This is a genomic window from Bacteroides sp. AM16-13, assembly GCF_003602705.1.
In the GTDB taxonomy this organism is placed as follows: Bacteria; Bacteroidota; Bacteroidia; order Bacteroidales; family Bacteroidaceae; genus Bacteroides; species Bacteroides xylanisolvens.
In genome coordinates this window covers 1,440-59,110 of the sequence record NZ_QTLK01000015.1, presented here as the reverse complement: position 1 = coordinate 59,110, position 57,671 = coordinate 1,440, and the positions used below count along the sequence as shown (strand labels likewise).

The following is a 57,671-nucleotide window of genomic DNA, read 5'->3' as shown; positions in this document are numbered from 1 at the left end:
GGAATATTCAAAACAGGCAAACATCTGTGCAGCAAAGAAAGCGATAACGAAATACACTCCAAGAAGTTTCATTGGCTGCGTAAGTCCTTCAATCACATCATTGTCAGTGCGATACCGTCCGGAACTGAATCCATAAGCCATCCCCGTAATACCTGCTCCCAAAGAAAGCAGAAATAAAATACCGGCAATAAAAGGCGAATGCATCAAACCTCCGTTCACCCCTCGCAAAATTCCATAAGAAGAAAAAGTAAGCCACAAGATAAGAGCGACATAAACAGCTGCTACAACAATGGAAATCATAATAGCACGCCGCTCTTTGCGAGAGAGAGGATGATAAGCCACCACTTTCACACTGCCTTCATACTTTCCTAATGTGGGAAGAAGCCATTTTTGAGTAATCCAATACACAATAGCCGTAATGACTACCGTTGAAGCACTCATAAAGAAGTAGTTACAAAGAGGTTCCGTGTTCCCCTGATAACCCGTTTGCGCCAGTGCCGCCTCTTGGGTGGTATGCGCCAATAACGGATCCATCGTACTCAATACAATATTGGCACTATACCCGCACGCAACAGAGACATAAGCTGTAACAATCCCTGCAATCGGGTGAAGTCCCACCCACTGGAACAGCATAGCGGCAATAGGCAATAAAATAATATATCCACCATCCCCAATGGCATTCGACAACAAACCGAGCACAATCACCCACAAGATGATTTTCCTCTTTTCCTGCCGGTTCCCTACTCCCATGCGGATGCACGCATCAATAAAACCGGAATGTTGTGCTACTCCCAGTCCGAACATAGCGATAATCACCATGCCCAAAGGAGCAAAGCCCGTGAAATTCTTAATAGCGTTCCGCAACCACCAACGGATCCCTTCCGGGCTCAACAGGCTTTGTACACGGATGTCCTCACCTGTCTGAGGCAATGTCACTTTCAACCCATAGATATCACATATCCATGAAAGAAAGACCACTGCCATAGTCAGCAGAAGGAACATCGTAGCGGGATGGGGCATACGCCATTTATTCTTCATTACTTTCCAGAGGTATTACTTGCCATTACTTATTCTTCGTCAGGCTCCAGATTATCCAAATCGATAATACGCAATTCCAGTGCACGTACTGCCAATCGGGTAGCATTCACTCCCACCCGTTCTCCATTCGGGAAAAGGCGTCCGATAAGATCATTCTGTCGTTTCTCCAATGATTTTACGCCGAAAGGCATCCCTTTCAAATTGGCAATCATCTCCTTCGTATATCCTAAGGCCAAATGGCGGAGAAAACGTTCATCGTATTCATCAATATCATAACTGATGACTGCTTCCTGACGCTTGGCATCGTTGGCTACCGATTTCTTGAAACGATCTACAATCTTTTCCAAAATCGGATAGTTGAATACCAGCTTCTTTCCGTCCATCACAGCCTGTACATCTGTTTTCGTCAGTAATTCTCCTGTTTTGAGGATAATTCCGTCGGCACCGGCATTCAATACATCCACCCACAACTTTTCATTCAGAATCTCACCTGTGAAGATCAGTACCCGGACTCCTTTGTAGCGTTTGAATATATTCCGGCAAATGTCAACACCAATGGTCGTAGAACCTCCCAGTCCTAAGTCCAACAATACCAAATCGGGGAGTTGCGCCTCCATCAACGGCCAGAACTCACTTTCCGTCATTGCCGTACCGATCACTTCCGCATTCGGTATTTCATGACGGAATATTTCTTCTGTCCCTTTCAACTCCAGTTTTACATCCTCTACGATAATAACTTTAAACTTCTGTTCTTCCATGTTTCTTATCTAATAACTTTTATGTGTTCTCCTTTTATCGGCGCGGAATGGTGAAATAAACCGTAAATCCTCCGCCTTCAGCCGGCTCAGCATTGATACGACATCCTCTGCGTCCCGCAAATTCGTCATGGTCGCGGATAATCTGCTTGCATACCAGATATTCCGTTCCTCTCAACTCCCCTTTCTCACCGGAAGTCATACGTGCCAGATTCGGATAAAATAATTGGTTCAATTCTTCCACACTCTTTTCACGTCTCGTATCCGTAAAGAGAAAACGAATATATTCATTATCCTGACGTGCTTGCAGACGTATCACCCCATCTTCACGCACAGTCAATGCTTCATCAATCAAATTTTCCAATAGAAAACGCAACTGGTTCACGTCTCCTATCACTTTCGCTTCCATTGGTTCTATCTCCAGTTCTATCCTCTCCGAACGGTTCTTCATTGATTTCTTGAAGTATTTTCCGGCAGCGTCCAAAAGTTCCTGCACCGGAATTACAGTACGCCGGAAAGTGACTTCCTCCAATTGACGGGAAGCGCACGAGCTCAAAACCGTAAAGATTCCCTTATAATATTCAATCAATTCCGTCATAGTCTCCACCGCTTCACGCTCCTCCGTTTCCGAAAGCTTCTGCGTATTCAGCCGTCCTACAATCTGTTTGATTTTATTCGGATAATAGATCGTCTCATGTTTAATCGTCGACAAGCAGTTGTCAAGTACCATATTCTGTACATGCAACATACTGTCTTCCCAGGAAGCTCTGCGTGTTTCTTCATGCGCCGATTCAATATCCCGGTATTTAGTAGCCAGTTTCACCACTGCATTAAATACGACAATAGCCACATAGCGTGCTACCAGTTCAAAAAGCAGCCGGTCCGTTTCCTGTTCTGTTCCTTCTCTGCGTTCCAGATAAAGCACACCGACACATTGATGTTCACCTCCTGCTTCCACCATCAGCGGAATTGCCTGAAGATGCTGTTCAGAAAGATATTCTCCGGAACTAAAACACTGTTCTACCATCACCGGCATTTCCTGCCTGGGACGAGAAGCGTATTCCAGCCGATGTGTCGTTTCGTTATAAACGGCAATTCCCATCCGGTCAATTGTCAGTAGTTCATTCACCGAACCGAATGCTTCATCCACAATACGTTGCGGGATTTCTTTAAGCGTACTTTCCTCCCGTTGGAGTGCCTCAGCATTTTCTTGTTCCTGCGGTCTGACCAGAGATGCCGCAAATACCTTTTGATTAATCTCAAGTACCTGTTCGAGATTCAAACGATTCTGCAAACGTTTTCTCATATACAGGAAATAGTATCCGACCAAAGAAACAATCAGTAGAACAAAACATAAAATAATTCCTACTGTCTTATTCGTATTCGACCGTTCCAACTGTCGGCAATATGCTTCAAGAGTCTGATCTTCTCCCTGCAACTTATACAAATCCGTAAATGCCGAATTATTGTAACTGTATGCATCCAACTGTTTCAAAGCCAAAAAAGCAACTGCCGCCTCATTCCTGATATCCAGAATCACATGATAATCCGAATCAAACAATTCGTTCCACCAACTGATTTCGGCAGGCGTTCCTTCCCCCACCAGCTTCATATACCGATGCGGACGATCCGGACGCGCATATTTCTCATAATGCTCGTTCAACAAGAGTATAGCAGAATCTATATATTGCAAAGCAAATTCATAATTTTCATCCACATTAGCAAAATAGGCGGCATTCGCATAATCCGACGCTGCATCCAGCAAATCCTCATAGGCAGAATCCGTAACCACCACTATCGAATCGCCCTCCTGCAACATGGGAGGAATCGGATCATGCAGACAAGAACTCACCCCAAACGGAAGCAACAGGCAAAGCAACAAGACTCCCATCGTTTTGCGCACTCCCGAAGGCAAACGGAAATAGAAACGACTCCCTTTCCCCAATTCACTCTCTACATCAAAGACACATCCCCGGAACAATTCATTCGTTTTCTTATATTTCTCAATGATTCCCTTACAATTCATCAGTCCGAAACCACTGCCCTTATTTTCTTTCAGAACTTCCGGGTCGGCTGCATTCTTCATTCCGATGACACGGGAATCATATACTTTCTCACCGATAATACGAGCCATATCTTCTTCGGAAATCCCCCTTCCGTTGTCTTCTACGGAAATCTCGACATACGCATCCGTAGTACGGGCATACACTTTGATTGTTCCTCCTTCCGGGGTATATTTTCGGGCGTTTTCCGCCAGCGTGTTAATCATAAACAAAGTCAATGCCCGGTCAGCTTTCACCATAACCGTGGTCGGTTCTATTTCCAACTTCTGATTTTTCATTTCAAAAGCACGTCTCCCTTTGCCTAACAGTTCAAAGAGTTCATTGAGATCGAACGTTTCAATATTCAGGCTAAGCGTCCCCTGCTTCATCTTAATCCAAAGAGCCAAAATATCATTGTATTCATTAATCGTAGTTACGAGCTCGTCAATGTATTGATACTTCTCTTTCTTTATCTTCTCATGATCGATATATCCTCGTTCCGTCAACTTATGCACCTCATTCAAGATACGGTCGATATAAGGATTTATCCCATTCACAATGGCCAGACAAGCCTTCTTAATCAGATTTTGGCGTTTATTTCCCGCGATATGTTGTTCGTAAACATATCGTTGCTTTTCCAATTGCATCCGTTCGTCACTCAACGCTTCTACCATCTGCTCATTGTCCGCAGCCCAAACGATATACGGTTCGAGCACGTGCACCAACGCTTCTTCATCACGGTTCAACCGATGCAAAGGAACCAGTGCCGCTTTTCCTTCCTCCGGAATTTCCAGTTGAAGACGCCCTTTTCCGAACAGCTGGTCAATGCCTTGTTGAATTAACGGAACATTCATTGGTATAGAAGAAGTGATGTCCCGGCAAAGAGCCAGTATCCGTTGCAGACGTTCCACATCTACTTGATTCCTTATTTTAGATCGCTTATTGAAGAACCACCAAAGAATAACCACCAGTACAAGTCCGGCAATAACCAAAGAAAGTACAAGCGTCATTTGTCGTGAATCGGATTCCAACGAAAGATAACGACTCTCCAACTCTTTATCCTGACGAGTATAATTCAGAATATCCAGGTATATATTTCGGTTGTAATCAGAAGCATACTTCATTCCAAGCCCGGCATACGATACACTCAATTGTTCCCGAATCCTCGAAATCCATTCGGGTACCGTCCTTACGTCTTCCTCCATAATCCACGGTACTCCAGTATATGTCGTATCTCCTTCCGCATAAATACGCAGCTTGTCCAACGTATCCACTGCATGATGATAATAAAGCATATGGTGTTGGTTCACACAATCTAACGCTTTTGTAAGCGTATCCAATGCTTCCGAATAACGTCCGTGCTCATTCATATACTTACCGATAGACACATACGCACCGGCAATCTGATACAAATCATTATACTCCCGGAATTTTTCAAGCGCAAGCTGTGCCATTCGCAAAGGCAAAAGCGAATCTACAGGAAAACCAAACTGATCCAGCGCGTATCCCCTCCTTGTTCGAAAGAGTTCGAAGTTGTTGGAAGAAACCATCAGATTAGCCAGCCCTTGCAGACCATTTCCTTCGAAATAAGGATGATTAGTCTGAACCGCAGTTCTCCAGGTTATATATAGTTGGTCAAACTCACGCATTTTCCTATCCTCCGGCTTGGTGGCTTCCACCAATGAAGCCGATCCTTTGATATAATGATAATAAAGCAACTGATTCGTATCTGCCAATACTTCATCTTCCGGGATCTGATTGAGAGATGCGATGGCTTCCTGCCTTTGCTGAAGATAATAGTAATAAATAGAAGAAACTATGAAAAATTCGGTGAAAGCATAATCCAGTCGAAGTGCCTCGTGGCGGTCGGCAAACAAATCACTCTCTTCCCGAATACGTTTCATACGCCGAAGCGCACTATTACGATAATCATAAAATTCTTTGTTCATAGCTGTCCGCTGACAAATCTTCATCAGTCCGATATCAGCAATCAACAGTTCAAGCTCATTTTTAGTCAGTTTATATACTTCCTTATGTAACGCTTCCGCCCGGTCAAAATCCATCGCCATAAAAGCACAGAATCCGAGATTATTAGATGCCTCCGCTTTCCCCGACTTATAAAAATTTACCTGTTGATAAGCTTCATTGGCATACTTATAAGAAGAATCCAGGCTTCGATAACGATAAGTATACGCTTTCCCGTTTAAAGAATCAATCAGGCGCACCTCTTTGGTCGGCACCATATCAGTGCACGAAAAAAAAGAGGTAAACAACACTATACCTATTATATATAAAGGAAAACGTGAACTCATTTTTGACTATTAACTGTTTTCAGAAAGCAAATCTACAAATATTTCCGATAAGTTGGAGAGAAAAATATTTTTTATACAATAAGTCCTTCTAAATAATAAGAGAAATTCCTACCTTTGCAGGCAAATTAACAAATAGGTAACATCTATTACAAAATGAGCGAAAAAGCACCCTTTATGGTATTCTCGGGAACGAACTCGAGATATCTTGCAGAAAAAATCTGCGCGAGCCTGGATTGTCCTCTGGGAAATATGAACATTACCCATTTTGCCGATGGCGAATTTGCGGTTTCATACGAGGAGTCAATTCGTGGCGCACATGTATTCCTGGTTCAATCCACTTTCCCTAACTCAGACAACTTAATGGAACTTCTCCTGATGATTGATGCTGCTAAACGTGCATCAGCAAAGAGCGTTGTGGCTGTAATCCCCTATTTTGGATGGGCTCGTCAGGATAGAAAAGACAAACCTCGTGTATCTATCGGGGCTAAGTTGGTAGCTGATCTGCTGTCTGTTGCAGGTATCGACCGACTGATTACGATGGATTTGCATGCTGACCAGATCCAGGGATTCTTCAATATCCCGGTAGATCACTTATACGCATCAGCTGTATTCCTCCCTTACATCCAGTCATTGCAATTGGAAAATCTGGTTATTGCTACACCGGACGTAGGAGGTTCAAAACGTGCCAGCACTTTCTCCAAATACCTCGGCGTACCATTGGTACTCTGCAACAAATCACGTGAAAAAGCCAATGAAGTAGCATCTATGCAAATCATCGGTGACGTGGAAGGTAAAAACGTTGTCTTGATTGATGATATCGTAGACACAGCAGGAACAATCACCAAAGCAGCCAACATCATGTTGGAAGCCGGTGCCCAATCTGTACGCGCTATCGCCAGTCATTGCGTAATGTCTGATCCGGCTTCTTTCCGTGTGCAAGAGTCTGCCCTGACAGAAATGGTATTTACTGACAGCATCCCTTATGCTAAGAAATGCCCGAAAGTGAAACAGTTAAGCATTGCCGACATGTTTGCTGAAACAATCAAACGAGTAATGAATAACGAATCTATCAGTTCACAATATATCATTTAAATGAAGAATGATAAATGAAGAATGAAGAATAAGAAAGCCGGCTAATTTCAAGTTTAGCCGGCTTTCTTATTTGTCTCAACATACTAAGAATTTGAATTGGTGATAGTAAGCAACCAATTTTTCATTCATCATTCATCATTCTTCATTTTATTGGAGTCTTCCGAATTTATAGGTTCCTTTTTTAATCACTTTTCCATCTTTATCTGTTTCTACAAAAGGACCATCCTTCTTTCCTTGTTTGAAAAAGCCATCGAAGCGATTACCATCTTTGTCGATTTGTACGCCTTGACCCTCTTCCAATCCATCAACGAACCCACCTTTATATTGCATACCAGCAACAGTTTTCAGAGTGCCTTGTCCATTGGGACGGTTATCTTTCCAGTCACCGTCATAAACATCGCCATTGCTCCATTTATAAACTCCTTTACCATCACGTTTATTATTTTTCCAGCTTCCTTCATACACAGCACCATTCGCCCAGGTAAAAGTACCTTTTCCGTCTTGCATACCGTTCTTGAAATTACCTACATATTTATCACCGTTAGCATGGTAATAAACTCCTGGACCGGTTCGCTCACCTAAGAGATACGAGCCCTCATAACGGTCGCCCGTGTGAAAGTAATAAGTACCTTTTCCATGTTGAATATCATCCGCCCAGTCACCATCATATTTATCTCCATTGGTATACTCAAATACCCCTTTTCCGTGACGAACATCATCTTTCCAGTCTCCATCGTATTTACAGCCGTCATCCCAGTTCATGATACCTTTACCGTTCTTCTTATCATTTTTCCAGTGACCGGTATATTTGGCACCGTTTGCCCAAGTATATGTACCTTCGCCTTCACGCTTATCATTTACCCAATGACCTACATACAAATCACCGTTATGATAATACATAGTTCCTTCACCATGCTGATAATCCTGATACCACATACCGTCGTAACGGTTATTATTCATAAAATAATAGATACCTTTTCCGTGCTGCTGATCCTGGAACCACTGTCCTTCATATTTTTCTCCGTCGGGGAACATATAAATTCCATATCCTTCACGTTTCCCTTTCACATATTCACCTTCAAAGACATCACCGTTTTTAAAAACCGTTTTTCCTTTTCCGTTCGGTTTTCGGCCTTTCATTTCTCCCGTATAGACACTACCATCTTTAAAAGTATAGTTGCCAATCTTTATTTCAGTGGAGAATGTATCTTTAATTTTTCCGAAAAATCCGCCTTTTTTTCCTTCATTTTCTTGTGCCATTACTCCCTCTTGTGCGAGGAGAGCCAATAAAAGTGTAGTATATAGATATTTCCTCATTGGTTTTAGTCGTTACTCATTTTAGAATTACAATTTGGACAAAGATACAATTTCTATCCCAAACAGCCCACTTTCGGAAAGCAATTTATGACAACTTTTTACCTGCAATGACCTCTTTTAATGTCTCTTTGCACAAATAGCGCTGTGCCAAATCTTGTATTTCTGCAGGAGTAACCTCGTTTACAGCCAGCAGAGAACGTGAAAAGTAGTCATCATCCAGACCGGAAGTAGCAATAAAGATCCATGCATCCGAAAGTGAGAAAGGAGACTCATAACTACGGCACATTTCGCCCAACATATAGTTGCGTACGATAGTCAGTTCTTCCATCGACACAGGTTCCTGATGCAGACGGTCAATTTCATGATATACTTCCTGTATCAACGGTTCCACATATTCATTATCCGTTTCTGTCGAGATTGCCAGCAATCCGCTATCCGGATAAAACATGATTCCTGCTGAAATGCCATAAGTATACCCCTTTTCTTCACGGATATTAGACATCAGACGACTGCCGAAATAGCCTCCGAATAAAGTCATCAATACCCGGAGTTTCAGATAATCAGGATGGTTACGAGTGATGGTTGTATATCCCATCTTTACAGCACTCTGCATGGCATCCTCACGTTCTATAAAAATCCTCTTTTCGGGAACGGCAGTAAAAGGAAAACTTAATTTCGATGCCGGCTGTTGATGTTGACCAAAAGAAGTGCCGAATGTATCCGTCACCCGGCTGATAATATCCTCCGTCACCCTGCCGGATAAGAAAATAGAGCAATTACCCGAATGGTAATACCGTTCATAAAATTCACGAAGCACTTCCGGAGTGATGGCATGATAATCTTCCTCCACCACTATTTTACCACATGGATGCTGTTCGCCATAAAGCGACTTCAACAGACTGCGATGTGCCAGGAAATCAACTTTGGAAGTATTGACCAGATATTGTTGGATATTGGTATCGAGGATAGTATGCAATTCTTTCTCCGGGAAAAGCGGTTCTTTAATCATGGATTCTACCACTTCCAATGTTTTCGCCAAATACTTATTCAACGAATAAACAGTGATGTATGCATACTCCGACGAGCTGGACAGTTCGAGCCACGAACCGTAGTAATCCAGTTTCTCGGCAATGGTAGCAGCCGTATATTTTGTCGTACCTTCGCGCAACATCCGGTTTGTAAACAAGGCTTGCAGTTTCTGCGACTGCTGCCAACGGGCTCCAGCGAAAAGCACATCTATGCGTACTACTTCCTGTTCACCCGCATTAATAACAGTCAATGGAATACCATTTGGCAATGTCATTCGGACGGGAGGAAGTATACGAAAATTTTTCAGGGTTTGTATTTCAGGTTGTATTTTACGATCCATACGATTAGATTCTATTCTTCAAAAACTCTTCTGCCCGTTCCAAGTCTTGCGGGGTATCGATTCCGATGGTTTCTACTTCACTAATGCCTACCTTTATCTTATATCCGTTCTCCAGCCAACGGAGCTGCTCCAAAGATTCAGCCAGTTCCAGAGAAGACTGCGGAAGCATGGTTATCTCTTTCAGCACATCTGTACGATAGGCATACAGTCCGATATGCTTGTAGTAGGTATGTCCCTTCAGCCAGTCCTGTTTCTCAGCATTACGCTGATAAGGAATAATGGAGCGGCTAAAATAAAGCGCGTTCCAGTTCTTATTGACTACCACTTTCGGTGAATTTACGTTTTCCAGTACAGCAAACGGTTCATCTGCAGTAAAAGGTTTCACCAGCGTGGCAATCTGCGTGGTTACATCTTCGAAACAAGCCTTTACCGCATCCAATTGTGAAGGCTGAATAAAAGGTTCATCTCCTTGTATATTAACCACGACATCAAAGTCACCTCCAATCTTTGTACAAGCTTCATAACAGCGGTCCGTACCGCTTTTGTGATGAACAGAAGTCATCACAACCTTACCTCCGAACGCCTTGACAGCAGCTTCAATACGCTCATCATCCGTGGCTACATAAGCGTCATCCAAAACGCCAGCCACTTGCTCATACACACGTTGTATAACAGTTTTTCCACCCAACATAGCCAATGGTTTTGCAGGAAAACGAGTGGATGCATAGCGGGCAGGTATAATTCCAAGAAATTTCATCTACTTAATAAATAATGAAGAATGGAAGGCAGATAATGACTGTTGTATATATCCCCTTTGCCAATCTTCCGGTTTTACTATTTTGTTATCATATAAAAGCATGTCAATGTCCAGACAAACTTTCTCCTCTTTTTTATCTTCCGGACGACGTCCGGATCTTTGTTCTATATCTTTCAGCATTTTCCTCACTACCTCTTCATCCTTATCGGAAAAGAACATAACCACTTGGTTGGAAAACAAAGCCGGATTCTTAAAAAATAAAGGTTCAGTTTCCAATTCGGGCGCAAAACATATAGAAGAGAACGATTCAGTCAGTTTCTGTCTGGCAAAAGTCAAATTCTCTTTCCTGTTGTAATTACTCCCTATGCAAACAATATACCTATGCATTAAAAAATAAGTATTAAGTAGTAGGTATTAAGTATTAAACATTAGATATTAGAGATATTACACCTACAGGTAAGTGCCCCAAACGCTACGGTTAATACTTAATACTTTATACTTATTTCAGACTTAGTTAAAAAGATCGTCCAATCCCCCCTCTTCTATCACCTCTCCGTCCGGAGTTTCCGAACCGGCACACGGATCAAATCCTTCAGGGAGTTTAAATTTCTCCTGCTGGTCATATCCCAAAGTCGGGTCATCATACACTTTCTTCATATACAATGCCCAAATAGGCAAAGCAGCGGCAGCTCCCTGACCATAAGTCATTCTACCAAAGTGAATGTCACGTTCATCACCTCCTACCCAACAACCGGATACCAATGAAGGAGTGAATCCCATAAACCAGGCATCAGAGTTATCATTGGTCGTACCTGTTTTCCCACCCATATCGGCGGTAATTCCATAACGACGAACACGCCCACCTGTTCCTTCATTAATAACAGCGCGCAACATAACCAGCATTTTATATGCACTTGAAATACTTATCACCTCCTCCATTTGCGGTGCAAAGGTAGAAAGCACATTACCGTCACTATCTTCAATGCGTGTAACAAACAATGGAGCTACACGAATTCCTTTATTGGCAAAAGCTGTATATGCACTTACCATCTCACCCACAGAAATTTCACAAGGTCCCAGACAAAGCGAAACCACCGGGTCGATTGCTTTATTACGAACCCCAAAACTATGGATCAAACGTACAAGATTATATGGATTCAGTTTGCCCATCAAATAAGCAGAAATCCAGTTGTCAGAATTAGCCAATCCCCACTTCAGAGTCACCATTTCCCCATAACGTTTATTGTTTGCATTACGAGGCGTCCAAGGAGTTCCGTTCTCATCAATCAACGTTTGCTCTACGTGGCGTGTCTGATCACAAGGAGAAAAGCCATTTTCCATTGCTAATGTGTATAAATACGGTTTGATAGTAGAACCTACCTGACGACGTCCCACCATTGCCATATCATACTGGAAATATACATAATTCGGTCCGCCTACATAAGCCTTCACATGTCCGCTTACCGGATCCATCGACATGAATCCTGTCCGCAAGAAAGATTTGTAGTAACGGATGGAATCCATCGGTGTCATAATTGTATCTTTATCTCCTTTCCAGGAAAAGACGGTCATTTCTTCCGGGGTATCAAACGCTTTACGGATCTGCTGTTCCGAAGCTCCCGCCTCTTTCATAAGACGATAACGATCCGTCTGCTTCATTGCTTTCATCAGCAACTCTTCTACTCGTTTTTCCGGTAGTGATCTTGCATACGGGGCATTTTTGCTTCCCTCTTTTTCTTTGAAGAATACAGGTTGCAAATAGTCACCCAAATGTTCTTTTACGGCATCCTCTGCATATTGCTGCATACGTGAATTGATCGTCGTATAAATCTTCAACCCATCTGTATAGATGTTATAATTCGTACCGTCTTTCTTTTTATTTTTTGCACACCAGCCATACAACGGGTTAGTTTCCCACGCGATAGAATCTTCGTAGAATTTTTGCATTTGCCAACCACGATAATCACTTTTTACCGGTTTCGGTGCTGTCATCACACCACGGAGATATTCGCGGAAATAGGTAGCCAATCCCTCTTTGTGGTCAACGCGGTTATATTTTAGTTTCAGCGGAAGAGCCTGCAAAGAATCACATTCTGCATCTGTGATATAACCAGCTTTACGCATCTGCTCAAGCACTACATTACGACGGCCACGCGAACGTTCGTTGAAACGAACCGGATTGTAAAGCGACGGATTCTTACACATACCAACCAGCGTAGCCGCTTCTTCAATCTTCAAATCCTTCGGTTCGCAGCCGAAATAGGTATGCGCAGCAGTTTTAATACCAACCGCATTATTCAGGAAATCAAATTTATTGAGATACATACTCAATATTTCCTCTTTGGTGTAGTAACGCTCAAGTTTCACCGCAATCACCCATTCAATCGGTTTTTGGAAAAGACGTTGAAGCGTGTTTCTCGCCACATTTTCTGTAAACAACTGTTTGGCAAGCTGTTGCGACAAAGTACTACCTCCACCTGCATTTTTCTGAAACATCAAACCACGTTTCACAAACGCACGGAACAATGCTTTGGCATCAATTCCAGAATGTTCGACAAAACGAACATCTTCCGTTGCAATAAGAGCATTGATAATACTAGGCGACAAATCCTTGTAAGCTGTGTACACCCGGTTTTCCTTACTGTAAGACCATGTGCCAAGCACTTTTTCATCTTCAGAGAAAATCTCCGTTGCAAATTTATAACTCGGATTTTCAAGTTCCTCTACAGGAGGCATATAACCAATCCAACCCTTTGAGATAGAGACAAAGATGACAACAATAGCCAACACAATGACTGCCAGAAATATCCAAAGAGCCTTTATTATTTTTCGAATCATGTTTTTTCTTGCTTAAAATGACGCATTTAATTAAGGTACAAAGGTAGATAAAATCCGCTATTCAGCCAACGAGTTTGATTATAATTTCTATTTTGTTAAAATATGGAGCGGCACTCATAACAAATAGCACGAAACAAAACAAAAAAGAGTATTTTTCAAGAAAGTAATCCTCTATTATATCTAAAACACAAACAGGCGGGATTTTTCCCGCCTGTTATTCATTCATAAATATACCTATTTATAAGATAATCAATTACAAGTTTGCTGCCTGTACACCGACCACTCCGGCAATTGCACCAGCAACAGCAATAATCACTTTCAAAATAATACTCCACGTTTTTTTCATAGACATTTTTCTTTTTTATTAAACACTAAATAAACACCCTAACCATCAATCGTTAATTGACAATTCATTATGCGGCAGGATCCGGTGCTTCTCCGCTACCGCCACCTTCATTTCCTCCACCTTCTTCTCCGCCATCATCCGGTTTTTCAGGATCATTAGGAGAAATAGTCATATTAAGCTTCTTCAGATATTCATCCAAGCTAATCAAATCCAACTTCTCATCTGCACGGGTGGCAGTCTTTGTAACGCGCAGCTCTTTATTCGCCTGAAAAAAAATACGAACGCTCTCTACACTTTTTGCATTAATATCCTTCGCCAGTTCGGCACCTTTCGAACGGGCAGTCAACATAAAGACGCCCAGACCTTCAATATTCACAGACTTACCTTCCAGCAGCTGCTCCTTCATCTTTTCCACAAAATTTTGGATCACACTCTTGATATCACCGACAGACAACGAAGAACGATCCTGCATTTTCTGTGCAATATATTTCAGATTGACAGACTGACCTAAAGTGATCAGATGCGGATAATATCTCTTGGGAGAATTGGGAACACGCGGATCTGTTGGGCGCGTAATGACTTTGTAAATTACACTCATACTACGTTTTTTTAAAGATTTAAATTCAAGTTATTTATTCACGTTTTGTTGATCAACACTGCAAAGGTGAAGCTTTTATTCCGGATAGAAAAGAAAAAAGCCCCTTGCGGAGCTCTTTATATTCATTCAAATTATTAACAACTTATTAATCAACAACATATTTTCGTTCCATCACATACAATGTAGTCTTTATGCGGAGCATCATATCTATTCGTCCACATTTTAATCAAGCTTATTCTTACCTCCTTATTGGGAATATCCAATGTATATAAGCCTAATTCCTTATCATAACTTTTTATTGTGATATAGCCATTTTGATATAATAACGGAAGAATACTTATCATATTCTCTGTGGGTGCATAAAAATCATCAACAATAGCTTCTCTTTTTCCTATCTCGGAAGGCGCTACACCAAATTTATCCAGCATCTTTATCAAATAAGTAGGTGTACCACTACCAAACCAATAAGAATTAAATTTACCATCTGCAAAAGCGTTAAGCAAACTGAATGGATTATATATATCAGGAGACGGATAAGTGAAATGATAGCCGTCGTAGTTTTCTTTCAGTTTTGCCAATACCTCTTCAGAAGTAACCTCCAGTTTTTGGGCTAATGCGTCTACATCATCTTTCATTTGGGCAAGTATCTCGTTTTCTGTAATACCGCAAATGGCAGCATAAGACTCATTCATGCTAATATTCTTGATATTGTTCAACTCACTAAATATACTAAGTTGGGAGAATTTGGTGATACCGGTCAAAAACACATACCGCAAATAAGGATCACACGCTTTAAGAGGGCTGTAGAAATTGCGCATGATGTTACGCAATACGCCAAGCCTCTCTTCCTCGTGTACTACATCCAGCAGAGGAGCATCGTACTCATCTATCAGCACAACCACTTGTTTCCCTGTCTGCTCGTAAGCGCGCTTGATGAGTCCTTCCAGACGCTGATTTGGATTAACCTCTCCCTCCATCTTTCCGTAAACCTCCTCATAACGAATTAGCTTCATATTCAACTCTTGCAACAGCTGTTCACAGTCTGCATGCTTGGCTGTACTCATATCAAAGTGAAGCACTGGATATTCCGTCCACTCCTTTTCCAGCTTTTCTATAGCCAACCCTTGAAATAATTCTTTCTGACCAGAGAAATAACTATGTAATGTAGAAGTCAACAATGACTTACCAAAACGACGAGGACGACTCAAGAATACGTATTTAGTGAAATGTACCATCCAATACACATATTCCGTTTTATCAATATAAAGGTAATTACTTTTCCGTATTTCCGAAAAAGTCTGTATTCCGATGGGGTATCTTCGTAAATTTTCCATTTCAATTCGATTTTTCACAAAGCTACAAAAAATATTCATCGCACCATTCACTGTTTTACAAAAAAAATATCAACGATCTTCACAGACAGTTGATATTATAGAAATCACATCGGATTTACACCGACATGAGGGCGTTGATCAGGAATACACCGCTGTATATTTCCTGACCACAAAATGTAGGGTTCTTCATGTGTGTAGCATAAAGTTAGGGACCTACATGTTTCATCTCACTTTTGTGTAAAGTATTATAAACCACTCTATGACATTATTAATTTTAAAATATCTTGGTTATCAATGGATTTATTCTTCCTTACCAGATTGTTCTCCATATCCATAACCATAGCCGTATCGTTTACCATAACCATAATACTTGCCATATTTACCATAACCGTAATAATAACCGTACTTTCTTTTCTTCAAATCCAAACCATTTATTACTGTACATAGGTTAGGCAACTTATTTCCATCAATAAGTTCATTAATCAAAGTATACTCATTTTTACGGGTATAATCCGCACGACATACATAAACAGATAAATCAGCCACACGTCCTATTAATAAGGTATCAGTTACCATACCGACAGGAGCGGTATCGAGAATCACATATTCAAAATTCTTTTTGAGAGTCTCAATCGCTTTATCCAATCCATCACGTGCTAACAATTCTGTCGGGTTAGGAGGAACTGTTCCACCAGGAAGAATATAGAGATTCTTACTGACATCAGAGAGCTGTACCAAATCCATCAAATTCTTTTCCGGATTAGCCAAATATTGAGTTATACCTTGTTCTCTTTTTGATATATTGAATACCTTATTCAAACCTGGCTTGCGGATATCAAGACCAACTATTACTACTTTCTTCCCTAATAAAGAAAGACTGATAGCAAGATTACCAGAGATAAAAGATTTACCTTCACCACTGACTGTGGAAGTAACTAAAATCACCTTCTTGCCATTTCCAAGCATAAACTGAAGATTCGTTCGGACATTGCGAAAAGTTTCACTCATCAGGTTGTTTTGATTCTCAAATACAGCAATAGCTCCCTGCTTTTCATCTGTCAACGGGATATCACCGACAATAGGTGCACTAGTAAGTTTTTCTACATCTGCACGACCTTCAATCTTGAATTTGGTTAATTCAAGCAAATATATAACCCCTACCGGAATTCCGACTCCTAGTATCAAAGCGATCAAATAAGTAATTTTACTTCTAGGAGCCACAGGAGCATCATCTGCTATAGCTTCATCTATAATCTTCGCATTATTGGCTGTAGCAGCCAGAGTTATAGCATTTTCTTCACGTTTCTGAAGAAGCATCAAATAGAGTCCGGCCTTAATTTCCTGCTGACGCGCAATACTCACAAATTCGCGCTCCTGCCCAGGTGCCTCACTAATGCGACGGGAATAACGGCTCGCTTCACGATCCAGATCTGCCTTTGTGATAAACAATCCACGCAACACCCTGTCTAAAGAAACTTGCACATTCTCTTTCATTGCACTAATGCTGGTATCCAGGTTTATAATGGTAGGATTATTCTCCGTTGACGTACGCAGCAAACGTTTTCTCTCAACAAGCACATCATTATAACGATTAATGGCAGCCGCAAGATTCACATCCTGCAATCCGATATTACTAGGCAGAACCTCGTAACCTTCATTCTGCATATATTTCTGAAGGTCCTGCAGCAAATTAATCTGGGTTTGATTCTCCACACGTTTCTTTTCATATTCAGCACTACCAGTTAAAGCGATCTGAGCATCACTGGTCAAATCCGTAATACCTGCCCCACGTTTAAAGCTTTCCAGGTCCTTTTCCGTACTACCGAGTTCTTTTGAAATTATTCCAATACGTTCATTGATAAATTCTGCAGTTTTCTGTGCCACTTCATTCTTATCATTATTCGTATTAATATTATACATCTCCAATAATTTATTGATAAAATCTTTGCCTCGCTGCACATTTGAGTTTTTCAACGATATGACAGCTACAGAAGTAGTTTTGGAAGTGGGTTCTATAGTCATATTCTTGCAACACCATTTCGCTACAGCCAAAGGCTTATTAATTGTTGCTGTTATATTGCGTGTGGTCTTTTCCGAAGCTGTAGTTTCTTCCGATGTTCTTTTAGAAGATAATACCGAGTCCGGCGTCAGGAAAAAAGCCAATGTCCCTTTATCGGTAGGAAAAACCGCCGGCAATTTCTCAAAATGTTTCTGATATTCATCATCGTCAATCTTCACAGTCACATCCATACTTCCCTGTGGTTGTAATGCCATTTTCACAATCATCGGCTCCTCCAACAAATCAGCCTCCTGCGGAGTCAGACTCACTTGTACAGGTGAAGTCTTATACATGTTCCTGGAAGGAAACTCATCCTCATCTGTATAAGAAATATAAAGTCCCAAATCTTCAACCACCTCTTTGACGATAGTCTTTGAACGGAGAACTTCAATCTCGTTGTCAATATTCTGCGAAGAAGAGATCATACCATCCAATCCCAGACTCTCCAACCCGGAAAGCATTCCGGCACTCCCCCCTTTCTTATCATCCTTTATTAAAACCGTAGCGGAAATATTATATACGGGAGTGGATACATACAAATAGACCCATGCCGCAATCAAACACGCCACAACCGCCCCCACAAACCAAGGCCAGTGGATCAAATATTTAAACAATAGTTCCTTAACGTCTATATTTTCTTCCTTAGATTCTTGTGCTTCGTTGAAATCTGTTTCTTTCATTACAAATCATTATTTTAAAATATTTACTAATAGACTGACGATGGATACCAAGATAGAGGTGGCAGAGAACCAAAGACTGGTACTGTTACCTACATCTGAATTTCGAGCCTTTGCTTTATTGGGAGTTACATAAACAATATCATTCTGTTGCAACCAATAGTAAGGTGAAAGAATGGTTTCGGCCTTGTTCAAATCCAAAGTTACAATTTGCTGTTTGCCGTTTGCATCTTCACGAATCAACTTTACATTATCACGAAGACCGTATACCGTCATATCACCAGCCATAGCCAATGCCTCCAACAGATTCACTTTCTCATTAGAGATAGTAAAAGTTCCGGGACGGGTAACCTCACCGATAACAGATATTTTATAATTTACCATACGGACCGTTACGATGGGAGTCTCCTTCATGTAAGGCTTCAATTTATCTATAATCAGCTGTTCTGCTTCCCTTTTCGTTAAGCCTCCTAACTTCAATTCTCCTAACACCGGAAAATTTATGTTTCCTTCATTATCTACCAAATAAGGCTGTAATACAGGTTGAGTAGTCACATAAGACGAAGTACTCACAGCTATTCCGGCATTGCTGGCAACCGTCAGATTAAAAGGTATCGCAAGTTCAGGATTAGTACACGATACCACAATAGTCAACAAATCCTTGGGCATGATCTTGGCATCATACAATTTTTCCTGTTGTTCTACCTCGTTCACAACTTCCACATTCTGGAAATAGGGAACCTTTTTATAAGACTGACAGCCAGCCAATAGGAATGGCAACAATAGTAGCCACAAATTTCTTTTGTTTAGTCTTCTCATCATAATTCTTAAATTCATAATTAAACGCCCTTTAATTCCTAAGTTTTATTTTTTTAATATGCTTCTTTTTCTCCATGTATAGCATTATACACCGTCTTATACATAATATATAAGTCCAATAAAAAAGTCCAATGCTCTATATACCAGATATCACGTTGCACACGTCCCTCCATCTGCCAGAGCTCTTTCGTCTCACCGCGAAAGCCCGTCACTTGAGCCCAGCCAGTTATTCCAGGTTTAACGAAGTGACGAACCATAAACTTGTTTATCAGATTAGAATATTCCTCCGTATGCTTTAACATGTGAGGACGAGGACCTACAATAGACATATCTCCTTTCAATACATTGATAAATTGAGGCAATTCGTCCACACTAGTCTTTCTCATTATCTCTCCGATACGTGTTTTACGAGGATCATTTTCCGTAGCCTGAAGAGTGTCACATTGCGCATTAACCTTCATTGAACGAAACTTGTAACACCAGAATTCACGACCATCCTCACCACTGCGTTTTTGTTTAAAAAAAACAGGACCGGGAGAACTTAACTTTATTGCAATTCCGAAGAATATATAAACGAACGGAAAAACCGTAATAAGAAATAACCCTGAACAAACAACATCAAAAGCACGCTTGATAATACGGTTCTCCAGTGATTCCAATGGTTCACAACGAATAGAAAGTACAGGAACATTCCCCAATAATTCAAAATGCATTCTACGCTTCAAATAATTACGGACATTAGGAACACTAAAGAAACGGACCAAATGGTTTTCGCAGTAATTAATGATAGGGACAATCTCTGCACTTCGCGCAGAAGGAAGGCTACAATAAAGCTGATTGATCTCTCCCGCATGTTTTTCTAAAAAAACACTTACTTCATTTGGTTGTCCCAAATATGGAACATCCTGCGGATACCGGTCTGAAGGAAAATCCTCGAAATACCCCAGTACACGATAACCGGACGTAGGATCATCCGTCATCGCATGATAAAGTTCCTGCATATTCTCATGGCTTCCAACTAATACTACCTTGCGAACATTTCCTCCCTTTTTTCGATAAAGCTCCAGAAAGTGACGGGAAATTAGACGATAGCTAATAATGACAATTATCAGTGCAACATAAAACAGTCCGAAATAGCGGGAATGAGAAAAATGAAAATGAAAAACAAGCAACGTACAAACCGAAAAAAAGACAAAAGGAACCATGTTACGTAAGACACGGATCATGATCTGCTCAGGACGCACCACAGGACGATGAAGAATAACACCTGAATGCATATTACAAAGTAAATAACACAGAGTGATAAGAGTCATTCCCTGAAAGATAGAACCGCAATGGGTACACCAGAAACGAGTGCCCAGAAACAAATTAAATCCCCATAAAAGCAGGTTCAGCAAAATAAGATCCCCAAAAAGGACCAAAGATTTTAGGACTTTGTTAAAACGTTGGACTTCCTGCATAGTAATAAACTATAAAAATTAAAACATATTTTCATATACAGAAACAACCTGTTCTGCTATTTTATCCCAGTTATATTCATCCATTGAATAGTGGATAGGACAAAAATCTTGCATTAGATTCTTTTGTAGTTTTTCCTGCAGTTGCCCCTCGTTTCCAGCCTGAAAGTAGCAATCAAATGTCAACCCTACTTCCAGGTTTGCAGGAATATCACTCACAATCACAGGAAGATCATAGCTCATCGCCTCTAATAGAGCAATAGGTAAACCCTCATGAGAAGACGGCAAAACAAAACAACGGGCATAAGTTAGCAGTTCATGCAACTTAGTACCTTTAATAAAACCAGTCAGAATTACCCCATTCTCTTTTGCCAAAGACTTCAGTTTCTTTGAATAATCATCCTCAAAATCTGTATCACCTGCAAGCACCAGTTTATAATTCTGTTGTTTCAGAGCTGCAAAAGCACGAATCAATTGATGAAAGTTCTTTTCCGGTACAAATCGTCCCATTGCAAACACATATTTACAGGGTTCTACTCCTATTTCAGATAAATAATCTGTACTATCAATTTTGTCCGGCGTAGGTACTCCATTATAAATAAGATGACAATCCTTTCGGCCATATTTACGTACCAGAATATCGTTGATTACCTCTGAAATGACAATCACCTCATTAGCAAACATACATCCCATCCGTTCCCCAAATCTCAACATCGTCTTCGCAGCAAATCCCCACTTATTCCGGTCATAATCGGGACCATGATGGGTAAACACTACCTTCATACCCAACAGACGAGCAAAGGGAGTCAACAAAGCAGGGCCTATAGCATGAATATGCACAACATCCGCATGCAGACTCTTAGCTTTCAATATAGCTTTGAATGTATGAATGATAGCTTCGAATGATTTCTTCTTGGGGGTCTCAAGATCCACCAGCTTTACCCCTTTGTATTCCTCAAGCGAATCATGAACGTAGCTTTTTCTCCGAATCAGAGTGACGTCAATACTTTTTCTCGCAATACGTGGAAAAAGCTCCTCACAATGTGTCTCGACACCGCCAAGGATATTAGGTATTCCCCGGGTGCCAGTTACCATGACTTTCATGATCTTAAAAACTCTCTCTTAAATCTCCCTGACAAGGATCCTGTCCTACGTTATACCAACATTTGTCCAAACACGCAGGCTTACCTTGTATACTCAAGAATTTATTTTTCAATGCCCATTTCAGAGGATGCTTAATATATTTATGCATCACCGGAGAAGCAGTGCCTACCATCCAACAATTCTTCGGACACTTGCCCACCATAGCACGCACTTGTTGCGCCTGTTCACTTTCCCAAATAGTCATAAAATTCGGAGTTTCACGGATATTACCCATTTTCTTCATCCAATATTTTTCTTCCAAACCATTACATGGATACACATCGCCATAAGGCTCAATAAAGAAATTAGCAGAACCGGCTTCGCAAGGCAGCATACGGCGACCTCCTTCTATATAATTGATTAGTCCCATATTAAAAAAAGCACGGAACCAGCTTTTTGGATGATTCTCTTTCAATTGCCATTTTATCAGCTGTTCAAAGTTTTTACAAACTTCGTCTTTATTCGTTATCACATTATCATCTTTATGAAAATAATACGAATTATGAAAAGCGGCTGTAGCAAACTCCATTCCCAATGATTTACTCAATTGATAAAGCGAAAGCATGTCTTTTGAGTTATTATTGGATACTGTACATCCAAAACCGATGTCTTTCAGTCCCACATCTTTCAATGTCAATAACGTACGCAACCCTTTATCAAAGCCACCCGCATGACCACGCAACTCATCATTCTTGCAACTTAATCCCTCGATAGAAATACGAATACCGATATTCGGGAATTTTTTAGCCAATGCTACCACACGATCTTCAAACCATCCGGATGTAGAAATCACAATACGATCCGTATGTTTATAGCATTCTTCAACAATCTTATCCAAATCCTCACGAATGAAAGGCTCGCCACCTGTCAGATTTATAAATTTCAGCTTTGGAAGTGTACGTAACTCCTCTGGCTGTATTTCTTTACTCTTTTCTGTGGGATACTGCCACACATTACACATCTTGCAACGCATCGGGCAACGATACGTCAGAATAATGCTCGCGTCCGTAGGACACGGGATATTATTTGTAGTCATAATATAATAAGATTTTAAATATATACGAAAGAAATATGTTTCCTCATCACTTGGTATAAATCTTCATCAGCTGTTTATAGTAAGCATCTGCAGAGTATTTTTCTTGTGATTTTTTGGCCAATGATTCGTAATCAAACGTATATGTGAACATCATCTCAATTTTCTTTTTTAAATCCACTATATCTTTTGATTTGAACAACATTCCACTTTTTCCCTCTTCTATCAATTCGGGAATACCTCCAATGCATGCTCCCAAAACTGGAGTTCCTAAACATTGTGCTTCAATCACTGAAAGTGGATTATTTTCGTTACATTCCGATGAAATAACACTAAAACGAGCGCGTCCTAATAGTTCTTTTATTTCCGCCCATTGTTTATAGCCTACAAGTTCGATATTTGTTCCTTTGCACAGTATTTTCAACTCTTCCATCAGGGGGCCTTCACCAATAATTTTCAATTTATATGGCAACTGACGAGCTGCTTTTACCAATGTAACCACCCCTTTTTCATTAGATAGACGACCTATAAAACAATAATAATCCAGCTTATTATACTCTTGCTTCCTTGTTTTTTCTATATCTATAAAATTACAGAGTGTACACATTTCTGTTTTATTAAAACCTCCTTGTATCATCTTATTCGCTATAAATAAACTTGGGCAAATAAATATATCTGTACACTTCTCCAAACGCTCACGATTCCATGATACTGCTTCCTTATAAGCTAAGAAACTAGCAACAATAGAATTCTTCATACATTTATACTCAAGCACCTTACGTTTATCCATAAAACATTCTTCACAGGCTATTTTTCCATTTCGAAGACAATCATAACGAGGGCAAAGAAGCTTCAAATCATGTAGAGTCCATACAACTTTAATATCTCTTTCATGTGCTAGTTCAGCAATTATGGGAGAAAGTTGCGTATGAATATTATTCAAATGTACTACGTCAGGTTTGAATTCATCTAGTAATGCACAAAATTTTCTTTTTACTTCATTTGTACCTAATGGACGCAAAAAAGCTTCCAACATTCCTAATCCGGGTTTAAACTTCACTTCACTCGGAAAATATTTTCTCCATGGAGTTTCCAAATTATCAGGATAATCCATGGAAAATATCGCTACCTCATGTCCATACTCCCGTAGCAATAACTCTAGATTAAGCGTATAGATACAATCACCACCACGACGATAATAAAACTTGTTTGCCAATAATATTTTCATAAGAAATAATTAAGTATTTTTCTAACCATACAATTTAATTATCTAAGCCTCTCCCATTCTTTACTTTCAAAATTGTATCTTTTTTAAGCACTTTTGCAGGACGATTATCCTTATCTCAAAACATTACGTAAAAAGTCAATTGACTGTTTTCTATAAATAGCCAATATTCTGTCTACCCTCTCATAATCAATCGGACGCTGAAGTACCTCCATATTCTTTTCCAACTCCTCCTGGGAAGTAAACACATGATCTTTTAGTCCTACTAAATCAAGCAAATCAAGCAGACGGCTCGATAATCCATTTGCTATAGGAATCACAGCAAACTGACGATGATAAAGCAAACTAAACACCAATCCATGGAAAGAATCTGTCACTACAATCTCCGCTCCTCCAATCTGCTCTATCCATCCTTTTATAGCGGGAGGATAACAATATTCAAACCCTCTCAAAGGATATCCATTAAATATCATACGAGCCGGTATACCCATCTTGTATGAAAGATAACGTGCCATATCAAGCTGACAATCATTACGATTTAAAAGATAACAGACAATACGGTGATTGAGAATAATAGATGAAGTAATTTCCGCATAAGAAGAATGCAACATTGTAGGATCAAGCACTAAGTTACTATCAAGGCTAAATTGCTGCTTTAATATATTTTGGCCCGTAACCTCTCTCACAGATATTCCTGAAAAACGATGAAGAAGTTTATCTATAGCAGGCAGTAGCTCTTTATGACTCTCCGGCCACATATTCACCCCAAAACTCGAAGCAAACGACACTCTGCGAACCTGCTCCTCTCCAAAATCAAGAAAATAGGCCAAACATTGTTCACGGCTAATTAAAGGATTCCATGTTTGATCACTTCCTACCAACAAACAATCATAATCCAACTTTGCCTTTCTAAGTTCCTCCACTGTTTTATAATGCCTTGTAAGCGACGGATAAAACTTTTTGCAGAACCTATGAAATTTAATAAAACGAGGAATAAAAATCAATTGTCTCAACTTTATAGGTTCTGGCTGCCTAAGGTCTATCAACTCTACTTCATGTCCCAGTTCCTTGAGGAGACGACATGTGGCATAAGTTTGTAACACTGCTCCACAATTATACGACTTATGATATGTTAATAATCCGATTCTCATTGCTTATGTCCTATTCTATCTATAATCACTACTACTATTCCGTAAACTTTCCGAATCACTTTCAACAGTATCCATGGACTTTTATTCGAAAAGGTATACGCATATACTTTTGAAAATACACTATCACTAAGGTGTGAGGAAAAGAAAGCCAATAACTTTCGTTCAAAAAAATATTGCTGAATCGAATGTCCTGTAACCAATCTATGATTATGAGATATGGCTAAGTTCATATCAGCCTTATCATAAAATAAAGAATCTTTTAATGATGAAAGGAACTGCCTCGCTTTATCAGTATGAGCTATAATCAACGATATACCATCAAAATGTTCTTCATCATATTTAATACATCCCCAATAATCCCCTATGGTAAAGTCTGATTTGCGATTTTTTCCAACGAAAGGACAGTCATAACAAGAATACCTGTTCGTTAATTCGAGACTAAATCCAGTAGTAATTAAATTATTTTTATTTGCATAATCATAAATTTTACCATTTTCGTCTTCGACTTTTAAATTATAACGAAATCCTCTAGGTTTCCATCCTGTTTCCTTGGTACGAAATGACAAAACACGCTTCACTTTATACGGTGCCTGACTAATAAATTTATCAATTAAAATTTTAGAAGGAATTCCACCACAAATTAAATCCACCGTAACCAGACTCCCTTTATAGGTTCTATCTTTCAAAAAAGATAATAGTCCAGCAATTTGACAACCTGTGCCCGAGAAAAGAACCATTCGACCTTCCTTCAAATATTTCAAAGCAAGTTTATAATTTCCAGATGCATTGCTATGTGTATATTTTGATCCCTGCAAACAAGTCAATTCTTCCTTAGTATCAATTGCCTGATGATGAACATAACAAGGTGATTCTATTTTCGCACCAAACACAATTCCCCCTTGTTCTATTACAGAAAACGCCATTGCATAAAAAGCGCCACCTGAAGCACTAGTCTTTCGATGTGTTCTATTTTTTGCCCAAGCTGCATAGAAATCTGAATATTCACTTTTCTGATATTCGAAATTCGAGACGATCGGACAGATTTGTTCACACATGCCACAACCAACACATTTACTTTTATCTATCTCTACATACCGATGCCCATCATAATGTTCAACTATATTTATAGCATTTTTATTGCACACATCTATACAAGCAAAACAGCCTGTACATTGTTTATCTGTAGCCAGTCGAGGTACAAAACTCATAATTTACAATTTAGAAAAGAAGTCTTTATATTTCGCAACAATACTGGTTAGCGAAAGCTCCTTATCTACAAAATTCTTTTGATTAACAGAAAGTTCTTTTAAAAGCACATCCCTGTTTTCTATACACCACTGCATTTTATCCGCTAAATCACCTGCATTTCCTGATTGGAATGCTAATCCCGTCACTCCATCTTCTACAAACTCTTTAAATTGAGGAATGTCAGAGACCAATGTAACGACATTATATCTAAATGCTACCGTTATAGCCCCACTTTGGGCTATATCTTGATAAGGCATAACAAAAACATGACTATCTGCAAACATATTAGCTACATCCTCGTTAGGAATTCGTCTAATCATTAGTTCAAACACATCTGGACACTTTATAAACGATGCATAGTTTTGTTCCCAATTACAATTACAGCTACCAGCAATCCTTACTTTGAAGTTTTCAATACCTCTATCATGCAAAATATTTGCAGCTTCAATCAATAAATCAACCCGCTTATATGCAACAATATTTCCAAAAAATAAGAATCTAAAAGTTCGTTCTTCCTTTTTATTTACTTCAATAGTAGATTCTCCATAATCCTTTAAAGCCAAATGTGCCATTAGAATATTCTTTCCATGAACTTTCTCTTTGAGAATTACTTCCTGACTTCTTGAGAATACCTGAATATTCTTAAAACTACGAATCCACATATTAGTTAGTTTTTTGGCCCATTTTTCCGAATTAGCTCCTCTTGGAGTAGAAACATTGTGACATGCGATAACGACATTTCTTTTAGGAAGCATCAAACGATACATCATAGTGCCATAAGGATGCATAGCTGCTGAAATATAATACAGATTTGGAAGGAATGCTCTAGCTCTTTTAATGATACGTATTAAATCAATTATATTATGAAGGCTCCTAAGGCGATGCGTTAAATAGAAAAAATAGACTTGGACATTAGGATTGTCTTTCAGTACAGATTTTACATATAACTCATAATCGATCTCTTGATTATTTTCCACCACTATTTGCCAATCAATAAAATAATCTTTGGCTAAAAGATTTATAATCGGCAAATCTACATCAATGAAACAACTTGGAGTTATCCAAGATATTTTTTTCTTATTCATATAAAAAAGGTATATATCGTAAGTATCCAACCCCCTATGACAATAATCCTTAGCTCCAGTATTCTTGGGGGGGTGGAGCTATAGCTTACATTATTTCTCAAAATCTTCACTACTATGCATGACCGTTATTTTTTAGACCATGCGGAGGTTGAACAACCGCCAACTATTGACAAAACGTGAAACTCATATTTCTTCTATTTCCATTTAGTCTCAATCAATCCCTATATTTTTTTAATATTGGTAACCAACCAATATCTATTCGACAGCCACAAACTCTAATATAGGTATAACGATGATAACCTAAAACCATGGGCTTAATCACTAAATTCCAAAACTTACCTACAGAATTTTTCTTCTTTTTTATCCCTTTATAGGGTGTAAGTCGCAAGTATTTATCGAATTCATGCGCAAACGGATGTATACATAATCTCTCCATGATATAAAATTTCTTCCTGATTATTAGACTCCTAGCACAAGAACAATTTGTATAAAATTAGCCTAAAAACTTTTTGTACTCGGCAATAACAAATCTATCCATTTCTGCAAGATAAACTTTATTTTGAATTTTCACATTATCGATTTCGGCAACATTGTCCCATATTTTTTCAAGGTATTCTACCCATTCAATTGGATTAGTTGACGCAAAAAGAGGAGCACTTTCTTTTTTAAATATCCCCGCCATACTATGAGGATGAACCATTACAACTTTATCGAAGGATATGGATTCAAATGTTTTAATTTTCAATCCAGTTCCCTGATACACAGGATTAATAGCCACATCTCCTTGAGCGTAAAAATTTGCAGGATTATCTATATACCCTAAAACTTTCACCCCATCTATATTATTCTGGCTTGACATCATTTTACAGATTCCTCCACCTACTACAAGCTCAGCATCAGGAAATGTCTTTCTTATGAAAGGAAAAATGTCTTTAATAAACCACTTTATTCCATTTTGATTAAATTCATTATTTCCAGAAAGAAATAACAGATTATGATTTCCCACCACAGGTTGAGGATGATATCCATATTTACCATATAGATTGTACACCTCGCTATTAGGTGAAAGAAGTTGAAAATAATCGGCTTCTACTTCCTGAAGAGCAAAGATATGTGGACATCTTTGCATTGCCTTTGCCTCGGTATCCGCAGTGATACACATAGTAGGCATACCAACTTTGAGATTCTTGTATGCAATACAATCATGGGTTGCTATTGCCTTCTTAGGAATATGGATAAATTCAAACAGCCGAGATAAATAATAATAATTGATTACGCAAACATCAAAATGAATCTGTTCATCAAGCCTATTTACCATATTTTCCAAGCCATAAGGGTATTGATCATCTACCTGATAAAAACCGTGACAGAAATTCTTACGGTAATACTTAATCAAAGTCATCTTGATCTTTTGTAGTTTACTGACAGTAAACAAGTAATATCTATCTCCCCAATATTTTTTCGATTTCTCAATACTTTCAAAATATGCTTTGGAGTTTTGTCTCAATGGCATCTCACTAATATGGAGAAAATACACATCATGCCCTAACGACTTAAACATTTCTGCTTGTGACAATATCCACCATCTATTTCCTGCATTTGTAGGATGCGTAGGACATTTGGAAATTATAAGTATTCTCATAATTCCTATCTTTTTTGTAAGCTATCAATTATATCTTCCATCATCTTCTTATATTGTTCATAACGCTCTGCAGCAACAGCTCTTACTTTTTCTTTGGGAAAATTCTGCAAAGCAGTTACAATCTGTTCTGCTGAAACTTCACAAACACCCGCATTAATAGGTCTTACATTTGCTTTCAAGCTAAAAATTCCCATAATATGCTCTACTTTGCTTGAACCATCTCTAACTGTCCGATTAAAAAAATCTTTTGTTCCCCAATGGTCAATACTAAAACAGGGTACCGCATTGTGCAAGCTAACTATAATAGGATGCATATTACTACCTACATATCCACTTGAATATTTTATGAGTGCATACCAATCAATAGGCGATAGAGGCACATTGACTTGATAATCAAAATTATGTTGAAACTTAATACCGTTAGGCATTGGGAAAGCGACACATTCTTTTCCATGATTTTTAAGCTTTTGATTTAATTCGTCGAGAATGTTAACTGATAAACTTTGAGAATGAAGAGATACCAATACATACTGCTTAGGTAAATTGAAACGATTTCTAATATCCTCTTCTGACGGAACTAATGCTCCCGCATTATAATTGAAAGAAAAAACAGGATCAGGAGTAACTTCAATGTTTTGTGGGGTCCCTATTGCCAACATCATATCACGAGTCCATGTATCTCTAACAGAAATGTATTTCATATTAGCTAAAGTTTCTCGCATTTTACTTTTCAATGATTTCGAAAACTGACTATATTTGGAGTTCTGACTCGATACAGACATCATTGCTGTTGGAATCATAATAGCAAAACCGATTCCCCAAAACGGATTAGGAAACATTCTCTCAGGTACCGGATGAGCTATATAAAAAGGCTTCCTTCTTCCTTTATGAATTCTTGAAAAAAGAGGATGATGTTGTACTACAGCATCAGAACCTATTATAATAGCATCAAGAAGGTATTCATTAATCATTCTTTCGATATCTTTAGAACCATATAAATTTTCAGTTTGATTAATACAAACATTGTTTACAAAATCCAAATGTGCTTTTACTTGAATACTATCATTATAACCCTTTTCAAGTTCATCTTCTGTTCGATGGGAAAGATAGTTCAAGAAGATCGGATTGTGTCCTGCATTTTTCAAATAACAGTATGTAGATACCCCCTGTATATTAGCTCCAAAATTTGCAACTTTATAAAATGTTAGTATTCCAATATTCATAATTTACTCTTAATAAGTTTATTCTCCTTTATATTTTCATCCAATAGATATAAAAATGTTCCATAAGCAATTATACCAATAGCCCAGCACATCCAGAAGTCAAATACAACAAGAATCATTTTCATAATAAAGAACATTTTATACCCCAAATCAATATATTTCCAATTTCTGATAAATTTGTATATGTAAAAAATAATAGCAGAAACCCCAACTAAGCCGACTGTGGAATAATAACCTATAATTCCAACATCTGAAATATAAAAGTGTAGTACGTGTTTACAATACTCTAGTTTATTACCAAGAGCCAAACTCCCCCACCCTGTCCCAAATATCGGATAAAGAGGTGAATTAGAAAAATCCACTATAAAATATTTGGCAGCAAGATAACGAATGAAGTCCTCACCGGCACCTTGAGAATCAACAGCTTCTGCGCTCATTGCTAAATAATCATCATAGAAACTATAAAAAAGAATCGCCATCACGACCAAACAAATAATTCTGATCTTCCATTTATGTTTGCTTTCTATCATTAATATAGCATACATAATCACTACAACGACCGCGACAATATGCTTCCTTGAACAATAGCATAGAATACCCACAGTAAAAATGATAAAATAAATCATATTAACCTTTGAATATTGTTTCGAGGAAAAAGCTTTACCAGCATAAAATGCAAAGGCTAACATTACAAAATCAATCCCCCAAATGTAGAATCTCCAAAGTCCCATACGGTTCTCAACTATGTCCCATTCATTTTGGCGACCTAAAAACCAATATTCAGGATACGTAAATTGCTGACCAATTTCAATAGCTACCCAAATAAAACAAAATACAGTTACTATTTTCATAAGAGCATTTGGGCTCACTTTCCATATTCTCAACATATAATAAAAAAACAATCCATAATAGGTTGCAATATACCCGTAAAAGTAAGAATGAAAACTAGCATGCCAATCCCCCATAGCAGGAATAATGCTGAAAAACGCTGAAATTAAGGTCCAATTCACAACATTAGTCATCTCTCCACTTGTTATTCGCCGACAATAATAGATACACAAGCAAAATAAGAAGAAACCAATAAAAAATGAAGGTTTAGACAGCCATCCTCCCCAGCTTAAATATATTGAAGACCATCCACAAAAAGCTATAAATAACGTAAGATATATAACAGCTTTTTTCGTTACACTTATTTTTTTATAAGCAGGCAAATTCATTTTATATAAAATATTCTATTGAACTGTTTTTATGATAACCATAACTATATGCTTTCTTCTCACGATATCCAATAATTTTAGCAGGTGTTCCTCCTACAATAGTATATGGGGGAACATCTTTTGTTACAATTGCACCTGATGCAACTACAGCTCCTTCCCCAATGGTAATGCCTGGAAGTATTATCGACCGACAACAAATCCAAGCATAATCGCCAATAGTGACAGATGATCCTTTACCAGCAAAGTATATGTCGTTGTAATCATGATTTAATGTCCATATAATTGCTTCGTACGCAATTACTACATTTTTACCTATAATTAATCCCTTACGACCATCTAGCAAAACTCTAGGGCCAATAGAGACGCCATCATTAACGGCAATTCCCTTAGGATTTCTTATGTGAAATCCTTGATAAAATCGAACATTCTTGGCTAAATTCATTCCAAATAATTTAAGAATATAATATCTTAATCTTATACTTGGGAAATTGGACACTAAACTATTTATTACATACCAAACTAAGCCATATTTGATAGCGCGCAAATGTGAAATCAATCTCATAAACCAAACAATAATCTTTTTAAGATCTTACTTACTTTCAAAGTATCCAAATATGGATAATATTTCACTTTTTCCATCTATTATAAAAAATCATTTCTTTAATTACTTCTTTAATTGTTTTCTTCACCTCGTGAATATGATACATCGTTCTTAATTTGGTAAAATTAACATGAAGATTTTTTTCAATTAAAGACTCCCAATCTTCATTGTCCAGATTATTATAAATAAGATATCTTTCCTTGGGAATCATTCTATTGGAACTTTTTAATGCATCTTGAGAGAAAGCCTCATTTTCTGATAATTCAACCAAATTAACTTGACTATCAATATGATCTAAAAGAAATTTCCCTTTATGAGTATTGCATAATATTAATGATATTCCTTTCTTTAGATTTTTGTTCTGAAAAAGTTCAGAACGTTTCTTTGATATTCCCCACGCATCTCCTATTGTTATATCTCCAAAACGATTGGTATCTCTAAATTGACAAGAATAGCAGGATTCTCTAAGGGTATAATTAATACCATCTTCACTATAGGCATAGCAACGATAAAGAGGCGAACAACTTCCATGTATTTCTATATGAGCATAACTCTTATTGTTACTGATATCAAAATTAATAACACCACCGTATATCCATGGATATTTCTCCTTACTTCTAAATCTAAAATTACTTACTTTACCTCTATTAAACTTGCAACTCCAATAATCTACTTCTTTTTGAAGTAGCCTATAACTGTATACACCATGACAAATCAAATCTATTGTATACAATTTTTTATATTCTTTTTGCAAAAAGGCTTTTAATCCTGCAATTTGACAAGGTGTCCCTATATAAAGTACAGTTTTATCTTTATTTAGAAGTTGTTTAGCCAGAGAATATGTACTTCCTGTATCGCTTTGAATATATTTTGAATTTCTAGCTTCTTGCAAAAGAGAATAATTATCTATACATCTATGTTTTGCTTTCCATTCATCTTCATCTAGAATAACCCCAAAAACATATCCGCCTATAGATAAAACATACTCGGCCATCATTGTACAAGCGCCAATAGTCGCACTCATACGTGAATAATCATTGTCTTTATTAGTTGCAGCAAAACATTGTTTATATTCTCCTACGTTTGATTGGTGTGAATTAACTTCAGGACAAATTTTATCACATAATCCACATTGCACACATTTCTCTTGATTTAATATTGGAAATAAGAAGCCTTCATTATCTTCTACCATATCAATTGCATGTTTTGAGCATATTTGAGCACATGCACCACAACCACTGCAATTTAGTTTATTACAGGTAAATACTGAACTTTTGAAATCTATTGATTTATTTTTATTACTCTGCATAATTTATTCGCCATTTTATATGGGAGATATCTATAGATATGATAAATCAACCAAGAAGAACGATAGGCCTTTTCATATTTAATGTAAAAACATCTTGGAGATTGTTTTGCCAACATTTTATCTATCATCGCATCATATCTATAATCATAATTCCAAGAATCAAGTTCATTGTAATATTTTATCAAATTATCAATACCTTTTTCCAGATTAAATTCAAACGTCAAAGATGGAACAGCCTTTTTTATTTTTTTATTATCAAATGAGGCATCTAATCCCCGATCCCCCATTAATAATTGCTTTTCAGAAGGCATATATTTTGTTATATCTTTGGCATCTACATGATATATAGTACTTTTTAAATTCAATTTAGCAAGAAAAATACTCCAGAATTCATTCCATGTATATTGATAATCACTCGTTATGTGAAAATCTTCATTTATTGCTGCATTATTAGAAAATAACCCAACCACACCTTTAGCAAAATCTGATATATAAGTTAATGTCGTTATGTTATTACCTTCATTCCAAACAAACATTGGTTTTCCATTTTTTAATCTTTCAATAATTGTTCTATGATATTTATAAGAGGGAGCTATTCCAAAAGGTATCCTTTCGTCATCATATGTAATATAAGGACGAATTATAGTATAATAGCATGATGCATTTTGGGATAACTTGACCAGCTCTTTTTCCGAATTATATTTTTCAACATTGTAGTCCCAATTCATATTGGGTTTAGGCGAATCTTCTTTTATCGGAAAATCTTCCTCATTTCTTCGATAAACGCAAGCAGAAGAAATAAAAATGTATTGTTTACAATTATTTTTTAATATAGGGAAAACCCGAGATATATCCGCAGGATTACGTGATAAAAAGTCAACAACCACATCGAAATTACATGAATGCAATGCTTCTTTCCAAGTTTCAACTTTTTTAAAATCACCTATGATTCTATGTACGCTATCCGGAATATGTTTTTTATGTATTCCACGATTTAGTACAGTTATATCCCAACCTTTATTTAAAGCTTCTTTAAGAACTCCCATACTAAGAGTTCCTGTTCCTCCCAGAAGTAACACTTTTTTTTTATCCACGTTTTTTTATTTTATTCCTAATAAAAGAAATTACAACTTGCCTTTCTTGTCTTTTACAACCAACATAAAATATTGTAATTGATACTGATATAAAACAGGTAAGAATATTACCTATAAAAGCAAATAAATTTATACTGTTTATAGAGATTTTCAACAGCAAAGGAACTAGCGCTGAAATTATGGTTACACACATTACATTTAATATCACTTTTGTTATAAAAGATAATGCTGATAATCCTATCATTCCTTTTAAAAACAACAACCTTAACAATAAGCATAACACAGAAATCGTTAACGCTATATACATAGTAGAATATGGAGAGAAACCTATTTTTAATGCAATATATGAAATAGGAAAATTCAACAAGTTTAATCCCCCTACAATTATTTGGTAATTCTTAATCTTTCCAGTTGCCAACAATGCTGTAACTAAAGGATTTGAAATAGATTCTACCATAGCTAAAATCAATGTGAGTTGAACAAAAATAATAGTAAATTGAGGAACTGTCTTCAACCATAAAAGTAAAATATATTCAGTATTTATCAGAATAGGTAAAGATAAAAAGAGAAGCATATAAAAGGATAATCGGGCACCTTGATGTAATAGAGCAAACATATACTCCTTATTCCCAGACGCATACGATTTAGTAATTTGCGGATTCAACGCCATCATAAAATTATTAACAAATCCTATTATAGCACTATTTACTTGTGTAGATACTCCTCTAGCAGCATTAACAACTGGTCCACAAAAAACATTTAAAATTACATTAACACCTTGTTCTCTTAACACAAAAGCTGATGCTCCTATAAAATTCCAACTGGCAAAGCCAAACATACTCTTCAATAATTTTCTATCCCAGCAAAAGTGATAAGTACATTCTTCAAAATGTTTACGACAGTAACAAGTGTAGGTTAGTCGAATAACAGCCGCAACCAAACACATAAGAATGGCATAGAAAACTAGTCTGTCAATAGGCGAAACGACAATCAAAAATGCAATGGTCAGTTTGCCTATAACCTCTAATATGGAGATATATGCGAAAACTGACATCTTCTCATGCGCTATGATTTCCGCATTATATGGAACACTTATAAGATTTATGACAAAAGTGACAATAGAAAATTGAAGTACCCAGTTAGCTGCCACTATTCTATCTACTGGAATAGTCATCTTAGAATTAAGAAACCATACGCCAATAGATTCTATTAATACGACAATAATCAAAGATAACAACATTTGAATAGTAACCGATGCTGAAAATATTTTATTCAGTTTACATTGATCACCTTTCCCTAATTCAAAAGTAATAAATCGACTAATAGCGGTAGACAATGAGCCCGATATTACTGAAAACATAGCCACAACGCCACCAACAACATTATATATACCAAAATCTTCAACTCCCAAAGCATTCAATATGACACGTGATGTATACAAACTCACGATCATCATAAAGAGCATACGAACGTAGAGAAGAAGTGTATTCTTCGCTATGCGTTTATTATTGTCTGTTACTTGAGACATCTTAATAATTCAGGGCTAATTCACCTATTTCAAGCAACGGGCAAACTTTTTTAGTACAACCCCTTGGTTATAATCTATAGTATACGGAATATTTTCATCAAAAGCCCATTGATAACGCTGGTCATAAGGAAGGGATTTCAACGCATTCAATATAGAACCATTATCACCCGGGATGTATATCCTTGAACAAAATTCATTCCAAAAACCTTTTTTTATAGCAGCGTAATATTCTTTCAATTCATCTTTTGTAAAAGTTGGTATATAGTCTCGAATTTCATACCCCAAATTTTCTAATTCATGAGTCAAATCATCAACTGATGAGCCGGGATTATTAACCTGATTTGCCAAAACAGTCCTGTTTGACAGCACTAGCTTATCACGATTACAAGCCTTCCAATGATTCATCAAAATATCATCAGGAAAAAGATCTTTGCCACCATGAAATTCATCAAAAATACGTTGAGCTATTTTGGGGTCATGCTTAAATCGCACCATTTGTAGTCGTAAAAAGGTGTTAAAATCCTGTCCCTTTGTCAACTTATAAAGAAAGCCATACTGTTTGCCACTACGTGGAAAAACCTGTAATCCTATTGTTGTAAGTGGAACTATCTTGAAGTCAGCATCAATATCCAACGAATAATAATAAAGGACACCAGCTACGTGCTCTTTATCTAAAATGGGCGAATAGGTATCTGTCTTCCAATCGTAATCGGTAGTTGCAAAAAACGCTGCCACTTGCGGACTACTGGTCATGTCCAGAAAACATGTTTTATTGTAATAATGCTGAGTCAAACCCAACAAATTCATCTCAAAGCGAAATTGTTGTCCATTCAGTTCAACACCAAGGTCTAGTAGCTGAACTAAAGGATGTGACAACATTAAGAGCTCCATTTCCTGCCCAATTGCCAATTCTTCAATATATTGTTTCTGTTCATTTTTGCGAAACAGACTTGGAGTACAAGGAGAATGAAACTCAGTCTCACCACGAAACAGAAATTTTCTCTCATGCAGATTAGGTTTCAACGAATATCTACCCGATGCCAATCGAGACATAACGAAACTTTCTGATGGTGCATTATTGAAATATCCGCTATAAGGATAATTTAAACTGTCCACCGGAATCAGTTTTGATTTCATTCCAGGCTTCAAAAAAGATGAAGTCGGCTGTTCTGGCACACAAGGAGCAACTTGTCTCTTCCTGTCTGAAGCCAATGCTTTTTGTTCATTCTTTAACACATATTCTAGTGCATCATCTATATTCGGAAATATATATTCGTTTCCTGTTACCATAACACATTTAGTTGCCTATTGTTTCTCTCCTATCGGTTCCACATATCCAACCGGCATATCCGCACAAGCACACCCCAGCATATTCAACCGGACAGCAATTTTACTTCTACCATCTACCATAACCAGTTCTCCTACAAGCCCTGTCAAGGGACCTTTAATGACACGCACTTTTTCACCACGTGCCAAAGGAGCACTATTCATACAGATTGCCTCTTCGGAATAGTCAAGCATAAAACGGAAACGAGCCATTTGTTCATCAGGAATGATAGTCGGACTGCTCTCACCACGCATTACCATATACCGACTAACTGTAGAAAAGGAAAGAACCTCTTTACGTTCTTTGGGATCAGCGTGTACAAAAACCATCATCGGAAGCAATACGGATTCAACCACTTTACGGCGGTCACTCCATTGATGTACTTCTTGCTGGACTGGTACAAAATTTTCAATCCCTATTTTATCTAAACGCTCGGCTACTTTCTTTTCATGATGCATACGGACCAGAGCGACATACCAGCGTTTAGAGTGTGCTACGCCTTCCCCTGTCCCAATACTAGGCCCAGCACTTAAAGTTTCTTTCGTTAGAATCATACTTTTTTACCCCTTATTTTTCCGTTACTTCTTAGGTAACGGATAAGGTACTCATTCACAGAAAAACAGATGAAAGCAGAAAAACATGGACAGGAACTGCCTACAAAGATGTTTTTCTAACCTACGTGAAGGGAAAACATCTTTGGAAACAGAGTACAGGAATTTCAGGCATGATCAAACAGAATCATCATGTCCTGATATATTTTTGTTGCATATTTCAACAATTCAGAAAAAAAAGAAGATTTTACTTGTTTACTATTTGTATTTTTGCATATCTTTGCACCGAATAATTATCCGTTACCTAAGAAGTAACGGAAACATTTCGCCCTTGATTTCTAACACTTTATCGTTAACTATCAACCTAAACGATAGTTTCTAATGTAAGATAAATTCCCTTTATTTACCTCTGTACGTTCTTTGAGTTCAAAACCTTTTAAATAGATTTGTGTCGTTTTTATAGATTTATGCCCCAATGATTCACTGATCATTTCAATTGGCACTCCACGATACTTCGCTGTCGTTGCCCAAGAATGGCGCAGTGTATAAGAAGAAACCGGAGATTTTAACCGTAAAACTCTCGCCAAATCCTTCAAACTATTATTAAAATTCCGAAGAGCAGACTGATATTCACGGTATGCTCTTTCATCTTTGCGTTTCTTGTTATTACAAAGTATATCAAATAGATAGTCCGGACAATCGGGAATGGGTTCCTGATTACTCCAGAGTTGATTTATCATTCCCCTGGCGGTATCCAATACTTCGACGCTCATGGGAGTTTTCGTCTTGATTCGATTATAGCGCAACACGCTCTGATCTAAAGCTGATTTTTCCAAATGTGCCAAATCAGCAAATGACATTCCACAAAACTGAAACATCAGGGCGGCAATAATTTGTGTACGACGTAAACGTTCCGATTTGGGATCTTCATACAAAAGCTTATGTAATTCACCGGCAGACAAAGCTTTCTTTTGCCGGACATCCACACCTGTATAGACATCATGAAACAATCGAGGAACATAAGGGGCACTCCCCGCTTCCACTCCCCGATTGTAAATACTACGAAGCATACGCATATACGTAGAAATCGTATTGGGCTTCAAACCACACTCATAAAGATACTGACCATAACGTCGTAAACGTTCCTTGGTAACTTGCTTGAACGACACATTCAATGTACCACAATACCTCCCGAAAGAATAAAGGGCGTTCTTATAAACGTGCGCCGTAGAATAACGCCCTTCCTTTCGTAAACGATTGATGTAGTTCTCACCACATCGACTAAATCCATTTTTATTCATCATTTGCATCACTAGTTATTTTATATATATACTATTTGGCAAGCGACAAAAGAACAAATCTTTTTGCAGGTTCAATTTCACTTTCCAGATATTATTTTCAAATTAACATTCATTAATATTGCAAAAATTAACTAATTATGAGAAGCGAAAAATCTAAAAAAGGAAGTAAAAACAACAAAGCAAAAAGAAATGTTCAAACAGTGGAAAAAGCCCCCAGAAGACAGTCAAAGGAAGAAATCATCAGTGAAGAAGAACTGGAAAACAGAATAGCAATCAGTGGAGATATCCGCCTTTATCTCACCATGCATTTGAGAATCTTTATTGATGGATATTTCCACCATCCTAAGAAAAAAAAGCTGATAAATCTGGCCCAATATATCTATGACCAAAAAGTATTATACATTCACAAGCATGGCGGCTATAAGTTAATGGAACTTAGCAGTATACATGCAGAATTGGCGGCATTGAAAAAGTCTGTCGAAGAAGAATATATGAAAGAGAAAAAGGAAAAAAGAGAACAGGCTGAAAAGCTTAAAAGCAAGTACTAAGAAAAAATAATGGGACAAGTGAAATATAAGACCTACCTTCGCCGCCGTTTTCAACCGGTCGGAAAACAACAAGAATTTCTCTCAAAAAATAGTGACGGTATGCTGTTGTCATAGCGTCACTATAATGAAAGGATAGTAACGCTATGACAACAGCATACCGTCACTATCCGACAGGGGATATTTATGTTTAAATAAAAACTTAATTTTTCAATCAAAAAACAGAAGAAAATGAGACAAAAGATCAAGAAAGGCAAGTTGGAAGCTTGCAAATTAGTATGGAAAAAACGTATTACTGCCGAAAAGGGGATTTCGGATAAATGTGCAGAGAGAATTGTACAGGAGTGCATTAAACTAATAGAACACATGTTGTATGGAAATGCAATGATAGCTTTTCATAAGCAGGATGGTACGTTCTGCCTGGAAAGAGGAACACTGGTAGGATATGAAAAATTCTTTCATAGAGAATTTAATATCACAGCACAACAAGAGTCTATTATCTATTGGAGTGAAGAACAAAAAGGATGGAGAAGATTCATGATCGGAAACCTGATGGAATGGAAAGCTATTGTATAGTTTTTAATAAAAAATACTGAATAATGAATATGATTAATAAAGGGATACCTTACTTCCCGACACCAGCAAACTTTTTTGACGAAGAGGTTATGGAGTTATTAGAAGCAAAATTCGGAGTGTTAGCTTCTTACATGGTCATGAGATTGCTTTGCAAAATCTATAAAGAGGGATATTACATCTCTTGGGGGAAAGAACAAAATCTTATTTTCGTCCGCAAAGTAGGTGGCGGGATCAAAGAGGACATGATGGAAAAGATTGTCGATCTGTTATTGGAAAAAGGATTTTTCCATAAAGAAACCTACGAGAAACACGGTATACTCACTTCGGAACAGATTCAAAGAGTGTGGTTCGAAGCTACGACACGAAGAAAAATAGATTTCTCACAACTACCTTATTTATTAGAGACCAAACAGAGAAAAAGGATACACAAGGATGAGTTGAACAAGGAAAATGCTAACATTTTTCCAACTCAAGAGGAGGTGAGTTCAGAAAATGCAGACATTTCTCGACAAACTAAACTAAAGGAAACTAAACTAAATACTGAAGAAGAAGAAATAAGCGATGCTTCGTTTGAAATTCCGGGGTATGCATACAATCAGGCCACACACAACATGAACGGACTGATAGAAAGCCTGGAACGCCACAAAGTGACTAATTTGAAAGAGAGGCAGACGATTCTCCGGTTATCAGACTATGGTAGGAAAGGCACCCAAGTATGGAAACTACTCTCCAATACGGCCTGGAGCAAAATCGGAGCACCGGGGAAATATATCATTGCAGCACTAGCCAGCGGACGGAAATAAACCGACTGATTAAAAGCTGATAAAAAAGGTACGAAAAATCTGTGCTTTTCACAAATTCTTCGTACCTTTACGCTCCGGTAAAACAAGTTCTATCCACATAAAAGATAACAAAATGGAAAACAGAAGTTTAGTAACCATTGCCGAACATTCTAAAGAAAAAATCCTCTACATGCTCGAAATGGCGAAGCAGTTTGAAATGAACCCCAATCGCCGGTTATTACAAGGAAAGGTAGTAGCAACCCTGTTCTTCGAACCTTCCACCCGTACCCGCTTGAGTTTTGAAACAGCTGCCAACCGTCTCGGTGCACGAGTAATCGGATTCTCTGACCCCAAGGCCACCAGCTCTTCCAAAGGGGAAACACTTAAAGACACGATCATGATGGTGAGTAACTATGCAGATATTATCGTCATGCGACACTATCTCGAAGGAGCTGCACGATATGCCAGCGAAGTAGCCCCGGTGCCCATTGTCAATGCAGGTGACGGAGCTAACCAGCACCCGTCGCAGACGATGCTCGATCTTTACTCTATCTACAAGACGCAAGGAACGCTGGAAAATCTGAATATTTTCCTAGTGGGTGACTTGAAATACGGCCGCACCGTACATTCTTTGCTGATGGCGATGCGACACTTTAATCCGACTTTCCATTTTATCGCTCCTGAAGAATTGAAAATGCCGGAAGAATACAAACTTTACTGCAAAACGCACCAAATAAAATACGTTGAACATACAGACTTTTCCGAAGAGATTATCGCCGACGCCGATATTCTGTATATGACCCGTGTGCAACGCGAACGTTTCACCGACCTGATGGAATATGAACGGGTGAAGAATGTATATATTCTCCGTAACAAAATGTTGGAAAACACACGTCCGAACCTGCGTATCCTGCACCCGCTTCCCCGTGTCAACGAAATTGCTTACGATGTGGATGACAACCCGAAAGCATATTATTTCCAACAGGCACAAAACGGTCTGTATGCCCGCGAAGCAATCCTTTGCGATGTATTAGGTATCACATTAGAGGACGTTAAAAACGATATTTTATTATGAGCGAAAATAAACAAGCATTGCAAGTAGCTGCCCTGAAAAACGGAACAGTGATTGACCATATCCCATCTGAAAAGCTCTTCACCGTAGTGCAACTGCTCGGTGTGGAACAAATGACAAGCAATATCACGATCGGATTCAACCTCGACAGTAAAAAACTAGGCAAAAAAGGGATCATCAAAATTGCAGATAAATTCTTTTGTGACGAAGAGATCAACCGTATTTCGGTAGTAGCACCGCACGTCAAACTGAACATTATCCGCGATTACGAGGTAGTAGAAAAGAAAGAGGTAAAAATGCCGGATGAGCTTCGTGGCATCGTGAAATGTGCCAATCCGAAATGTATTACCAACAATGAACCGATGAGCACCATCTTTCATGTGATAGATAAGGATAATTGCATCGTGAAATGCCATTATTGCGAAAAAGAACAGAAACGAGAAGAAATAACAATCCTCTAACTTCAGCTCACCACAGATTACACGGATTCACACAGATTTTTATTTTATGGAATAATAATATCTATATCTGTGTGAATCTGTGTAATCTGTGGTAAAAAATGACAACTATGAAACAGGACTGGAAACCAGGAACGATGATTTATCCGCTGCCGGCTGTACTAGTCAGTTGCGGAAAAGAGGAAAGCGAATATAATATGTTCACAGTAGCATGGACGGGTACGATTTGCACGAACCCGCCCATGTGTTACATATCCGTACGTCCGGAACGCCATTCATACGATATTATCAAAAAAAATATGGAGTTTGTCATCAACCTGACAACCAAAGATATGGCTTTTGCCACCGACTGGTGCGGAGTTCGTTCGGGACGTGATTATCATAAATTCGAAGAGATGAAACTGACACCCGGACAGTGTACGGTAGTCAGTGCCCCGCTGATTGAAGAATCACCTCTTTGCATTGAATGTCGTGTAAAAGAAATCATCTCTCTTGGTTCACATGATATGTTTATTGCCGACGTGGTAAATGTGCGTGCCGATGAACGGAACCTGAACCCCGAAACCGGAAAGCTGGAACTGGCGGAAGCTAATCCGCTGGTATATGTGCACGGAGGATATTACAATTTGGGAGAGAAAATCGGTAAGTTCGGTTGGAGTGTAGAAAAGAAAAAATCATAAAAGGAACGATACTGTCATGGATATGCTGCGTAAATTCATTTTTTTAGGTTTATTAGTTGCAGCCGGCAGCCCGGTTGTCGGACAGAATTATAACGCAGACAGAGTAGACCGTCCCAACACAAAAAAAATAAATATCGGTATCAAAGCGGGCTTCAACTCTTCCATGTTCATGGTGTCTGAACTGAAAATTAAAGATGTAACTATCGATGAGGTGCAGAATAACTATAAGATTGGTTATTTCGGTGCTCTCTTCATGCGCATCAATATGAAAAAGCATTTCATTCAGCCTGAAGTGTCGTATAATGTAAGCAAATGTGAGATTACGTTCGACAAACTCGGTTCCCAGCATCCTGCCATCGAGCCTGATTACGCATCGGTGCAATCGGTGTTGCACAGTGTCGATTTTCCCGTTCTATATGGATATAACGTAGTGAAAAAAGGACCTTACGGAATGTCTATCTTCGCAGGTCCCAAGCTTCGCTACCTATGGGGAAAGCACAATGAAATCACTTTTAAGAATTTCGACCAAAAGGGTATTCACGAAAAATTGTATCCGTTCAATGTCAGCGCAGTGATTGGCGTAGGTGTCAACATCTCACGTATCTTCTTCGATTTCCGCTACGAACAAGGTATAGGAAACATCTCCAAGTCTATCATTTATGACAATATCAACTCCGACGGCAGTACGGGTGTGAGCAACATTATTTTCCGTCGCCGTGACAGCGCGTTAAGTTTTTCATTGGGATTCATTCTTTAAGAATAAAATATCATTAAATCCCGCTTTTTACTAACATTTTTCTTGCTGTTCCTTCATTCTTTATTTATTTTCATTAACTTTGTGCGCTTAAAATAGGTATCTCGAATTAGAAATTTAATCTTACTTATAAAAGAATGAAAAGAGACGACATCATTTTCGACATCATCGAAAAAGAGCATCAACGCCAGTTGAAAGGAATCGAGCTGATTGCATCAGAAAACTTTGTGAGTGACCAGGTAATGCAGGCAATGGGTTCTTGCCTGACTAACAAGTACGCAGAAGGTTATCCCGGCAAACGTTACTACGGAGGTTGCGAAGTAGTAGACCAAAGCGAACAAATCGCTATCGACCGCCTGAAAGAAATTTTCGGCGCTGAATGGGCAAACGTACAGCCACACTCGGGAGCACAAGCTAATGCGGCTGTTTTCCTTGCTGTTCTGAATCCGGGCGACAAATTCATGGGATTAAATCTGGCACACGGCGGACACCTGTCTCACGGTTCATTAGTGAACACTTCCGGTATCATCTATACTCCTTGCGAATATAACCTGAACCAGGAAACAGGACGCGTTGATTACGACCAGATGGAAGAAGTCGCTCTTCGTGAGAAACCAAAAATGATTATCGGTGGTGGTTCTGCATACTCTCGTGAATGGGATTACAAACGTATGCGTGAAATCGCTGACAAAGTAGGCGCTATCCTGATGATCGACATGGCTCATCCTGCCGGTCTGATCGCTGCCGGAGTGCTCGAAAATCCGGTTAAATATGCACATATCGTCACTTCTACTACACATAAAACACTTCGCGGACCTCGTGGTGGTGTCATCATGATGGGTAAGGATTTCCCCAATCCATGGGGTAAGAAAACTCCGAAAGGTGAGATCAAGATGATGTCTCAATTACTGGATTCTGCCGTTTTCCCGGGTATCCAAGGCGGACCGTTGGAACATGTAATTGCTGCTAAAGCAGTTGCTTTCGGTGAAATCCTGCAACCTGAATTTAAGGAATATGCTAAACAAGTACAGAAAAATGCTGCCGTACTTGCACAGGCTTTGATCGACCGTGGCTTTACCATCGTTTCCGGTGGTACAGACAATCACTCTATGTTGGTCGACCTGCGTAGCAAATATCCTGATCTGACAGGTAAAGTGGCAGAAAAAGCATTGGTTTCTGCTGATATTACCGTTAACAAGAACATGGTTCCGTTCGACAGCCGTTCGGCTTTCCAGACTTCCGGTATCCGTTTAGGTACTCCTGCTATCACAACTCGTGGTGCAAAAGAAGACTTGATGCTCGAAATTGCAGAAATGATCGAAACTGTATTGTCTAACGTAGAAAATGAGGAAGTTATTGCACAAGTACGTGCACGCGTCAATGAGACAATGAAAAAATATCCTCTTTTCGCTTACTAAAACACAATTTTAAAGCTAGTAATTGTAAACTGTTATTAGCTTAATTCCCATTTAAGGTCTGCTCTTTACGAAAGGAGCAGGCCTTTTTTTATTTATTAACGGTCCCGTTCGAACTATCTTTCCGGAATTTCGTTTTTGTTACTATAAAAGAAATATATGATGTCATATATCACCCACAACAAGTACGAATTCAACCGTACAGTGTGCAAGAAGAGAAAAGAGAAGCACACTGGACTCTATATACAGTCATCCCCGTCTTTCCACATTTATTTTATAGGGAAAGACGGGGATTTATTTTTATCGGCATAGCGCCAGAACAAGTGTTCTTTAAGTGTATATCAGCTCAATCCTTCTATTTCTCCATCCACAATATCAATATGCAATGCTTGCGGTTCTTTAGGCAATCCCGGCATACGAAGAATTTCTCCGGCAATGGCTACAATCATTTCAGCTCCGTTATTGATTACAATATCTTTAATATGGAACTCGAAGTTGTTCACCGCGCCATAAATCTTAGGATCGGCAGAGAATGAATACTGTGTTTTAGCAATACAAACCGGATAATGAGTGATGCCCATTTTCTCGATCAGTTTGATACGGTTGCGTGCAATACTGCTGTAAGTAATAACGCTGGCTCCGTAAATATTAGTAGCCACCTTTTCAATCTTCTGCTGTATATTATCTTCTTCCTTATATGTATAACGCAAAGGTTCGGACGGATTATTTTCGATTGTATCTACCACCAGGCGGGCCATGTCTACTGCCCCCTCTCCTCCTTCACTGAACGCATTGTTGATGGCAAAACCGACTCCCAACTGTTCGCAATGCTCACGCAGCAATTCCATTTCTTCATCGGTATCGGACGCAAACTTATTGAAAGCTACGATAACCGTCTGACCGAATGAACGAAGATTACGGACATGTTTGTCCAGATTACGCAATCCTTCTTTCAGTCCTTCCATATTCGGTTCTTTGATACGGTCGAGACTGACACCTCCGTGCATCTTCAATCCTTGTGCCGTAGCGACAATCACCGTGAGACGCGGTTGGAGTCCACTCTTGCGGCACTTGATATTGTAGAACTTCTCCGCACCAAGATCGGCACCGAATCCGGCTTCTGTAATTACATAATCGCCGAAAGACATTGCCAATTTAGTGGCCAGAATAGAGTTACAACCATGCGCAATATTAGCGAACGGACCGCCGTGTACAAAAGCAGCGGTTCCTTCGGTAGTCTGCACCAGATTAGGATGGATGGCATCTTTCAGCAACACAGTGATAGCTCCTGCCACTCCCAGATCTTTTACGGTAAAAGGCTGGTCATCATAAGTGAAGCCCAACAGGATGTTTTCAATACGGCGACGCAAATCACTCACATCTTTGGAAAGACAAAGAATCGCCATAATTTCCGAAGCAGGAGTAATATCGAAACCGGACTCCTGGGTAATCCCGTTGGATTTAGGTCCAAGACCGACAACGATGCTGCGCAACGAACGGTCGTTCACATCAAGCACTCTCCGCCAAAGGATTTCTTTCAATCCGAAACCTTTTGCCTGGTTCTGATAGAGATAATTGTCGAGCAATGCCGAAATCATGTTATGGGCAGAGGTGATGGCGTGAAAATCCCCCGTAAAATGAAGGTTAATCTTATCCATCGGAAGCACTTGTGCATATCCTCCACCGGCCGCTCCTCCTTTCATTCCGAAACAAGGACCGAGAGACGGTTCGCGAAGAGCGACAATCGCATTCTTTCCAATTTTATTCAGTCCCAAAGCAAGACCGATAGATACGGTAGTTTTGCCAATGCCCGCTTTGGTTGCCGTGATAGCAGTGACCAGGATGAGATTGCTTTTCTTCACTTTCTCTTCATCAATCAGTTGTTCAGGGATCTTTGCGATGTAGCGGCCATAATTCTCCACTTCCTCGCGAGGAATTCCGACACCTTCGGCAACTTGCTTAATCTTCTTCAGCTCAATGCTGCGAGCAATTTCTATGTCTGATTTCATACAGAATATGATTAGTTTTATTTTTGAAAGAACAAAAGTATAACAAAAAAGCGAAATAGAGAAATTTAAAGTTCATCGGATATTTATATATCTATTTATCATAAACACTATAAACTCTTTTCACGCAATAACTGTTGTAAATGACATAACCTAAAACAACAACTTAATTATGGAATGGATTATTAATCAACTAAGGGTACACCCTGAACTTGCTATTTTCCTGACACTCTTTGCCGGATTCTGGCTGGGCAGACTCAAAATAGGGAAATTCTCATTAGGGACAGTCACCAGTGTTCTGCTGGTCGGAGTGTTGGTCGGGCAACTGAATATCACTGTGGATGGCCCGATGAAAGCTGTGTTCTTTCTGCTTTTCCTGTTTGCCGTCGGCTATAAGGTAGGTCCGCAGTTTTTCCGCGGATTGAAAAAGGATGGGCTGCCACAGGTGGGATTCGCTGTACTGATGTGTATTGTCAGCCTGGCAGCACCGTGGATACTCGCCAAAATCATGGGATACCATGTAGGGGAAGCTGCCGGACTTTTGGCAGGCTCACAGACCATATCCGCCGTGATCGGCGTGGCAAGCGATACAATCAACCAATTGGGAATCAGCGATGCGCAAAAAGCAACATTCATCAATGCGATTCCGGTAGCTTACGCTGTAACTTATATCTTCGGTACAGCCGGTTCTGCATGGATTCTAGCTTCTCTCGGCCCCAAAATGCTGGGCGGACTGGATAAGGTGAAAGCCGACTGCAAAGAACTGGAGGCTCAAATGGGAACATCGGAAGCTGATGAACCCGGATTTTCCCCGGCTCTTCGTCCGGTGGTATTCCGTGCCTATAAAATCACCAATGAATGGTTCGGCAAAGGAAAGAAAGTCAGTGAACTCGAAACATATTTATGCAAGAATGATAAACGGCTGTTTGTAGAGCGGATTCGTCAAAGAGGAGTAGTGAAAGATGTTGATCCGAACCTGATTCTTCGCAAAAATGACGAAGTGGTGCTAAGCGGACGCCGTGAGTTTGTTATCGGAGAAGAAGACTGGATCGGTCCGGAAGTGATCGACGCACAATTATTGGATTTTCCGGCGGAAACTCTTCCCGTAATGGTGACTCACCGGACGTTTGCCGGGGAAACGGTAGCCAAAATCCGGGCACAGAAATTTATGCACGGAGTCAGTATCCGTAACATCAAGCGTGCCGGAATCAATGTTCCGGTATTATCCAAAACAGTTGTGGATTCGGGAGATATTCTCGAGCTCACCGGTCTTAAACATGAAGTGGAAGGCGCTGCCAAACAAATGGGTTACATTGACCGTCCGACCAATCAGACGGATATGATTTTCGTCGGCCTGGGCATTTTGCTCGGTGGTCTCTTCGGCGCACTGGCTATCCATCTGGGAGGTGTTCCTATCAGTCTTTCTACCAGTGGCGGTGCATTGATTGCCGGACTTCTGTTCGGTTGGTTACGCAGCAAGCATCCTACTTTCGGAGGTATCCCCGAACCCTCTTTATGGGTATTGAATAATGTAGGGCTGAATATGTTTATCGCAGTGGTCGGCATTGCTGCAGGTCCCAGTTTTATAGCCGGATTCAAGGAAGTCGGAATCAGTCTGTTTATTGTCGGTGCACTGGCAACAGCCATCCCTCTTCTCGCAGGATTGCTGATGGCGAGATACCTGTTCAAATTCCACCCTGCCCTTTCATTGGGATGCACGGCAGGAGCACGTACCACAACAGCTGCACTGGGAGCTATTCAGGATGCAGTGGAAAGTGATACACCTGCATTAGGGTATACAGTGACGTATGCAGTCGGCAATACGCTACTGATTATCTGGGGAGTCGTCATCGTGTTACTTATGTAAAACTATATAAATAAATATCATTATGGAAAAGAAAACAAATAACCCTGCCATTACGAAAAGTTATGCCAAGAAAATGGAAACGATCAGCCCGTTCGAGCTGAAAAACAAACTGATCGATATGGCAGACGAAAGCATTAAGAAAATAGCACATACCATGCTGAATGCGGGAAGAGGTAATCCGAACTGGATTGCTACCGAACCACGCGAAGCATTTTTTCTGTTGGGACAATTCGGACTTTGCGAATGTCGCCATGCGTTTTCACTGGAAGAAGGAATAGCAGGTATTCCGCAAAAGGCTGGAATAGCCGCCCGTTTCGAGGCTTTCCTGAAAGAGAATGAAAAAGCTCCGGGTGCTAATCTGCTGAAAGAGGGCTACAATTATATGTTGATGGAGCATGCTGCCGATCCGGATACGCTGATTCACGAATGGGCGGAATCGGTCATCGGCGACCAGTATCCTGTGCCCGACCGTATTTTACATTTTACAGAGTTAATCGTGCAGGATTACTTGGCACAAGAGATGTGTGACCGCCGTCCGCCGAAAGGGACTTTTGACCTTTTCGCCACCGAAGGAGGTACGGCAGCCATGTGTTATCTGTTCGATTCTTTGCAAGAGAATTTCCTGTTGAATCAGGGAGATGCCATTGCCTTGATGATTCCCGTGTTCACTCCTTATATAGAAATCCCGGAATTGCGACGCTATCAGTTTGACGTTACCGAAATTTCTGCCGACCAGATGACTCCTGACGGATTGCACACCTGGCAGTATAAGGATGAAGATATAGACAAGTTGAAAGACCCGCGGATCAAAGCGTTATTTATCACCAATCCGAGTAATCCGCCCAGTTACGCACTTAGCAGGGAGACTACCGAACGTATCATCAACATTGTGAAGAATGACAATCCGAACCTGATGATTATTACGGATGATGTGTATGGAACGTTTATCCCTCATTTCCGTTCATTGATGGCAGAATTGCCACACAATACGCTTTGCGTTTATTCGTTCTCCAAATATTTCGGAGCTACGGGATGGAGAACCGCAGTGATTGCTTTACACGAAGACAACATCTACGACAAAATGATTGCCCGCCTGTCGGAGGAGCAGAAATCAATATTGAACAAACGTTATTCCAGTCTTAGCCTGCAACCGGAAAAGATGAAATTTATCGACCGCATGGTGGCTGACAGCCGGCAGATTGCGCTGAATCATACCGCAGGGCTTTCTCTACCTCAACAAATGCAGATGAGTTTGTTTGCCATCTTCTCGCTTCTGGATAAAGAAGATAGTTATAAAGCCAAGATGCAGGAAATTATTCATCGACGCCTGCATGCGTTGTGGGATAACACAGGGTTCACATTGGTAGAGGATCCGCTGCGTGCCGGATATTATTCGGAGATTGATATGCTGGTATGGGCGAAGAAATTCTACGGAGATGACTTCGTTGCTTATCTGCAAAAGACATACAATCCGCTGGATGTGGTTTTCCGTCTGGCAAACGAAACTTCACTCGTGCTGTTGAATGGCGGTGGCTTTGCCGGACCGAAATGGAGTGTGCGTGTGTCACTGGCTAATTTGAATGAGGCCGATTATGTGAAAATCGGACAAAGTATCAAACGTGTGTTGGAAGAATATGCCCAAACATGGAAAGCATCAAAAGAATGAACTAAGTAGTTCATTTTATAAATGGGAATTTAATTCAGACAGAAGAACATAAGAACAAAAAATAAAATAGCAGTTAAATAAGCAACAGAAATAATTTTCAAAGCGCAGCATTTATGTTCTTTTGTTCTTATGTCTGAAATATTTCTCGCTCTTATGTCTAAAAATAAATTAGCATTTATTTAAAGCGGGAGGTATCGACCTCTTCCCTCTTCTTCTCTTTGTATCCTCCGAATTTATAGTTAAACGAAACGCCGAACGTGCGGGTGGTCCGCATATAGTGGTTCTTCACATTCTGCAATCCGTAACGGACTTGTGTTGAAATGGTAGAGGTATTGAATATATCGTCACACTTCAACGTCAGTTGCGCTTTTCCTTTCGCAAAGGTGTAACGAAGCGCCGCATCCAGGTTTCCCGAACGGGGAAGATCAAAAATTCCTTGTATGGCTTTATTTTGATAGAATCCGGTCAAGGTGAGTTTTAAATCGGGTTTGGTGGAAAGGGTAAAGGTATTGTTCATCGTCAACACGAATGTATAGAGTTTGCGGTCAAACGGGATGTCCCAGAAATCACTGTCTTTCTGGCGATAGCGAAAGCCGATGGCTGTTATACGGGAGTCCAGCCATTTTTTCACCTTGAAAGGAACTGTCATCATTAATCCGGCCTGCGATGAAAAATCAAAATTGAAGAATTTGTAAATCTCCACCAAGCGTTCCGGTGATTGGTAAAGGGTTTGCATTTCGTTGTTTTTTGTATAACTATAAAAGACGGAAAAGACGTATTTGCTTTTCAGGATATAATTGAAGGTCGCTTCATAGTTCGTTGCAGGTTTGAGATAAGGATTGCCTTGAATTTCAGAATAAGCTCCCATGTAAGAAATAGCGTTTTGTACGCTCCAGTATTCAGGATATTCCTTGTCACTACTCAATGAGAGTTGCAGGACATGTCCGGCAGTGGGCATATAAGTCAGATTGGCTACCGGATAGAGGCTCCATTCATTCCAGATATCTGTATGATATTGCTCTGCTGCCAAGGAAACATCGGCCGAGAGTTTATCGCCAAAGTTCTTGCTAAGTCCTGCATAGACATTCAGAGTTTGTTCGCGACGGCGGGAGTCCATGTTATTATCCGGCAACAGGTGGTCTGTTTCAGGATCGTAATATTTTTGGTAACTATGGTCCAAAGCGGTTGTGTAAGCTATACCATAATTCAATCCCCATCCTTTGCCTAAGTTATGTTCTTGCCCGGCATAAAAACGCCATTGGTTGATTTGTTGTTTATCCCGGCTTAAGAAATTCATCGTTTCCGTTCCCAACGTACTATATAATAACTGGCTGCCGGGAGAATGGTAGTAAGTAAATGCTGCACCTGCTTTCAGTCCGAAAGGGGTTTGATAGTCCAGCTTCACATTATGGAGCTGGCTGTCTCCCTGCGAATCGGTAACGGAGTTCTGTGCCCCGGTAGCTACGGCATAATGTTTGGAATCGGTAAAGGCGGTTGTATAGACCAGGCTTAACAGATGATCTTCGGCGAGGGAGTAATCCATTCCGAGACGTACCTGATGACTGTTGGTACGGGAAGTCATGATATCATCCATATCCATCTGATGTACCGAACCGTCGGCCAACGTGTGAAGCGCTTCTTTCTCCGTGATTCTTCGGTCGCGATCATACGAGTAAGAGTAAAGAAGATCTGCAGAGAATTTACGTCCGGAGTACAGAAGGCTTCCACGTTCTGCCAAAGATTCGTAATGATGTTGATTGAAAGCTGTATAGAGTTCTCCCTGAAGAGAAGATGCTTGTCCTGTGCCGGGTGCCAGTATCAGGTTAATCATTGGTCCGCGCACCTGATAACGTGCCGGAGCAGAATACATCACTTCTGCCTTTTCAATTCGGCTGACAGGAATCGATTTTAATAAAGCATCCAATTGTTCGGCAGACAGAGTGGTCACTTTTCCGTTGATGACAACGGTAACACTTTGTCCTCCTAATGTCAGGCTACCGTTCATATTGACTATGCCCGGAAGATTTTTTAAAATATCATAGGCATTATCCACAGGCAGGTTGCCTACCAATCTCGGCACATCATACACGAGTTTACCTTGCTCCGCTTTCACTATCGGGCGTTCACCCATAATCATCACTTCGGGCAATTCTTGGAACAGGCTATCCATATAGCCTACATTTTTCACACTATCGGCAGGTTCCTGTAACGGTTGTTCTACTTGCGCGGTGGCGTGTATACACCCACATAGAAGAGATATCAATAATAAATTAATCCGTTTCATATCGTATTTATTTTTGTATACGGCAAAATACGGTAGAAAAAACGGAAAATTGCGTTATCGCTGACTTATCTAGTGTTATTTAGTCTTATCAAAGAGAAGGATAAGAATAGTTTCCTATTATCTTTGTCAGTATGAAATTACCGCTAAAACATATCGTCATTCTGGTTATCTGCTCGCTAATCGGAATCTTCGTCTACCAGGCTTATTGGTTGACAGGGCTTTACCGGACGATGAAATCGGAAATGGAGAGCAATATCAGGGATGCAATGCGCACAAGTGACTTCAATGAAGTCGTGCTCCGGATAAATGATTTGCAAAAAGATAATGTGGAACATGGTTCGGTAACGGTATCCGCTGGATATGACGCAGACGGTCATTCATTAGTGACTCAACAAACGATTTCTTATACGGATAGCACCCGTCAGGATACGATACACTCCCGGACGGAAACAAGCGTGGATACGGTAAAAACCGTTGGTAATGATCCGGAAGCTGTTGCAAGTAGTGAAAGCGGACTGGATGTGTTATTAAAAAAACAAGATTCGCTAAAGGAGCTGTTAATCAGTATCCAACAGGGGATTCATTCGGGGGTGGACACCTATATAGATGTAAACCTGCAACGATATGACAGTTTGCTCACCCACGTGATGAAGGAGCATAACCTTTCTATTCCTCATCACACTCTTCTGATTTATACCGGAACCCGTGCCGATTCTTCCATTATATATAGAGATACATTAGGCATGGCAGGAGATAGCAGTTATATCCCCAGTCCTAAAGCAATCCGCTTTGACTATGAATTTAACCGGCATCGCAGCCAACGCTACCAACTGATATTCGAGCCGATCGACTCATTGGTGTTGAAACAGATGACCGGTATTCTGGTCACTTCCTTTGTGATTCTCCTGATTCTCGGATTTTCTTTCTGGTTCCTTATCCGAACGCTCTTGAAACAGAAAACGCTGGACGAAATGAAAAGCGATTTTACCAATAATATCACGCATGAGTTAAAGACTCCCATTGCTGTGGCCTATGCGGCTAATGATGCATTACTGAATTTTAATCAGGCGGAAGAGAAAAGTAAACGCGACCAGTATCTGCGCATCAGTCAGGAGCAGTTGCAAAGACTTAGCGGATTGGTGGAACAGATTTTATCCATGGGAATGGAACGTCGCAAAACGTTCCGTCTACATCCGGAAGAAATCAACTTGAAAGAGCTGATTACCCCGCTTGTAGAGCAGCACCAGCTAAAGGCGGACAAACCTGTACATATCTCATTGGATATGAAACCGGAAACGCTTGTTATTGTAGCCGACCGTACGCATTTCAGCAACATCATCAGTAACCTGATAGATAATGCGGTGAAGTACTCGAAGGAGGAAGCCGAACTGTCTATTTACTGCCGGCAGACTGGGGAAACAGTGACGATCAGCATTACTGACCGGGGAATCGGGATTCCGCTTGATAAGCAAAAGCATATATTTGATAAATTCTACCGGGTCCCGACGGGAAACCTTCATAATATAAAAGGGTACGGACTAGGGCTTTTTTATGTCAAGAGTATGGTCGAGAAACATGGAGGGACTATCACCGTCAAAAGTGAACCGGACAAAGGAAGTACTTTTACCATTACTTTATAAACCTGTAAAATCATGAGTAAAAACAAAATCACAGTATTACTGGTAGAAGACGAACAGACGCTCGCCATGATTATCAAAGATACACTTGAAGAAAATGATTTTATCATTCATACGGCAAGTGACGGCGAAGAGGGATTAAATCTCTTCTTCGAACTTCATCCGGATGTACTTGTGGCTGATGTGATGATGCCGAAAATGGATGGCTTTGAAATGGTACGCCGAATCCGCCAAACGGATAAACAAACTCCTGTCTTATTCCTGACTGCCCGCTCGGCCATCAATGATGTGGTAGAGGGGTTTGAACTCGGAGCAAATGATTATCTGAAAAAACCGTTCGGTATACAGGAACTGATTATCCGTATCAAAGCATTGGTGGGAAAAGCTTATCTCTTTACAGAGAATAAGGTAGGAAACCGTTTTGAGATAGGGAGTTATCTGTTTGATCCTGTGGCACAGACTTTATTGCACGCAGGAGTGAAACAGGAACTCTCCCATCGTGAAGCGGAAATCCTGAAACGACTTTGCCAGAACCGGAACCAGATAGTCAACACGCAAGATGTCTTGCTTGAGCTTTGGGGTGATGACAGTTTTTTCAACTCCCGAAGCCTGCATGTGTTCATTACCAAATTACGGCATAAACTCTCGCAAGATGAACAGATACGTATTGTGAACGTGCGTGGAATCGGCTATAAACTGATTGTCAACTGAACCCTTAAAACCGCAAAGTGCCATGAATAAAAGACATCTTCTCACAGGATTTATGTTTTTACTTTGTACCTATACCGCATTTGCGCAACAGGTGGAAGTGAAAAAGGATAGCATCGGCCGCGCGGTTCATCTGCCACCGGAGCAAAAACAGCTATTAAATATGGATAAGGATGGTTTTGTCTTACCCGATATGAATGTAGCGCCAAACGACAGGAAAGCAACCATTCAAGCGGATAGCATGACGCTTCATATATCTCCTCCCGAATTTATTGATGTTCCCTGGCCGGCTCCCAGATTGGGAACTTCTTTCGATCCTTTCAGTCGTGACTATAATCGTTCGGATATATTCGGGATTAATGCAAACAGCTATTTAAGTACGTATAGTTTATATAACACTTATCCTACCATGGGAACGCATATTCAGGCGGGTGCCATTTATACGTATACTCCCAATGACCGATGGGAGTTTTCGGGTGGGGTGTTCGGTGCCAAATATACAATGCCTTCTTTCCAGCATGGTGCCAGAAACGATTTTGGTTTTACCGGTTCGGCTGCTTATCGCATCAATGACTTTCTGCGCATCCGGGCTTTCGGCGAATATTCTGTGAATGGTGAGCGGAATGCGTCACAGGGCTATCTCACACCTATATATCCGCAAAGTGGTTATGGCATGGTTCTTGAGATTAAGTTCAATGATTATATCGAACTTCATGGTGGCATGGAACGTTCGTACAACCCGATGAAAAGGAAATGGGAAACGAGCCCTGTCCTTTATCCGGTTATTAAACTGAAAAGATAGTTTTTTTCTAAGAAAACATAACGGAAGCGAATAGTCAGGCTGAAAATCTCTATCTTTGTGGTAAATCAACCTTTACGAAGATGAAAAAACTGATTCTATTTCTTTCGCTGATATTATCGGTCGGTTTTGCATCCGCACAGTCGGAAATTCCTTCCGATAGTATTCGTCGTGCTCCATCCACCAATATTAAAGAGTTTGGTGGCTTTCTGCTGGATATGGGGTTAATGAATGTAGCAACTCCCGAACTTCCCAAGTTTAATTTAGAGATGCCTAATATGACGAAAGATTATAATCAGCTCTTTCGTTTAAATACAGACGTTACTTATTCGCAAGGATTCACTGACTCTTTTTCTTCGTCTTCTTTCTCTGGTTTTTCTGGCTTTGGCTACGGATATGGTTGGGGATTGTCCTCTTCTCCACAGTTTATGCAGATGGGGTCTTTCAAACTGAAAAACGGAATGAGAATCAATACCTACGGAGATTATGATAAGGATGGCTGGCGGGTGCCTAACCGCAGCGCTATGCCTTGGGAAAGAAATAATTTCCGGGGAGCATTCGAACTGAAATCGGCAAATGGTAATTTCGGAATACGAATCGAAGTACAACAAGGACGAAATGCGCCTTATTAAATAGGGATATTCAGTAAATGTTCCTCTTTCTAAAAAATCAAGAGAAAAGCTTTGCTTTACGTGAGCTTTTCTCTTGATTTTTTCGTTCAACTCTCCCAGTCTTCTATCTTTTTTGTAGAATATTGTTTACATATTCTTATTTTTTCCTTCCCACCCATGCATTATGTACATGTCTTTTTTAGGGGAAGTTAAAACCTCTCCTGTTTTTCCTGTTATTTTAGTTAGATTATGCTGCCTTTCTTTTTTTCTTTTCGACCTTTTCTATCATACATACCGCATTGGCTGTATGTATCCCAAAGAAA

General features: G+C 39.5%; 46 protein-coding genes and 1 pseudogene (1 of these 47 only partly in view). 15 read left to right on the top strand and 32 right to left on the bottom strand.

The genetic code is table 11. From position 1 onward, the window contains the following. The 3 genes in view from DW173_RS13635 to DW173_RS13625 are tightly spaced (at most 34 nt apart) and all read right to left on the bottom strand, a layout consistent with a single transcriptional unit that may run on beyond the window. Nucleotides 1–1,038, bottom strand: the 5' portion of a protein-coding gene (locus DW173_RS13635) for an AbgT family transporter (RefSeq protein WP_008022495.1). The gene continues 417 nt to the left of window position 1, outside the view; 1,038 of the gene's 1,455 nt are visible here — the first part of the coding sequence; the start codon lies at nucleotides 1,036–1,038; its stop codon lies beyond the left edge, outside the window. A 29-nt stretch (nucleotides 1,039–1,067) separates the two neighbouring features. Then, a complete protein-coding gene (locus tag DW173_RS13630; RefSeq protein WP_004317459.1) occupies nucleotides 1,068–1,796 on the bottom strand; it encodes a DUF5932 domain-containing protein in 729 nt (242 codons plus the stop codon). Between the two features lie 34 nt (nucleotides 1,797–1,830). After that, the gene (locus tag DW173_RS13625) at nucleotides 1,831–6,147 is read right to left on the bottom strand and encodes a DUF5113 domain-containing protein (RefSeq protein WP_120144570.1); all 4,317 of its coding nucleotides are present in this window, start codon (nucleotides 6,145–6,147) and stop codon (nucleotides 1,831–1,833) included. A 153-nt stretch (nucleotides 6,148–6,300) separates the two neighbouring features. Between DW173_RS13625 and DW173_RS13620 the strand changes: the two genes are divergently transcribed. Beyond that, nucleotides 6,301–7,239: a ribose-phosphate pyrophosphokinase gene (locus tag DW173_RS13620; RefSeq protein WP_008022499.1), complete on the top strand. Its 939-nt coding sequence runs from the start codon at nucleotides 6,301–6,303 to the stop codon at nucleotides 7,237–7,239. A 147-nt stretch (nucleotides 7,240–7,386) separates the two neighbouring features. Here DW173_RS13620 and DW173_RS13615 read toward each other — a convergent pair whose 3' ends face one another. The 27 genes and pseudogenes from DW173_RS13615 to DW173_RS13485 form a co-directional block, all read right to left on the bottom strand. Continuing rightward, nucleotides 7,387–8,556 (bottom strand): phosphatidylinositol-4-phosphate 5-kinase, encoded by a 1,170-nt coding sequence (locus DW173_RS13615; RefSeq protein WP_008022501.1) that lies wholly within the window; start codon nucleotides 8,554–8,556, stop codon nucleotides 7,387–7,389. Between the two features lie 85 nt (nucleotides 8,557–8,641). Further along, nucleotides 8,642–9,925, bottom strand: a complete 1,284-nt coding sequence (locus tag DW173_RS13610) for a M16 family metallopeptidase (RefSeq protein ID WP_120144569.1) — start codon at nucleotides 9,923–9,925, stop codon at nucleotides 8,642–8,644. A 4-nt stretch (nucleotides 9,926–9,929) separates the two neighbouring features. Beyond that, nucleotides 9,930–10,682: a 3-deoxy-manno-octulosonate cytidylyltransferase gene (gene kdsB, locus DW173_RS13605; RefSeq protein ID WP_015531050.1), complete on the bottom strand. Its 753-nt coding sequence runs from the start codon at nucleotides 10,680–10,682 to the stop codon at nucleotides 9,930–9,932. Further along, nucleotides 10,683–11,069, bottom strand: coding sequence for a 2-amino-4-hydroxy-6-hydroxymethyldihydropteridine diphosphokinase (locus DW173_RS13600; RefSeq protein WP_008640040.1), 387 nt, complete (start codon nucleotides 11,067–11,069; stop codon nucleotides 10,683–10,685). It abuts the gene before it with no gap. Between the two features lie 123 nt (nucleotides 11,070–11,192). Then, on the bottom strand, nucleotides 11,193–13,520 hold the full coding sequence (locus DW173_RS13595) for a transglycosylase domain-containing protein (protein ID WP_120144568.1): 2,328 nt from the start codon (nucleotides 13,518–13,520) through the stop codon (nucleotides 11,193–11,195). Nucleotides 13,521–13,773: 253 nt separating this feature from the next. Next, nucleotides 13,774–13,866: a smalltalk protein gene (locus DW173_RS23835; protein ID WP_151433315.1), complete on the bottom strand. Its 93-nt coding sequence runs from the start codon at nucleotides 13,864–13,866 to the stop codon at nucleotides 13,774–13,776. 67 nt (nucleotides 13,867–13,933) lie between these two features. Continuing rightward, a complete protein-coding gene (locus DW173_RS13590) occupies nucleotides 13,934–14,464 on the bottom strand; it encodes an HU family DNA-binding protein (protein WP_008022512.1) in 531 nt (176 codons plus the stop codon). 197 nt (nucleotides 14,465–14,661) lie between these two features. Further along, nucleotides 14,662–15,837, bottom strand: a pseudogene (locus DW173_RS13585) (AAA family ATPase); the annotation flags it as partial. 261 nt (nucleotides 15,838–16,098) lie between these two features. Next, nucleotides 16,099–18,537, bottom strand: coding sequence for a GumC family protein (locus DW173_RS13580; RefSeq protein ID WP_120144567.1), 2,439 nt, complete (start codon nucleotides 18,535–18,537; stop codon nucleotides 16,099–16,101). Nucleotides 18,538–18,546: 9 nt separating this feature from the next. Next, entirely contained in the window at nucleotides 18,547–19,371 is an 825-nt protein-coding gene (locus DW173_RS13575; RefSeq protein ID WP_049702721.1) for a polysaccharide biosynthesis/export family protein, read from the bottom strand. Between the two features lie 35 nt (nucleotides 19,372–19,406). Further along, the gene (locus tag DW173_RS13570) at nucleotides 19,407–20,813 is read right to left on the bottom strand and encodes an undecaprenyl-phosphate glucose phosphotransferase (RefSeq protein ID WP_120144566.1); all 1,407 of its coding nucleotides are present in this window, start codon (nucleotides 20,811–20,813) and stop codon (nucleotides 19,407–19,409) included. Between the two features lie 18 nt (nucleotides 20,814–20,831). Next, the gene (locus DW173_RS13565) at nucleotides 20,832–21,914 is read right to left on the bottom strand and encodes a glycosyltransferase family 4 protein (protein WP_120144565.1); all 1,083 of its coding nucleotides are present in this window, start codon (nucleotides 21,912–21,914) and stop codon (nucleotides 20,832–20,834) included. A gap of 4 nt (nucleotides 21,915–21,918) precedes the next feature. Beyond that, a complete protein-coding gene (locus DW173_RS13560) occupies nucleotides 21,919–22,989 on the bottom strand; it encodes a radical SAM protein (RefSeq protein WP_120144564.1) in 1,071 nt (356 codons plus the stop codon). 46 nt (nucleotides 22,990–23,035) lie between these two features. After that, nucleotides 23,036–24,214 carry a glycosyltransferase gene (locus DW173_RS13555; RefSeq protein WP_120144563.1) on the bottom strand — a complete coding sequence of 393 codons (1,179 nt, stop codon included), beginning with the start codon at nucleotides 24,212–24,214 and terminating at the stop codon, nucleotides 23,036–23,038. A gap of 110 nt (nucleotides 24,215–24,324) precedes the next feature. After that, on the bottom strand, nucleotides 24,325–25,362 hold the full coding sequence (locus tag DW173_RS13550; RefSeq protein ID WP_117683858.1) for a polysaccharide pyruvyl transferase family protein: 1,038 nt from the start codon (nucleotides 25,360–25,362) through the stop codon (nucleotides 24,325–24,327). Beyond that, nucleotides 25,359–26,570: a Coenzyme F420 hydrogenase/dehydrogenase, beta subunit C-terminal domain gene (locus DW173_RS13545; RefSeq protein WP_117683857.1), complete on the bottom strand. Its 1,212-nt coding sequence runs from the start codon at nucleotides 26,568–26,570 to the stop codon at nucleotides 25,359–25,361. Before DW173_RS13545 ends, DW173_RS13550 begins: the two co-directional genes overlap by 4 nt. Nucleotides 26,571–26,573: 3 nt before the next feature. Continuing rightward, nucleotides 26,574–27,695, bottom strand: a complete 1,122-nt coding sequence (locus DW173_RS13540) for a glycosyltransferase family 4 protein (protein WP_120144562.1) — start codon at nucleotides 27,693–27,695, stop codon at nucleotides 26,574–26,576. A gap of 493 nt (nucleotides 27,696–28,188) precedes the next feature. Further along, nucleotides 28,189–29,337, bottom strand: a complete 1,149-nt coding sequence (locus tag DW173_RS13530) for a glycosyltransferase (protein WP_117683854.1) — start codon at nucleotides 29,335–29,337, stop codon at nucleotides 28,189–28,191. 5 nt (nucleotides 29,338–29,342) lie between these two features. Then, nucleotides 29,343–30,560 carry a polysaccharide pyruvyl transferase family protein gene (locus tag DW173_RS13525; RefSeq protein ID WP_117683853.1) on the bottom strand — a complete coding sequence of 406 codons (1,218 nt, stop codon included), beginning with the start codon at nucleotides 30,558–30,560 and terminating at the stop codon, nucleotides 29,343–29,345. Continuing rightward, nucleotides 30,557–31,777: a hypothetical protein gene (locus tag DW173_RS13520; protein WP_117683852.1), complete on the bottom strand. Its 1,221-nt coding sequence runs from the start codon at nucleotides 31,775–31,777 to the stop codon at nucleotides 30,557–30,559. Before DW173_RS13520 ends, DW173_RS13525 begins: the two co-directional genes overlap by 4 nt. Before the next feature lies 1 nt (nucleotide 31,778). Next, a complete protein-coding gene (locus DW173_RS13515; protein ID WP_117683888.1) occupies nucleotides 31,779–32,219 on the bottom strand; it encodes an acyltransferase in 441 nt (146 codons plus the stop codon). A 184-nt stretch (nucleotides 32,220–32,403) separates the two neighbouring features. Further along, nucleotides 32,404–33,687 (bottom strand): Coenzyme F420 hydrogenase/dehydrogenase, beta subunit C-terminal domain, encoded by a 1,284-nt coding sequence (locus DW173_RS13510; RefSeq protein WP_117683851.1) that lies wholly within the window; start codon nucleotides 33,685–33,687, stop codon nucleotides 32,404–32,406. After that, nucleotides 33,660–34,781: an NAD-dependent epimerase/dehydratase family protein gene (locus tag DW173_RS13505; RefSeq protein ID WP_117683850.1), complete on the bottom strand. Its 1,122-nt coding sequence runs from the start codon at nucleotides 34,779–34,781 to the stop codon at nucleotides 33,660–33,662. Before DW173_RS13505 ends, DW173_RS13510 begins: the two co-directional genes overlap by 28 nt. Further along, complete coding sequence (locus tag DW173_RS13500) at nucleotides 34,774–36,309, bottom strand: lipopolysaccharide biosynthesis protein (RefSeq protein ID WP_117683849.1); 1,536 nt, start codon at nucleotides 36,307–36,309, stop codon at nucleotides 34,774–34,776. The genes DW173_RS13505 and DW173_RS13500 overlap by 8 nt, the downstream gene beginning before the upstream one ends. Nucleotides 36,310–36,333: 24 nt before the next feature. After that, complete coding sequence (locus tag DW173_RS13495; protein ID WP_117810627.1) at nucleotides 36,334–37,599, bottom strand: FRG domain-containing protein; 1,266 nt, start codon at nucleotides 37,597–37,599, stop codon at nucleotides 36,334–36,336. A 15-nt stretch (nucleotides 37,600–37,614) separates the two neighbouring features. Continuing rightward, nucleotides 37,615–38,190 carry a UpxY family transcription antiterminator gene (locus tag DW173_RS13490; protein ID WP_117683847.1) on the bottom strand — a complete coding sequence of 192 codons (576 nt, stop codon included), beginning with the start codon at nucleotides 38,188–38,190 and terminating at the stop codon, nucleotides 37,615–37,617. Nucleotides 38,191–38,546: 356 nt separating this feature from the next. Further along, nucleotides 38,547–39,497, bottom strand: coding sequence for a tyrosine-type DNA invertase cluster 3b (locus DW173_RS13485; RefSeq protein WP_049702701.1), 951 nt, complete (start codon nucleotides 39,495–39,497; stop codon nucleotides 38,547–38,549). A 128-nt stretch (nucleotides 39,498–39,625) separates the two neighbouring features. On the opposite strand from DW173_RS13485, the gene DW173_RS13480 reads away from it, so the two are divergent. From DW173_RS13480 to glyA, 8 genes are all read left to right on the top strand, one after another. Next, the gene (locus DW173_RS13480) at nucleotides 39,626–40,036 is read left to right on the top strand and encodes a DUF4119 family protein (RefSeq protein ID WP_049702700.1); all 411 of its coding nucleotides are present in this window, start codon (nucleotides 39,626–39,628) and stop codon (nucleotides 40,034–40,036) included. A gap of 228 nt (nucleotides 40,037–40,264) precedes the next feature. Continuing rightward, entirely contained in the window at nucleotides 40,265–40,609 is a 345-nt protein-coding gene (locus DW173_RS13475) for an SH3 beta-barrel fold-containing protein (protein ID WP_009039539.1), read from the top strand. Between the two features lie 23 nt (nucleotides 40,610–40,632). Continuing rightward, nucleotides 40,633–41,412 carry a DUF4373 domain-containing protein gene (locus DW173_RS13470; RefSeq protein WP_008022568.1) on the top strand — a complete coding sequence of 260 codons (780 nt, stop codon included), beginning with the start codon at nucleotides 40,633–40,635 and terminating at the stop codon, nucleotides 41,410–41,412. A gap of 112 nt (nucleotides 41,413–41,524) precedes the next feature. Further along, nucleotides 41,525–42,466 (top strand): aspartate carbamoyltransferase, encoded by a 942-nt coding sequence (gene pyrB, locus DW173_RS13465; RefSeq protein WP_009039538.1) that lies wholly within the window; start codon nucleotides 41,525–41,527, stop codon nucleotides 42,464–42,466. Beyond that, nucleotides 42,463–42,924 (top strand): aspartate carbamoyltransferase regulatory subunit, encoded by a 462-nt coding sequence (pyrI, locus tag DW173_RS13460; RefSeq protein WP_004303448.1) that lies wholly within the window; start codon nucleotides 42,463–42,465, stop codon nucleotides 42,922–42,924. Before pyrB ends, pyrI begins: the two co-directional genes overlap by 4 nt. Nucleotides 42,925–43,031: 107 nt before the next feature. Then, on the top strand, nucleotides 43,032–43,601 hold the full coding sequence (locus DW173_RS13455) for a flavin reductase family protein (RefSeq protein WP_004303449.1): 570 nt from the start codon (nucleotides 43,032–43,034) through the stop codon (nucleotides 43,599–43,601). 16 nt (nucleotides 43,602–43,617) lie between these two features. Then, the gene (locus tag DW173_RS13450; RefSeq protein ID WP_008019436.1) at nucleotides 43,618–44,358 is read left to right on the top strand and encodes a porin family protein; all 741 of its coding nucleotides are present in this window, start codon (nucleotides 43,618–43,620) and stop codon (nucleotides 44,356–44,358) included. A 134-nt stretch (nucleotides 44,359–44,492) separates the two neighbouring features. Then, nucleotides 44,493–45,773: a serine hydroxymethyltransferase gene (glyA, locus tag DW173_RS13440; RefSeq protein ID WP_004303451.1), complete on the top strand. Its 1,281-nt coding sequence runs from the start codon at nucleotides 44,493–44,495 to the stop codon at nucleotides 45,771–45,773. A 338-nt stretch (nucleotides 45,774–46,111) separates the two neighbouring features. Here glyA and DW173_RS13435 read toward each other — a convergent pair whose 3' ends face one another. Continuing rightward, a complete protein-coding gene (locus DW173_RS13435; protein WP_008640016.1) occupies nucleotides 46,112–47,779 on the bottom strand; it encodes a formate--tetrahydrofolate ligase in 1,668 nt (555 codons plus the stop codon). A gap of 169 nt (nucleotides 47,780–47,948) precedes the next feature. Between DW173_RS13435 and aspT the strand changes: the two genes are divergently transcribed. Then, entirely contained in the window at nucleotides 47,949–49,643 is a 1,695-nt protein-coding gene (gene aspT / locus DW173_RS13430) for an aspartate-alanine antiporter (protein WP_087318112.1), read from the top strand. A 22-nt stretch (nucleotides 49,644–49,665) separates the two neighbouring features. After that, nucleotides 49,666–51,309, top strand: coding sequence for an aspartate 4-decarboxylase (gene aspD, locus DW173_RS13425; RefSeq protein WP_120144561.1), 1,644 nt, complete (start codon nucleotides 49,666–49,668; stop codon nucleotides 51,307–51,309). A gap of 175 nt (nucleotides 51,310–51,484) precedes the next feature. Here the strand turns inward: aspD and DW173_RS13420 are convergent, their stop codons facing one another. Next, the gene (locus DW173_RS13420) at nucleotides 51,485–53,593 is read right to left on the bottom strand and encodes an outer membrane beta-barrel family protein (RefSeq protein WP_049702696.1); all 2,109 of its coding nucleotides are present in this window, start codon (nucleotides 53,591–53,593) and stop codon (nucleotides 51,485–51,487) included. A gap of 131 nt (nucleotides 53,594–53,724) precedes the next feature. Here DW173_RS13420 and DW173_RS13415 point away from each other — a divergent pair, with 131 nt between their 5' ends. The 4 genes from DW173_RS13415 to DW173_RS13400 all read left to right on the top strand — a co-directional run bounded on the left by DW173_RS13415 (nucleotide 53,725) and on the right by DW173_RS13400 (nucleotide 57,369). Next, entirely contained in the window at nucleotides 53,725–55,233 is a 1,509-nt protein-coding gene (locus DW173_RS13415) for an ATP-binding protein (RefSeq protein WP_182429345.1), read from the top strand. A 12-nt stretch (nucleotides 55,234–55,245) separates the two neighbouring features. Beyond that, nucleotides 55,246–55,941: a response regulator transcription factor gene (locus DW173_RS13410; protein ID WP_049702694.1), complete on the top strand. Its 696-nt coding sequence runs from the start codon at nucleotides 55,246–55,248 to the stop codon at nucleotides 55,939–55,941. 22 nt (nucleotides 55,942–55,963) lie between these two features. Continuing rightward, the gene (locus tag DW173_RS13405; RefSeq protein WP_049702693.1) at nucleotides 55,964–56,740 is read left to right on the top strand and encodes a hypothetical protein; all 777 of its coding nucleotides are present in this window, start codon (nucleotides 55,964–55,966) and stop codon (nucleotides 56,738–56,740) included. Between the two features lie 80 nt (nucleotides 56,741–56,820). Further along, entirely contained in the window at nucleotides 56,821–57,369 is a 549-nt protein-coding gene (locus DW173_RS13400; RefSeq protein ID WP_008022582.1) for a hypothetical protein, read from the top strand. Nucleotides 57,370–57,671 lie beyond the last annotated feature (302 nt).

What these genes read in the sequence shown, in the direction of transcription:
- DW173_RS13630 (WP_004317459.1), bottom strand. Translation starts at nt 1,796, where the DNA reads ATGGAAGAACAGAAGTTTAAAGTTATTATCGTAGAGGATGTAAAACTG.
- DW173_RS13625 (WP_120144570.1), bottom strand. Translation starts at nt 6,147, where the DNA reads ATGAGTTCACGTTTTCCTTTATATATAATAGGTATAGTGTTGTTTACC.
- DW173_RS13620 (WP_008022499.1), top strand. Translation starts at nt 6,301, where the DNA reads ATGAGCGAAAAAGCACCCTTTATGGTATTCTCGGGAACGAACTCGAGA.
- DW173_RS13615 (WP_008022501.1), bottom strand. Translation starts at nt 8,556, where the DNA reads ATGAGGAAATATCTATATACTACACTTTTATTGGCTCTCCTCGCACAA.
- DW173_RS13610 (WP_120144569.1), bottom strand. Translation starts at nt 9,925, where the DNA reads ATGGATCGTAAAATACAACCTGAAATACAAACCCTGAAAAATTTTCGT.
- kdsB (WP_015531050.1), bottom strand. Translation starts at nt 10,682, where the DNA reads ATGAAATTTCTTGGAATTATACCTGCCCGCTATGCATCCACTCGTTTT.
- DW173_RS13600 (WP_008640040.1), bottom strand. Translation starts at nt 11,069, where the DNA reads ATGCATAGGTATATTGTTTGCATAGGGAGTAATTACAACAGGAAAGAG.
- DW173_RS13595 (WP_120144568.1), bottom strand. Translation starts at nt 13,520, where the DNA reads ATGATTCGAAAAATAATAAAGGCTCTTTGGATATTTCTGGCAGTCATT.
- DW173_RS23835 (WP_151433315.1), bottom strand. Translation starts at nt 13,866, where the DNA reads ATGAAAAAAACGTGGAGTATTATTTTGAAAGTGATTATTGCTGTTGCT.
- DW173_RS13590 (WP_008022512.1), bottom strand. Translation starts at nt 14,464, where the DNA reads ATGAGTGTAATTTACAAAGTCATTACGCGCCCAACAGATCCGCGTGTT.
- DW173_RS13580 (WP_120144567.1), bottom strand. Translation starts at nt 18,537, where the DNA reads ATGAAAGAAACAGATTTCAACGAAGCACAAGAATCTAAGGAAGAAAAT.
- DW173_RS13575 (WP_049702721.1), bottom strand. Translation starts at nt 19,371, where the DNA reads ATGAATTTAAGAATTATGATGAGAAGACTAAACAAAAGAAATTTGTGG.
- DW173_RS13570 (WP_120144566.1), bottom strand. Translation starts at nt 20,813, where the DNA reads ATGCAGGAAGTCCAACGTTTTAACAAAGTCCTAAAATCTTTGGTCCTT.
- DW173_RS13565 (WP_120144565.1), bottom strand. Translation starts at nt 21,914, where the DNA reads ATGAAAGTCATGGTAACTGGCACCCGGGGAATACCTAATATCCTTGGC.
- DW173_RS13560 (WP_120144564.1), bottom strand. Translation starts at nt 22,989, where the DNA reads ATGACTACAAATAATATCCCGTGTCCTACGGACGCGAGCATTATTCTG.
- DW173_RS13555 (WP_120144563.1), bottom strand. Translation starts at nt 24,214, where the DNA reads ATGAAAATATTATTGGCAAACAAGTTTTATTATCGTCGTGGTGGTGAT.
- DW173_RS13550 (WP_117683858.1), bottom strand. Translation starts at nt 25,362, where the DNA reads ATGAGAATCGGATTATTAACATATCATAAGTCGTATAATTGTGGAGCA.
- DW173_RS13545 (WP_117683857.1), bottom strand. Translation starts at nt 26,570, where the DNA reads ATGAGTTTTGTACCTCGACTGGCTACAGATAAACAATGTACAGGCTGT.
- DW173_RS13540 (WP_120144562.1), bottom strand. Translation starts at nt 27,695, where the DNA reads ATGAATAAGAAAAAAATATCTTGGATAACTCCAAGTTGTTTCATTGAT.
- DW173_RS13530 (WP_117683854.1), bottom strand. Translation starts at nt 29,337, where the DNA reads ATGAGAATACTTATAATTTCCAAATGTCCTACGCATCCTACAAATGCA.
- DW173_RS13525 (WP_117683853.1), bottom strand. Translation starts at nt 30,560, where the DNA reads ATGAATATTGGAATACTAACATTTTATAAAGTTGCAAATTTTGGAGCT.
- DW173_RS13520 (WP_117683852.1), bottom strand. Translation starts at nt 31,777, where the DNA reads ATGAATTTGCCTGCTTATAAAAAAATAAGTGTAACGAAAAAAGCTGTT.
- DW173_RS13515 (WP_117683888.1), bottom strand. Translation starts at nt 32,219, where the DNA reads ATGAATTTAGCCAAGAATGTTCGATTTTATCAAGGATTTCACATAAGA.
- DW173_RS13510 (WP_117683851.1), bottom strand. Translation starts at nt 33,687, where the DNA reads ATGCAGAGTAATAAAAATAAATCAATAGATTTCAAAAGTTCAGTATTT.
- DW173_RS13500 (WP_117683849.1), bottom strand. Translation starts at nt 36,309, where the DNA reads ATGTCTCAAGTAACAGACAATAATAAACGCATAGCGAAGAATACACTT.
- DW173_RS13495 (WP_117810627.1), bottom strand. Translation starts at nt 37,599, where the DNA reads ATGGTAACAGGAAACGAATATATATTTCCGAATATAGATGATGCACTA.
- DW173_RS13490 (WP_117683847.1), bottom strand. Translation starts at nt 38,190, where the DNA reads ATGATTCTAACGAAAGAAACTTTAAGTGCTGGGCCTAGTATTGGGACA.
- DW173_RS13485 (WP_049702701.1), bottom strand. Translation starts at nt 39,497, where the DNA reads ATGCAAATGATGAATAAAAATGGATTTAGTCGATGTGGTGAGAACTAC.
- DW173_RS13480 (WP_049702700.1), top strand. Translation starts at nt 39,626, where the DNA reads ATGAGAAGCGAAAAATCTAAAAAAGGAAGTAAAAACAACAAAGCAAAA.
- DW173_RS13475 (WP_009039539.1), top strand. Translation starts at nt 40,265, where the DNA reads ATGAGACAAAAGATCAAGAAAGGCAAGTTGGAAGCTTGCAAATTAGTA.
- DW173_RS13470 (WP_008022568.1), top strand. Translation starts at nt 40,633, where the DNA reads ATGAATATGATTAATAAAGGGATACCTTACTTCCCGACACCAGCAAAC.
- pyrB (WP_009039538.1), top strand. Translation starts at nt 41,525, where the DNA reads ATGGAAAACAGAAGTTTAGTAACCATTGCCGAACATTCTAAAGAAAAA.
- pyrI (WP_004303448.1), top strand. Translation starts at nt 42,463, where the DNA reads ATGAGCGAAAATAAACAAGCATTGCAAGTAGCTGCCCTGAAAAACGGA.
- DW173_RS13455 (WP_004303449.1), top strand. Translation starts at nt 43,032, where the DNA reads ATGAAACAGGACTGGAAACCAGGAACGATGATTTATCCGCTGCCGGCT.
- DW173_RS13450 (WP_008019436.1), top strand. Translation starts at nt 43,618, where the DNA reads ATGGATATGCTGCGTAAATTCATTTTTTTAGGTTTATTAGTTGCAGCC.
- glyA (WP_004303451.1), top strand. Translation starts at nt 44,493, where the DNA reads ATGAAAAGAGACGACATCATTTTCGACATCATCGAAAAAGAGCATCAA.
- DW173_RS13435 (WP_008640016.1), bottom strand. Translation starts at nt 47,779, where the DNA reads ATGAAATCAGACATAGAAATTGCTCGCAGCATTGAGCTGAAGAAGATT.
- aspT (WP_087318112.1), top strand. Translation starts at nt 47,949, where the DNA reads ATGGAATGGATTATTAATCAACTAAGGGTACACCCTGAACTTGCTATT.
- aspD (WP_120144561.1), top strand. Translation starts at nt 49,666, where the DNA reads ATGGAAAAGAAAACAAATAACCCTGCCATTACGAAAAGTTATGCCAAG.
- DW173_RS13420 (WP_049702696.1), bottom strand. Translation starts at nt 53,593, where the DNA reads ATGAAACGGATTAATTTATTATTGATATCTCTTCTATGTGGGTGTATA.
- DW173_RS13415 (WP_182429345.1), top strand. Translation starts at nt 53,725, where the DNA reads ATGAAATTACCGCTAAAACATATCGTCATTCTGGTTATCTGCTCGCTA.
- DW173_RS13410 (WP_049702694.1), top strand. Translation starts at nt 55,246, where the DNA reads ATGAGTAAAAACAAAATCACAGTATTACTGGTAGAAGACGAACAGACG.
- DW173_RS13405 (WP_049702693.1), top strand. Translation starts at nt 55,964, where the DNA reads ATGAATAAAAGACATCTTCTCACAGGATTTATGTTTTTACTTTGTACC.
- DW173_RS13400 (WP_008022582.1), top strand. Translation starts at nt 56,821, where the DNA reads ATGAAAAAACTGATTCTATTTCTTTCGCTGATATTATCGGTCGGTTTT.